Raw genomic sequence first — 57,671 nt, forward strand, 5'->3', positions numbered from 1 at the left:
ATGACAACCGGCTGATGAAGTTCCATGGCAGCTACTTGCAAGACGACCGTGACGTGCGTACCGAGCGGCAAAAACAAAAGCTCGAGCCGGCATACCAATTCATGATTCGCGTTCGCACACCAGGTGGGGTAGCAACGCCGGAGCAATGGCTTGTCATGGACGAAATCGCCCGCAAATACGCAAACGGTACGTTGAAGTTAACGACGCGCCAAGCGTTCCAATTGCACGGCGTCTTGAAATGGAACGTGAAAAAAACGATGCAAGCCATTAACGGCGCGCTCATGACAACGCTCGCCGCCTGCGGCGACGTCAACCGGAACGTCATGTGCAATCCGAACCCATACCAATCGGAAGTGCATGCGGAAGTGTACGAATGGGCGAAACTGTTAAGCGACCATTTGTTGCCGAAGACACGGGCGTATTATGAAATTTGGTTGGATGACGAAAAAGTGGCCGGCACGCCGCAAGTCGACGGTGAGGAAGAACCGATTTACGGCCCGACGTACTTGCCGCGGAAATTTAAAATCGGAATCGCTGTCCCGCCGTCCAACGACGTCGACGTATTCTCGCAAGATATCGGGTTGATCGCCATCGTGGAAGACGGCAAACTCGCCGGTTTTAACGTCGCCATCGGCGGCGGCATGGGGATGACCCACGGCGACAAAACGACGTACCCACAGCTCGCTAAAGTGATCGGTTTCTGCACGCCGGATCAAGTTGTTGAAGTGGCAGAAAAAATTATGACGGTTCAACGCGACTATGGCAACCGCTCGGTGCGTAAAAACGCCCGCTTCAAATACACGATCGACCGGCTTGGCCTTGAAGTAGTGAAAGAGGAAATTGAACGCCGTCTCGGCTGGAAGCTCGGCGAAGCGCGCCCGTACCATTTCGAGCATAATGGCGACCGTTACGGCTGGGTTGAAGGCGTCAATGGAACATGGCATTTTACGCTTTATGTTGAAGGCGGCCGCGTCAAAGACGATGACGATTACAAGCTGATGACCGGCCTGCGCGAAATTGCCAAAGTCCATACCGGCGATTTCCGACTGACGGCGAACCAAAACTTAGTGATCGCCAATGTCACAAGCGAGAAAAAAGCAGAAATTGAAGCGCTAATCGCTAAGTATGGCTTAACCGATGGCAAACGGTACACCGCTTTGCGCCGCAACGCGCTCGCCTGTGTCGCGCTGCCGACATGCGGCCTGGCGATGGCGGAAGCGGAGCGGTATTTGCCGAAACTGCTTGATAAAATCGAGGAAATCATCGATGAAAACGGCTTGCGCGACGAAGAAATCACGATCCGCATGACGGGCTGTCCGAACGGTTGCGCCCGCCACGTGCTCGCCGAAATCGCCTTCGTCGGCAAAGCGGTCGGCAAATACAACATGTACCTCGGCGCCGCATTCAATGGTACGCGCCTTGGCAAACTGTACCGAGAAAATATCGGTGAAGAAGAAATTTTGCGCGAACTGCGCGTCCTTTTGGCCCGCTATGCAAAAGAACGACTTGACGGTGAACACTTCGGCGATTTTGTCATCCGCGCCGGCATCGTCAAAGAAGTCACAGACGGAACGAATTTCCACGATTAAGATGACACGGATTCATCCTGACCGGCCTCCCTTGTTTTGAGGAGGCCGGTTTTTTGTCGTTAACCCAGATGATGATTTGTCGCTTTCTCTGTCAAGATGGTAAATGCCATTGAATAAATCTGAATTTAAAAAACATTTTGGTCATAGTAGTATGATAGTGAAATCATGAACTCTTATTTTTTTAGGTGATGTCAAAGGAAACGTGTTTTCGGGGGTTGCTAGTAGTTGCGATAACGTTAGTGGAAAGGAGAATGTACAATGACAGCGGGAACGGAAAGAATCTATTTGAATTATATTAACGGCAAATGGACTCCTTCTTCCACAAATCAAATTGAAGCGAGCATCAACCCAGCCAATATTCGCGATATTGTCGGCTACGTTCAGCAGTCCAATATCGAGGACCTGAACGCTGCGGTGGAAGCAGCGAGACGAGCCCAAGCGGCGTGGCGGAAGTTGTCCGGCCCAAAACGCGGGGAGTATTTGTTCCGCACGGCTGACATTCTTGAACAACGACTTGATGAGATTGCGGAAACGATGACAAGGGAAATGGGAAAAACGCTCCCGGAAGCGAAAGGAGAAGTGCAGCGGGGAGTGAACATTTTGCGCTATTATGCCGGGGAAGGGATGCGGCACATTGGTGAGGTCATTCCATCCACTAACAGCGAAACACTCATGTTTACGACGCGTGTGCCGCTCGGAGTGGTTGGGGTGATCACACCGTGGAACTTTCCAGTCGCCATTCCGATTTGGAAAATCGCCCCTGCCCTCATTTATGGCAATACGGTTGTATTTAAACCGGCGCAAGAAACGGCTGTCACCGCGGCGAAGGTGGTCGAGTGCTTTGATCAGGCAGGGGTGCCAGCCGGCGTGTTGAATTTCGTGGCCGGCAAAGGGTCGGTCATCGGCAACGCCATTGCTGAGCATCCGCATATTCACGCGATCACGTTCACTGGCTCTAACGAAGTGGGCAAAACGATCGCCCAAAAGGCCGTAGCGAGAGGGGCAAAGTATCAGTTGGAAATGGGAGGCAAAAACCCGGTTATCGTGCTTGAGGATGCTGACCTTGACCGCGCAGTCGAAGCGACGATTAGCGGAGGACTGCGTTCGACGGGACAAAAATGTACAGCGACAAGCCGTATCTTCGTTCAGAGCTCCATATATGAACCGTTTAAAGAACAACTATTAGCGAAGATCAAACAGCTGAAAATCGGCAACGGACTGGAAGAAGGCGTGTGGATGGGGCCATGCGCCAGCCAAAAGCAATTGGAGACGGTTCTTTATTATATCGAAAAAGGGATCGAAGAGGGAGCGACATTGCTTTATGGCGGCCGCCGATTGGATGGCGGGGAGTTGGGCAACGGATTTTATGTGGAGCCGACGGTGTTTGAGAACGTATCTCCGAACATGACGATCGCCCGCGAGGAAATTTTCGGGCCGGTGCTTGCTTTGATCAAAGTGGATACGTTTGAAGAAGCGGTAGCCTTAGCAAATGATACGTCATTTGGTCTCAGCGCCTCAATTTTTACCCAAAATATTGCGAAGATGTTAACGTTCATTCAAGAGATTGAGGCCGGGCTCGTGCGGATTAACGAAGAAAGCGCCGGCGTCGAACTTCAGGCGCCATTTGGCGGCATGAAGCAATCCAGTTCCCATTCACGGGAACAAGGACGGGCGGCCATTGAATTTTTCACTGCCATCAAAACCGTCTTTGTCAAAGGGTAAGAAAGTAGTCAAAGGGGTGTCTCTAGTTAACGGGGCACCCTTTTATCATATGCGCATGGAGAAAATGTGGCGTTTCTCTTGAAGAAAACCGTCTTTCCGAATAGCAGTTGTTTGCTTTACGGAAGTTTCGTAGCATGCGCTTTGGTTCGGCCATTACTGGTGCGCTAATCTGTTGCGTACCATCCTAAAGCACGGCACGCAATAAACGGTTGATCAAACAACATTATGATGAGAAGGAAATGAAAAACAATGAAACCTATTGACAATGATAATTTTTATCAATTAAAATGATGTTGTGGTATTGATAATCATTCTCTATGATAAAAGGTTTGTGAGCCGATTCGTTCTCACATTCTAGTAAAATATGTTGGCTAGGAAGCGGAATGGTGGCCGGATGCTTCAGCAAGGGGTTGTACGACAGAAAGAAAAAGGATACATAGTTAGGTTGCGCTCGGTTGTCACTTGATTGAGTTTTTATGAGGCGGTTGAACGAGTGGGATGAGCGCAGATAAAAGAAGACAAACGGTAGGATGAGGACAATGAAAAAATGGGTGTTGTTGCTTTTTGGATTATCGCTTCTTTCCTTATTTGTCGGGGTGCATGATTTATCCCCCCGTGCGCTATGGGAGGGAGACCGTGATGCGTGGGAAATTTTCTTGATCAGCCGGTTGCCGCGGCTCGTCAGCATCATCATCGCTGGGGCGAGCGTCAGCATTTGCGGCTTGATTATGCAACAGCTTAGTCAAAACAAATTCGTGTCGCCGACAACGGCGGGAACGATGGACTGGGCGCGGCTCGGGCTATTAGTGTCAATGATTTTGTTTGCCTCGGCCTCGCCGATCGTAAAGGCCGCCATTGCTGTGTTGTTTGCGTTCACCGGAACATTGTTGTTTATGACGGTATTGGACCGTGTCAAGTATAAAGATTCGGTGTTCATTCCGCTCGTCGGTCTCATGTTTGGTAATATCATCGGCTCGGTGACGACGTTTTTAGCGTATAAATATGATTTGATCCAATCGGTTTCCGCTTGGCTGCAAGGCGATTTTTCGGTCATGATGCAAGGACGCTATGAGATGTTATACATTAGCGTCCCACTTATGGCGATCGCTTACGCGTACGCCAACCGATTTACCATCGCGGGCATGGGAGAAGAGATGGCCACGAATTTAGGGCTTCGTTACCGGTCGATTGTGTATACAGGACTGATCATTGTCGCGGTCACTTCATCGATTGAAGTGTTGACAGTCGGCTCCTTGCCGTTTTTAGGGTTGATCGTTCCGAATATTGTGACGATGTATTACGGTGATCATTTACGCAAAGTGCTGCCGGTCACTGCGCTTGCTGGGGCTTTGTTCGTGCTTGTTTGCGATCTGTTTGGTCGGATCGTCATTTATCCATACGAGATTCCGATCGGCTTAACGGTCGGGGTGATCGGGAGCGGCGTCTTTTTATATTTGCTTATAAGGAGAACGAAGCAATATGTCTAACCGGATGAAAACAGCAGCGCTCGTTGTACTGGCCTTAGCTTTTATTGCGTTGTTCTTATTTACGGAGTTGCGCGGCAACATTGAGTATGTTTTACGCTCCCGCGGTGAAAAAGTGACGGCGATGGTGCTCGTTGGCTGGGCGGGAGCGATTTCAACCGTTTTGTTTCAAACGATAACGAACAACCGTATTTTAACGCCAAGCATTATTGGACTTGATTCCGTGTACATGTTAATTCAGACGGCGGTTGTGTTTTTGTTCGGATCGACGACATTGACGATGATGAACGATACGGTGCATTTTCTTCTTTCCGCCGGGGGCATGATCGGCTTTTCGGTTTTTCTGTATTCTTTCCTCTTTCGACGGGAAGGACAGACGGTGTATTTCATCCTGCTTGTCGGGATGATTCTTGGAACGTTTTTTCAAAGCGTGACATCGTTTATGCAATATTTGATCGATCCGAATGAGTTTTCGATTATCCAAGACCGAATGTTTGCTAGTTTCAACAATATGAAAACCGAGTTGCTTTGGCCTGCCGGTATTGTCATTGTGGTGGCTATATGGTACACGTACCGGCATCTTCATGAACTGGATGTGTTATCGCTTGGCAAAGACCATGCGATCAACTTAGGCGTCTCCTATGAGACTGTCGTTAGGCGGATGCTAATGGTTATCGCGGTGCTTGTTTCTGTATCGACGGCGCTCGTTGGGCCGATCATGTTTTTCGGTTTGATTGTTGCCAATGTCGCTTACGCGTTTTTCCAAACATATGAACATCGCTATTTGTTGGTGGGAGCGGCCCTGTTTGGCATAATCGCTCTTGTCAGCGGTCAATTCGTTGTTGAGCGGGTGTTCACCTTTTCGACGACATTGTCCGTCATTATCAATATGGTAGGCGGGGTATATTTCCTATATCTTTTGTTAAAGGAGCGAAAAGCATGGTAGAAGTAAAGCAAGTATCGAAACGATATGGCGGAAAAAAAGTCGTTGATGAAGTGTCGCTTTCGATTCCCCGGCGCCAACTGACATCGCTTATTGGTCCAAACGGGGCGGGGAAAAGCACATTGCTGTCCATCATGAGCCGCCTCATTCCGAAAGATAGCGGCGAAGTATGGATCGATGGGAAAGAAATCAGCCGTTATCGGACAGAGGAACTGGCGAAAAAAATTTCGATTTTAAAGCAGTCAAACCATATTGCTGCTCGGCTGACAGTGAAGGAACTCGTTTCATTCGGCCGATTTCCGTACTCGCGCGGCCGATTGACGCGCCAAGATAACGAATATGTGCGCGAAGCCATTCACTACATGGAGCTCGATGACCTGCAACACCGCTATCTTGATGAATTGAGCGGCGGGCAGCGGCAGCGGGCGTATATTGCCATGGTGCTTGCACAAGATACCGATTATATCTTTTTGGATGAACCACTAAACAACTTAGATATGAAACATTCCGTGCAAATGATGAAAGTATTGCGCAACTTAGTGGATCAGCTGGATAAGACGATTGTTATCGTCATGCATGATATCAATTTCGCTTCCTGTTATTCCGATTACATCGTTGCCTTAAAGGATGGAAAAGTCGTTTCCGAAGGCGATGTATCCACTATGATGCGCAGCCAAGTACTGCGTGGCATTTACGATATGGATGTTCATATCCAAACGATTGAGAACAGACGCATTTGTGTATATTTTTAAGATCGATCATGCCAATGGTGAATATGGCTCGACGGCTTGTTCCGACGAGACGAAGCTTGCGTGACCCATAACGTGGCGGATTGTGCGCTCGTTTCATTGTCGGCACGAAACGCATGGTTTTTTAGATTCCTATGGTTGATTCAGCTTTTGCGTTCGCTCAGGCAAGATTGGGCGCCCCTTGCCAAGCAGGCGGAAAAGCTGTCAACATATACATTTCGCTTATGTCGATCATCATACAAATGGGGGTACAAGCAGATGAAAAAGTGGTGGTTATCGGTTGTTGCTGCATTGCTTCTTGTTGTATTAGCCGCTTGCGGAAACAGTGAAAATACAAGCAGCAATACAAGCAATGACAACAACGAGAAAAAAGCAGCTCAAGTCGAAGAAATCACCGTTAAGCATGAACTTGGCGAAGTGAAAGTAAAGAAAAATCCAGAAAAAGTCGTTGTGTTTGATTTTGGTGTGCTCGATACTCTCGATCGCTTAGGGACGAACGTGACGGGCTTGCCGCAAATGAACGTGCCATCGTATTTGGAAAAATACAAAAGCGGTGACTATGAAAACGTCGGTAGTTTACAGGAGCCGGATTTTGAAAAGTTAAGTGAAATTCAGCCGGATGTCATCTTTATTTCCGGACGTCAAGCTAAGCTGTATGATAAGTTCAGTGAAATCGCACCGACGGTGTACATGGCTGTTGACACGAAAAACTACCTTGATTCTTTTTCTAACAACATGAAATTATTGGGGCAAATCTTTGATAAGGAAGACGAAGTCGAAGCAGAATTGGAGAATATCCAAAAACAAATTGACTCTGTAAAAGCGAAAGCGGGCGACAAAAAAGCGTTGATCATTTTAACGACCGGTGGAAAAGTGAGTGCATACGGAAAAGGGTCGCGCTTTGGTCTCATTCATGATGTTCTTGGTGTCCAAGCAGTTGACCCGAATTTAAAAGCGGATACGCCGCACGGGCAAAACGTATCGTTTGAATACATTGCGGAGCAAAATCCGGACTACTTGTTTGTCATTGACCGTGACGCTGTTGTCGAAGGAAAACCGACGGCGAAACAAACGATTGAAAACGCGCTCGTGAAAAAGACGAAAGCGTATCAAAACGGCCATATTGTGTACCTGGATCCGAACTATTGGTATCTATCGGGCGGTGGGTTAACGTCCGTATCGGAAATGATCAAACAAGTGGAGCAAGGTCTTGAATAATGAGAGCTAGGCGGGCTTACATAGCCCGCCTTCTTTCATGGAAGCGTCGCACAATAACGTTTTTGAATGTTCTTTCTCATGTATGGTCAAGCTGGTCGAACAGTAGTGAGAGCATGCCCTTGCTGAGCATGCCGTCTCATTTCCCCAATTTCCAACATACAATCTGTAAAACAGACTTATTCGTGCCTACCGCTTGGCATGGAGGAGGAAATGGGGCCGTATGATATAATAAACAATTGCTGTACGCAGCGATCGGTTTGGGACGAAAATACATAGAAAGAAAGGAATCGGTGCATGTTTTACGTTTCTCCGGCGAAAATTGCCAGCTATTTTTACCATGAGTGTGAGCGAAACTTGTATTTTCGATCATTGGCGAAAGAGCGGCGCGGCGAGCTCGATGTGCCTGAAGAACTGTTTAGACGGCCGGCGAGCCATGAAAACGTGTTGCGCCGTGGGGTGGAGTGGGAGAAGACGGTAATTTCCACCTATTTGGCCGATGAAGTGAAGATGGGCAAGCAGGTGTCTGACTTGCCACTTTCACATTGTTATTTGGATAGCGAAGAGACGATCCGGGAGCTGAAGGAGCCGAGCAAGCGATATTTGTATCAGCCCACCTTGATTGTGCCGCCCCGTTTTTACGAACGGTACGGATTGAATCCGGGAACCGTCCGTTTTGCGGCGTGCCGTCCGGATGTTATTGAATGTGTGCGGGGGCAAGACGGTTGGACGTTTCGCATCATTGATATAAAATCGTCCGACGCATTGCAATTTTCTCACCGTGTGCAAACAGCGCTGTACGCACTGATTTTATCTTTCGTTTTAGAAGAGCATGGAATCAAAGGGAAGGTTGATTTGGACGAAACGAGGATATGGACGTACGGGGCTGAGCAGCCGCAAACGACCAACATTCGCCAGCTGATTCCATATATTGAACATTTTTTATCCAGTGAGCTGACGATACTGACGGAAAAACAGGCGGATGACTTGTTTTGGCATTTGGATTACCGTTGCGAATGGTGTCCATTTTATAGCTACTGTTTGGACAAGGCGCGGCAACAGGCGCACATTTCCCTTGTCCCGTACTTATCCAGCTACACCTCCCGCTTCGTCCGCGAACAGCAATTGCCTGAAACTATTCGAGCGTTTCACCAATTTCTTCAGCGTGAAGAAAACGGATCCGTGCTGAAACAAAACGCCACATTGGCCCGCCAGCGCCGGCGGCTTGAAACCCAGCTTATGGCCATCGCTAAAGAAAAAGTCATTCCGCACGATCGCGTTGTAGCGGATATGCCCAAGTGGGAGGATATCCGTTTGATTTTCACCGCCCAGCGCGATCAGGCGACGGGGAAAATCGCGGCCGCATCGTTGTACCGCGTTGGCGGAATAGACGTGTTTGGAACGGGATCGGAAATGCATCATTTTGTCGCCCGCTGTTTGGAAGAATGCGATGCGGTCATTCGGAAGTTTGTCGACGCGCTCGATCGCTTGCTTCAGACGGTGCATGATTACAACAAAACGCGCGAATGGCAGGCGCAAAAATCCGTGCAGGCGTATGTCGTTGACAACTATGAATGGGACAACTTGCAACATATGCTTTCTGAGCTTCTGCTTGATCGCGAATACCAAGAAAAAGCGGTTCGTCTATTATTTTATTTTCATAGTGGTGTGCTATCGAGCGCCCATCAGCACCCGAAGGAGATGGTTCCGCTTCCAGTTGTCGTTTTGACGACCGTAGCGAGCCAACTGTTTGCTTTGCCGGTGCATGTTGCTTACCGTCTTGAGGACTTGTCGGCGTATATCGCCGCTTACAGCGATCGTCCGTTTACGTATCGAGCGAACGAGCGCTTTTCGTTTCGCTTGACAAACGCCATGAAAATGGATGTATTGCATGACGCGTGGCAAACCGGGGACGAAGAAAAAAGGAAAGAGGTTGAGGGGGAACTGAGACGCCGCCTTTGGGCTGCTCACAGTATCATCCGAGGTATCCGTGCTTGGGCTGCTCGTATCCAGCCTTCTCCGCTCGCCGTTTGGCCGGAAAAATTCCGTTTTCCCGATTCGGCTCATTACCGTGATCCGCTCATTTCGAAGTTGGCGTTTATGGCGCGCTACGAGGCGCTATTAAACTACTTGGATGTTCGTCAGCGCCGCTCGCTTCCGCTTGCCGATCGGCTTGAAACGGGAGTTACGCTTCATATAACGTACCTTGGCGCCAAGCGGTTTCGATTGAACAATCGACATGCACTTGAAGCAATCGACCAAAAAGCCAACTGGCTGTTGACGGAATGTGATGAGGAAGGGGAGAAAGCGCAACAGACGTTTCCCGATATGAAATACGCAGGCGACCGGTCGGCGCCGAGATGGGCCAACTTGTACTTTGCCCGTATTCGCACGATCGATGATGATGGCAAGACGGCTGAACTTGAACTCGAGCTGCCTCGATTGCTTGACCGTTTCCCGCTTGTCAAAGGCGAGAATTATTTGCTGTCGCTGCGCTATGCCGATTTGACCACAGTGCGCGTCTTGCGGGCGCTGCAAGCGTTGGATCAGGAAAATCATCGCATTCTGGATTTGATCCGCGACCCGATCCGCTATCGAAAAACGTTCCGGCCGAAGTGGGAAGCGGACGAAGTCAAGGCGCTTCTCCGTGAAAGCAGGCTGACGAAAAGCCAGCGTCAAGCGTTTCTCCATCTTCTTCGTTATACATTGACGCTCGTTTGGGGGCCGCCGGGCACGGGGAAAACGCACTTTATTGCCGCGGCGCTTCGTTTGCTGATGGCGATTTATGAGAAGCGAGGGCGGAGGCTCGCCATTCTTATTTCTGGCTTCACCCACGCGGCGATCGAAAACTGCCTGAACAAAATCAAGGAACTTGCGCCGCAAGGGAAGGTAAGCATTGCGAAGCTCGGCGCGGTTCAGACGGAAAACGCCAAAGGGATCATCGAACTGGCGGACGGCGAAGTTTGGGAATGGCTTGACAGCGGCCGTCATTGCGTGCTTGGCGCCACGCTGTACGGCATCCAACGAGCGCATGAAAAAGGATTGCTAGCTGGCGGATTTGACGTCGTCGTGCTCGATGAAGCGTCGCAAATTCGGGTGGCTGATTCGTTGCTCGCGCTCCGTCATGTGAAAAAGGCAGGAAGGCTGCTCATTGTTGGCGACCATTTTCAGCTGCCGCCGATTATTCAAGGAGCGTACAAGACCGTCGAAGGGGAGCCGCCTTTGTTCGAATCGATTTTCCGCCTGCTGTTTGACGCAGACGTGGAGAAGCGGCTCACTTGCCAGTTGACGGATAATTTCCGCATGAATGAGACGCTCTGCCGCTATCCGGCTGAGCAGATTTACGGACGGGATTATACGGCGTTCAACCGTCGAATTGCCGAGCAAACGCTGACGCTCGCCGCCGCTCCAACTGCCGATGAATGGGTGGAAGCGGCGATCGATCCCGACTATCCGCTTGTCGTCTGCACGTATGATGGCGTGTACGGCGCACAAGAAAACGAAGCGGAAGCGCGTTGGGTGGCGAGCGTAACGAAAACGCTTCGGGAGCGGCTGCTTGATGGCGATGGAAAACGATATCATGATACGCCAGACGGCGACAAGGCGTTTTGGCGCAACGGACTGTTTATCATCTCGCCGCATCGCGCGCAAATCCGCGCCATTCGCCGCGCGCTTGAACGCGAGGGGCTGCGTCCGCCGTTTTTCGTCGATACGGTCGACAAAATGCAAGGTCAGGAGGCGGAAGCGGCCATCATCAGCTACGGCGTCGCCGACCCGGAACTGGCCGCGATGGAAGGGGAGTTCATCTACAGCCTCAACCGATTGAACGTCTCGCTCACACGCGCGCGGAAAAAGACGATTCTTTTCCTTTCCCGCCATCTTCTATCCCCATCGCTGCACGTCTTAGGAAACGACGACTATCGCGAAGGGGTGAACTTTATGATCGGTCTCGAGCACTATGCGTCGAGGCACGGAGAAGCCCAAACGTTCGTTGTCGACGGTGCCGTCCTGCACATGTATCGAGTCGGGTGCCGCGTGTTCGATCAGGTGGCTTCCCGCCACCATTAAGATGGAAAAAGGAATAGCGCCGCTGCTGGCTGCTTCAGCTGCCATGCCGCCTTCCCCGCCAATTCGGTTCGTTCCCGTGCATATGGCGCGGTGTACGGTCCAAAAACAGCCAAAAAACGGGGGAGGTGTGCATGGCGATTTTTCTTTCGTAAAACGAAACATGATCTTGATTTATCAATGGGTTGGATGGTTGACGTTTTTGGTCAGTCGTACAAGTTGACATAACCACATTTTATTTTTTGAGGGGGTGGAAGGGGTGTGCAAAATGGCCCCTTGCCGCCTTAGAAAATCAATGGTAAAATGAAGGATCTGTTGAAAGAGAAAGGCCTCGTTTAGAGGATTGAAACTATTCTTCCGCAGATAGACCCTCTGGAAGATTGAAGTGTTGAAAGAGGAAGGCCTCGTTTAAAGGATTCTACTCCCCCGCTTCCGTTCGCAGGAGGCGGGGGGTGTTTTTTGGCTAAGAATTGAGGCAGGAAAACCGTTTGCCATGGCGAAATATTGGAAATACGATCTCTTGTTGGTGGATAAGAAGCGCCGCCGACAGGGTGGTGTGGGAGAGGGGGCGTGCTATGGCAAACGGTGGCAGGAGAACAAAAGGGGCAGTGAGCGCGAGGCTGGAGCGGGTCAAAGAGCTTTTTCCGGAAGTGGTGGCAGGCGAAGCGATCGATTGGGAGCGGTTGAAAAAAGAGCTTGGTTACGAAGAGCAAGACGAAGTGTACGGATTCACATGGCCGGGGAAGGCGGGAGCGAAGCAGTTGGCGGAAACGCCCGCCATCGGAGCGCTGCGGCCCGACCGAGCGGCAAGTAAGCGGTGGGAGACGACGAACAACTGGTATATTGAAGGGGACAATTTGGAAGCGCTCAAGCTGCTGCGAGCGTCACATGAAGGAAGCGTGCAAATGATTTACATTGACCCGCCGTACAATACAGGCAAAGCGTTCACGTACAAAGACAATTGGCGCAAAAGGAAGCGCGCCGCTTCACATATAGAGCAGGAGGAAGCGCGCGTTCATGCCGGCTGGCTTAACATGATGTATCCGCGCCTTTGGGTGGCGAAGGCGTTGTTGGCTGAGACGGGAGCCATTTTTATCTCTATTGACGATACGGAACAGGCCAATTTGAAAAAAATGTGCGATGAAATTTTCGGTGAGCGTAATTTCGTCGCGACGTTCATTTGGCAGCGGGCGTTTTCGCCGGTCAACATGAACAAGTTCGCCTCCCGCAACCATGACTTCATTTTGTGCTATGCGAAAAACATCGACCGTCTCGCTTGGTACGGCTTGCCGCGCGACTCGGAGGCAAATGGGCGGTATGCAAATCCAGACAACGACCCGCGCGGGCCGTGGATGTCAGGCGATTTGTCGGTCGGTCCGCCCATTCCGGAAAAAATTTATGACATCGTGACGCCGGGCGGCCGGGTCGTTTCCCCGCCGAGCGGGTATTGCTGGCGGGTGACGAAAGAACGTTTCGCCGAGCTGGCAGCGGACAATCGCATTTGGTTTGGCAAGGACGGAAACGGGGTGCCGCGCCTGAAGCGGTTTTTGCGTGAAGTGAAACCGACGATGACGCCGCTTACGATCTGGACGCATGATGAAGTGTCTCACTCGCAAGAGGCGAAAAAAGAGCTGAAGGAGCTGTTTGACGGGATGGCGGTGATGGACTACCCGAAGCCGGTCAAGCTCATTCAGCGCATGGTGGCATTGACAACGAAGGATGATGACGTCATCCTCGACTTTTTTTCCGGTTCGGCGACAACGGCTCATGCGGTCATGCAGCAAAACGCCGAAGACGGGGGACAGCGGTCGTTCATCATGGTGCAGCTCCCTGAACGGATGGTGAAAACATCTGCGGCGTATCAAGCTGGGTTTCGGACGATTTGTGACATCGGTCGTGAACGCATCTGCCGTGCAGGGGAGAAAATCATTCGTGAAACGGGAAAGATTGATCTTGATATCGGCTTTAAAGTGTTTCAAATTGAACGGAAATCAAAACAGCCCGCTCGCTAAGCGAACGGGCTGTCTCTTGGCTAATCATTTCCGTACAGTGTTTTCGTCTTTGTTTCAGCTGTGCTCATGGCGGTGTGTGTGGTTGCCGGAATGTACGCAGATTCTCCTATGGCGGCTGCTTAGGGGCGGGGATTATAAGGATGCCGCGTGATCGTTGTTGACAAACACATCATATTCAGCAGCAATCGTCTCTTTCAGCTCAGTTAAGGACGGCATGTCGCCGGCAAACGTGTACGTATCAAGACAAAGGAGTGAATATTCATTGCCCGGGTCGAACAAGATGGTGACGACTTCTTCGGTTCCGGCATCCACTTGCCGGACGGCGTCACCGTCTTCTGGTTCAACGAGCACGTTTTGGTACGTTTCGTGGATGATGTAGTAACCTTCCTGCAATTGCTCTACAAATAAATGTTCCATGTCCATCAGTTCATGGACAATCATTGTTTCGTCCTCCTAGTTTTTGTGAAATTCTTCTCAATGTCAGTATACAACGCGGAGCGACCCATGTATATAGATACCGGTGGAAGTTTGAAAAGTTGTCACTTTTGTATGTCCATAAAAACATAAGGTGGATAAGTCGCGGGGGAACAAAAGAGTCGATTCAAAAGAAATCGCGCCCTTATTGGTGGGCGCGATTCTCCTTCGTCTTGATGGATATTAATCTTTCGCCGGCGTCGGCGTGGCTGGCTGGTAGTTTGGATTGAGGTGGCGCCGGGCAAAGACGAAGTAGTAAACGATGACGACGGCGGTAATGAGCAATGTTAACAGCAGCTGTGAGATCATTGATTCAATAAACAGCATGGAGGCAAGGATGACGAGCAAGGCGAGAATCGTAAAATAGGTTAAGTATGGGAACAGCCACATTTTGATTTTTAAGGCGGTGCTGTTTTCGCGTTCAAGTTTTTGTCGCATGCGCAGTTGTGAGACAGCAATCACTAAATAGACGAGCAATGCGATCGCTCCGGAAGAGTTGACAAGAAAGAGAAACACTTTATCTGGCGAGACGTAGTTCATGATGACGGCAATATAGGCAAACAACGTGCTGGCGATGACCGCCCGAACCGGAACACCGTTTTTGTTGAGCCGTAAAAATGACTTTGGCGCTTCTCCTTTTTCAGCGAGAGAGTAAAGCATGCGCGACGTTGTGTACAGTCCGGAATTGAGGCAGGACAAAACGGCAGTCAATACAATAAAGTTCATAATTTGGGCGGCCGCAGGGACGCCAACATGTTCCAAAACGGCAACAAACGGGCTTTTCAAGACACTTGCGGAGTTCCACGGCAGCAAGGTTACGACAACGGCAATGGATCCGATATAGAAGACTAAAATTCGCCATGTTACCGATTTGGTCGCCTTCGATACTGCTTCCTGTGGTTCGGCTGATTCTCCGGCAGCGATCGTGACGATTTCGGTTCCGAAGAAGGAGAAAATGACGATCACAATGCCAACAAGGATGGAGCCGATGCCATGCGGCATAAATCCGCCGTGGCCGGTTAAGTTTTTCAGCCCGACAGGTTCGCTGCCTGGAGCGAGGCCAAAGATGAACGCCAAGCCGAGAATGAGGAAAAGAACGATGCTCGCCACTTTGATGAAGGCGAACCAATATTCAAACTCCCCGTAAGATTTTACAGACCAAATGTTTGTCAGTGTCATCAAAATGGTGAGAACGAGGCTAAGGAGCCATAACGGAATGGAAGGAAACCAATATTGGATGATTGCCGCTCCTGCGTTGGCTTCAATGGCAATGACAATCACCCAGAAAAACCAATACAGCCACCCAACGGTAAATCCTGCCCATGGGCCGATCGCTTCATGAGCATAGGCGGCAAACGATCCACTCGTCGGGCGGGCGGCCGCCATTTCCCCGAGCATCCGCATGACAAGCACGACGAGTGCGCCTGCTAGAGCGTAAGAAACAATGGCTCCTGGTCCTGTCGAGTGAATGACAGCTCCGCTTCCGACAAACAACCCGGCACCGATAACCCCGGCGATGGCAATCATCGTCATATGGCGCTCTTTTAACCCTTTTTGCAGACCGGAATGATTCATCCCAATTCCTCCTTTCAAAGGAAGTGAAATTAACTAAATAGTCTGACTATGCTGCTGTTTTTTTAGTGTATAGGGAAAAGCCATGATGCACATTAGACAAAGTGCCAATAAAAAATAGGTAGCTATTGGACAATTTGTCAATAGACGTTATCTTATTAGCAGGATTTTGGTTGTAAAGTTCCGAATATTTTTGACAGTAGTCAAGCAAAGGGGGAGGAAAGGATGGGGTACGGCTTTCCTCTGACAGTCGCCGATGTTTTACAGAGGAAGTATTTCCAAAAGGCGGTCGTTATTGCTGGAAAAGAAGGACTGTCAAGGACGGTCAAATGGGTGCATGTTGTTGAGGTCACGAAAATCAGCAATTTGTTGCGCGGCAAAGAGCTCATTTTGTCTACCGGTGTCGGGTGGCGGGAAGATGACTCATTGTTTTTATCGCTGCTTCGGCAGCTGATCGAATGTGATGCTTCCGGGCTATGCATCGAATTGGGAACGTATGCCTCCTCCATTCCAAAGGAGGCACTGGAACTGGCTAACCGTCATCATTTCCCGCTCATTCTTTTTCTTGAGGAAGTTCCTTTCGTCGAGATTACTCACGATATTCACACGTATTTAATTAATCAGCAGTATCAAATGATCGCTCAGCTCGAGTCGTATTCTCAAGAGTTGAACAAAAAGCTGTTGACGGTTCATCATTATCGGGAGATTTTAACATTTTTGCACAGCTGCCTAGGCCATCAGGTTGTTTTCCACATGCACGGCGGGGATGTGGAATACATACCGAGCCGGCCAAGGGGGAATTTGGGGGCAGGTGTTGGGCTTGGAGGAGAAAGCGACTGGCCATCAGCTGCGGTCGTCAAGCCGATTTCGTTATTTGGTGCTGAATACGCGGAGTTGGCCCTTCTTCCTGTCGGACGGGACATCAACGAGTTTGATTTGCTCATTTTGGATCGCACCGCAACAGCGCTGGCCCAGCACTTGTTGCGGAACCTTTACGTCGAGGAGAGGCGGCGCACAGAAGAAAATGAGTGGCTAAAGGGCTGGATTGAAGGAGAGTACTCCGATCAAGAGATTTCTTCCTATTTATTAGACCATCATCCTTCCCTTCATAGCCGCGGGGGCGTGGTATGGGTTTGTAAAGTGGGGACGGCGGGTCAAAAAGGAAACTTTGATTCAACATATTTTAAGCTGTTATGCCGTTCGCTGTTTGAGCAACGCGGGTTTCTCTTATTTTCGGTAGAGATGGGGCGCCACCTTGCGTTTATTGCCATCAATCTTCGGGATGAGGAGACGTGGAAGAGCCGGATCGAGGAAGGAATCAAATGTCTCATGGCATCGGACTTTATGCAAACACGACTTTCCGCCTTGCCGGTCGGCGTCGGAACATTTGCCCCATCTCTTTCTTCCATCAATCAAAGCTACCGCGCTGCGCTAGAGGCACTGAAAATTCGCAGTCGGTTGGACGAACAGGGAGCTAGCCTGTTTTACGATGATTTGCATTTATACCGGATGATTATGGTGTTAGACAAATATAGCGATTTGCGTGAGGCCATCAACCGATATTTAGGGCCGATTATTGAGTATGACCGGAAATATAATGGAAAGCTGCTTGAAACGCTCAAAGTGTATCTGCAGTGCAACGGTTCGAAGCAAGAGGCGGCAAAACGGCTGTTTATCGTCCGGCAAACGTTGTATCACCGCATCGAGAAGCTGGAAAGCTTCCTTGGGGATAATTTCATGGAGGCGAACAAACGATTGGCTATTGAGCTGATGATCAAAGCGTATGACTACTTGATGGGTGATGGAGAGGCGCTATACGCGCAAAGAAATGCGCAACTTTAGTGAATGGAAACGGAAAGCCTGTTTGCGGGAGCAGCTAGGAAGCCCGCTTCCATGGGGAAGAGCGCAACAGGGGAATGGATGGCGGTTTAGATAGAACAAGGTAGTCAAACTGTGGAACAGATTCAATGACTGTTTTTACATTGTGTCTAATGAATGGCGTAGGAAGTTGCGCGATAATGACTATAGCATGAGGCGATTCTAAATAGAGAGGAGCCAAGCGGTGATGAAAACTGAACAAAGCCATCAATTATGGCTCGACAAAGACGATCGATACATTTGGCATTCGATGAAGCCGTACAATCCAAACGCGACGGTTGTTGTGACCGAAGCCAAAGGATGCTGGGTGACCGATGTCGCTGGAAACAAATATTTGGACGCCATGGCCGGGCTTTGGTGCGTCAATGTCGGCTACGGGCGCGAGGAGCTCGCTGAAGCGGCGTACGAGCAACTGAAAACGCTGCCATATTTCCCGCTGACGCAAAGTCACTTGCCTGCCATTCAGCTTGGGGAAAAACTCAATGAGCTGTTAGGCGATGAGTATGTCATCTTCTTTTCCAACAGCGGGTCGGAGGCGAATGAAACAGCGTTTAAAATTGCCCGTCAATATCATCAGCAACGTGGCGAACCCCACCGATACAAAATCATCTCCCGCTACCGGGCATATCACGGCAATTCGATGGGAGCGCTCGCGGCGACCGGACAGGCACAACGAAAATACAAATATGAGCCGCTCGCTCCGGGCTTCATCCATGTGCCGCCGCCTGATCGATACCGCGATCCTGATGCAGCGGACGATCCGCGCCAGCTGCGAGCCGTGAAAGCTGTTGACGATGTGATGACGTGGGAACTGAGTGAGACGATCGCCGCCATGATCATGGAGCCGATCATCACGGGCGGCGGAGTGCTCATGCCGCCAGATGGATACATGAAGGCGGTCAAGGAAGTATGTGAAAAACACGGAGCACTACTCATTGTCGATGAAGTCATCTGCGGTTTCGGCCGAACAGGGAAGCCGTTTGGGTTCATGCATGAGGGGATTAAGCCGGATATCATTACGATGGCGAAAGGCATTACAAGCGCCTACTTGCCGCTGGCAGCAACGGCGGTGCGGAAGGAAATTTACGAGGCGTTTAAAGGAACGGATGAATACGACTATTTCCGTCATGTTAATACGTTTGGCGGCCATCCGGCTTCGTGCGCTCTGGCGCTGAAAAATATTGAAATCATGGAGACAGAGCATTTGTTTGACCGTTCACGTGAGGCGGGCGAATGGCTGCTTTCAGCACTGAAAACGAAACTGGCTGACCATCCGTATGTTGGCGATGTGCGCGGAAGAGGGCTGCTTGTCGGCATTGAGCTTGTTGCTGACCAAACGACGAAAGAGCCGCTGGATGTATCGCTCGTCAATCAAGTAATCAGCCGCTGCAAAGAGCATGGTGTCATTATCGGCAAAAACGGAGCGACGGTCGCCGGGTACAACAACGTGCTTACCTTATCGCCGCCGCTGTGCATCAGTGATGATGAGCTTTCATTCCTTGTCCGTGTCTTGACGGAGGCATTAGCACAAATCAAATAGAAAAGGAATGCCAGCCGGGTGGTTGCCTTGGCTGGCATTTTTATAGAGTTTTAGCTGCTGTATGGGAAAACGCGGCAGTGAAGAGGGGGAAGCGAAGGAAGGAACATAAAGGATGACTGCCGCCCAACAGCGAAGAGTGGGATGATGATAGCACCGACGTTTTGGGAAAAGGAATCGTCTGCTAGTATGTCGAACATAGACTAGCGGAATAAACAAAATGAAGAAGGAGGGGGAACCGTGCCGACATTCCAAGCGTTTGTCGTCAACAAAACCGAAGCGGAGTTTACAGCCGGAGTTGAAACGCTCTCGATGGATGATTTGCCAGAAGGAGATGTCGTCGTCCGCGTCCACTATTCAAGTGTCAACTACAAAGACGGATTGGCATCGATTCCGGATGGTAAAATTGTGAAAACGTATCCGTTTGTGCCAGGGATTGATTTGGCTGGGATTGTTGTCTCCTCAAACGACGCGCGATTTCGCGAAGGGGATGAGGTGATTGCGACCGGCTATGAAATCGGTGTTACTCACTTTGGGGGGTACAGTGAGTATGCGCGTTTACATGGCGATTGGCTCGTACCATTGCCGAAAGGGTTGACGTTACGAGAAGCGATGGCGATCGGTACGGCTGGCTTTACAGCGGCGTTGTCCATTCACCGTCTTGAGGAGCTCGGACTTGTTCCGGAACGCGGACCTGTGCTCGTCACGGGGGCAACGGGTGGTGTTGGCAGTCTAGCAGTGTCGATGCTTGCCAAGCGCGGCTACACGGTGGCAGCGAGCACAGGCAAAGCGACAGAGCACGACTATTTGCGTGCTTTAGGAGCAAAAGAAGTGTTGACGCGCGAGGATGTCACGGCCGAGCGCATCCGCCCGCTTGATAAGCAGCGTTGGGCGGCGGCGGTCGATCCGGTTGGCGGACGGACGCTAGCAACCGTGTTGAGCCGTATCCGCTACGGCGGAGCGGTGGCAGTGAGTGGATTAACAGGAGGCGTCGAGGTGCCGACAACCGTCCACCCGTTTATTTTGCGCGGTGTCAGCCTGCTTGGCATCGATTCCGTCTATTGCCCGATGGACTTGCGCCTTCGCATTTGGGAGCAATTGGCTAGCGATTTAAAGCCGGATTTGGAGCAAATTGTCCATGAAATTTCGCTTCATGAACTGCCGGGGGCGCTTGCGCGTATTTTGCGCGGCGAACTACGCGGCCGGACAGTTGTACGGTTGGTCTAACGGAGAAGAGACGAACGAGATCCCCTGCCGAATAGAGGCAGGGGAGTTTCTTCATTAATATAAAGGCATGATATTTATCATTTGGTCTTGAGTGATCAAGAATCACCATAGTTACTTCACGACAAAATCCTTCCACGTTCTTCTAAGTGTTTTATCGGATGTGGTGACAAAGATATGTGCCATCATACCTATACAGGGAAGCATTTCAATAGATGAAAAAGAGCTATTTGAAGAAGCGAAATATGGAGGTAATTGGTAATAAAGTGGTATATACAACTATACCAAAAAACTTGTATGATAACGATAGAAAGCGCTATCATTGTTTTGCGGGAGATCTTAATCGGATAAAGGGGGCTATTTTATGGATAAGCGGCCTGTTTTTATGATCTTGTCGTCGATTTTGTTCGGCTCCGTTCTTTTTTGTTCACCGGTCGCCGCCACATCCCACCATGATCCAACCCCTACAATCGAGTCAGCCGAAATAAAAGCGTATAAAACGAGTCAGTCTCACAGGAAAGCCTCTTTTTCTTGGGATCAGAAAGGATCGATTTCCGCGGTTATTCATCCTGGAACACCTCAAGCTGCTGGCATGAGAGAAGCTCCTTTACGAAAAATTGATGAAGTCATAACGCAAGCCATGCGCGACAACGTCATTTCGGGGGCGGTCGTTTACATTGTGCGGCGCGGAATGATTGTGAAACAGAAAGCGTATGGATATGCCAAACAGTATGAGGACGATACGTTTACACAATCTAAACAGCCGATTCCGATGCGAATGGACACAATGTTTGATTTGGCATCCATCAGCAAACTGTTCACAACAACAGCGGCGATGAAGCTATACGAACAAGGAAAATTTTCGCTAGACGATCCTGTTGCGAAGTACATACCGGAATTTGCCCAAAACGGAAAAGAAAATGTAACGATCCGTCAACTGATGACCCATACGTCTGGGCTGGCGGCGTGGATCCCCCTGTATACAATGGGAACGAATCGCGACGATCGTTTGCAAATTGTATTTGCCCAGCCGCTTGAGCATCCCCCGGGAACAACGTATGTATACAGTGATTTGAACATGATTACTTTAGGTGCATTGGTCGAACGTTTATCGGGCGTACGTCTTGATCAGTTTGTGTATCGGTATATTACGAAGCCGTTAGGCATGAACAATACGATGTATAATCCCCCGTTGCTAAAAAAGAGGAGAATCGCTGCTACGGAATATCAGCCATGGACGGGAAGAGGAATGGTTTGGGGGGAAGTGCATGATGAAAACGCATGGGCGCTAGATGGGGTGGCCGGACATGCGGGATTGTTTTCAACTGCTAGGGATTTGGCTATTTTTGCTTCCATGTTTTTGCAAAATGGAACATATGGCGGCAAGCGGATTTTACAGCCGGAAACGGTTCAGCTGCTCATGGAAAATCAAATTCCGCAGTTTCCTGGATACGATCATGGGCTCGGGTGGGAACTCGCACAAGGATGGTATATGGATGCATTGTCTGAACATACATCGTTTGGCCATACAGGGTATACGGGAACATCCATCGTTGTAAACCCGAACAATAATGTGATCGCTATTTTATTAACTAATCGCGTTCACCCTACACGCAATACGCCATCCATCAATCCGTTGCGCAGGCAAGTTTCCCGTCTAACGGCAGACGCCATTCCCGTGGCCATTCCCGGGAAAAAAGCAGCTTGGTTTGCGGGATATGGAGATCATTTGAATGCGATACTGTCGACAAAGGTAGTGGCCCGTAAACAGCTCACATTAACGTTTGATACATGGTACCGAATGGAGCCGGATGTTGATTTCGGTGTTGTCGAAGTATCACAAGATGGAGAACATTGGAGGCAAGTTGGGGAACAGCTGACAGGCAGCAGTGACTGGACAACGAAAACGGTGCCTATTCCGGCTCATACGGTTGCCATTCGGTTTCGCTACTGTACCGATTCGTCCGTTAACGGGCGTGGCTGGTATGTCACAAATATTCGCCTTGTCGACGATGATGGGAAAGAGTTAGAGGCATTATGGGAAAGCCATGATTGGGAACGGCGCACGTTTTAAACAAACCATATAAGGGGGAACGAGGATGTCATTTTATTGGAAAACAGCTGTTTTCATGACTGTGATCACCTTTTTCATTTCGTGGGCCTCGCCACAGGTTGGAGCCAAAGAGAAAGTGGGAGTCGATTTGATTATCTACCAGAATATCCCTGAGGTTGACGTAACCATCGATGGGAATACTGTCGCATTGCGGGCATTGAAAGTTTATCCAAAAGGAAATTTTTCTGAAGTGACAACAGGGGTTCAATGGAAATCATCCAATCGACAAGTCGCTTCTGTCAGCCGCAACGGTACCGTAGTTTTCAGCGGGAAAAGTGGAAAAACGTTCATCACCGTTACCGATGGCGTCCGCAAAGATCGAATCGGATTTACTGTAAAACCCGTTTCTGCAGCAAAAAAAGGAGGAAAATCAGACATCAAAGTGTCTGTTTCTAAGGAAAAAGGAAGCCGTTATGACGTGATTTCACGAGCGGTTAAAGGGTTGACACTAGAAGAAAAAATCGGCCAGATGCTAATGCCGGATTTCCGATATTTCAACGGAGCACCTGTCACGGCGATGCGTCCGGAAATCAAAGAGCTCATACAAAAATATCATATTGGCGGCATTATTTTATTCCGAGAAAACGTTGTAACGACCGAGCAGACAGCACGGCTTGTGATGGATTATCAACAAGCAGCGGAAAAGTTCGGTTTGCTGATCTCCATCGATCAGGAAGGCGGCATTGTGACGAGGTTGCAGTCAGGGACGAATATGCCAGGGAATATGGCGCTCGGAGCTACGCGTTCGGAGTCACTCGCTTACAAAGTAGGACATGCGATTGGCGAAGAGTTATACGCGTTAGGCATAAATATGAATTTAGCACCTGTTTTGGACGTAAACAACAATCCGGATAATCCGGTTATCGGGGTTCGTTCATTCGGTGAAAATCCAGAATTGGTCGCCCAACTAGGGACAGCATATATGAAAGGGCTGCAAGATAGCGGTGTTGCCGCTACCGCCAAGCATTTTCCAGGTCATGGGGATACTGCGGTCGACTCTCATCTCGGACTTCCCGAGGTGCCACACGACCGAAGCCGTCTTGAAACGGTGGAATGGTATCCGTTTCAAAAGGCAATGGAAGCTGGGATTGACGCGGTGATGACCGCCCATGTCACATTCCCGAAAATCGATGATACGAAAGTCATTTCCCAAAAAGACGGGACAGAAATTTCGCTTCCTGCCACATTGTCACATAAAGTGCTTACGGAATTAATGCGTCAAGAAATGGGATTTCAAGGCGTGATTATTACGGATGCTATGAACATGAAAGCCATCAGCGATCATTTCGGACCGGTCGATGCAGCAGTTAGAGCGGTGCAAGCGGGTGCGGATATTGTGCTGATGCCGATCGGATTGGAAGAAGTTGCTACCGGTTTGAAGAAGGCGGTGGAAAACGGTGAGATCTCACAAGAGAGGATCGATCAATCCGTGAAACGGATTTTGACGTTGAAAGTGAAACGGGGTATTTTTAAGCAAGAGACGCCGCCGAATGAACAGGAAGTGATCGATCGCGCGTTGCGTGTTGTCGGTTCAGAGGAGCATAAACAAATCGAGCGCGAAGCGGCAGCCAAATCGATCACATTGGTGAAAAATGAACAAGTATTGCCGCTATCGCCAAGCAAAATCGATCATCTCGTCGTTGTCGGCAATACGATGATTGAATCATTGGCTGAAGCGGTACGGGCATATGTGTCCAATGTGAATGTGATTCAAGGTGCAGCTCCGTTAAACGAGGAGCAGTTACAAAGCGTAAAAAAAGCCGATGCCGTTATTGTCGGCACTTATACGTCAAACGCCTCAGAGCGGCTGCCGTCCAATCCACAAATGAAAATGGTGCGACAAATGATTGATAATACGGATGCTCCTGTTATTGCTATCGGGATTCGCAACCCGTATGATATGATGTCCTACCCGGACGTTAAGGCATATTTGGCCCAGTATAGTTTTCAACCGGCAAGTTTTCAGGCGGTGGTAGATGTGATTTTTGGAATCAACATGCCAACCGGCCGGCTTCCGGTAACGATTCCACGTTATGATGGCGGTATATTGTACGAATATGGTCATGGCCTTAGTTACTAAAACGGGAGGAACGTTATGAAAAAGAAATGGTGGATGATGTTTTCTTTGATCTTGCTAAGTTTATTTATGTTTACCGATGCCTTGGCCAAAGCCCCGAAGAAAAAAGAGCATCCACAGCTAGAGTTGGGCATTGAGGTATTACTCAAAGAGCAGAAGAAGTTAATAAAAGGGAAACGGATCGGCCTCATTACGAACCCAACGGGAGTTGATCGGGATCTAAATAGCTCAGTAGACCTTCTTTACAATGATCGTGATGTTGAACTCGTCGCTTTATATGGACCGGAACATGGAGTGCGCGGCAGCGCCCAGGCTGGCGAATACGTTCCTTTTTACATTGATGAAAAGACTGGCCTTCCCGTATATAGTTTGTACGGGCCAACGAAAAAACCGACACCAGAAATGTTAAAGGGAGTAGATATCCTTCTTTTTGATATTCAAGATGTCGGCGCTCGGTTTTACACGTATATTTATACGATGGCGTATGCAATGGAAGCAGCAAAGGAAAACAACATCCCATTTATTGTGCTAGATCGCCCGAATCCGTTGGGCGGCGTGAAAGTCGAAGGACCTGTTCTAGAAACGGACTATTCCTCTTTTGTTGGAATGTATCCCATCCCGTTGCGACATGGAATGACTGTCGGTGAATTGGCGTTGCTTATTAATAAAGAGTTCGGTATTGATGCGGATGTCACCGTCGTGAAAATGAAAGGTTGGAAACGTTCAATGTATTATGATGATACGGGATGGCAATGGGTGTTACCATCTCCGAACATGCCAACATTGGATACTGCCTTGGTATACCCCGGAACGGCACTGTTTGAAGGAACAAATGTATCGGAAGGCCGCGGGACAACAAAGCCATTTGAACTGATTGGCGCTCCGTTTATCGATGGGTTGCAGTTAGCTGAAAAATTAAACGCTCTTCGCCTTCCGGGCGTACGTTTCCGTCCAGCAAGTTTTCAGCCAACGTTCTCGAAATATAGCGGAACACTCGTACATGGTGTACAAATTCATGTCACCGATCGCCAAGTGTTCCGACCGGTCGAAACAGGAGTAGCAATGGTAAAGACGATTCATGATTTGTATCCAGATCAATTTGCTTTTCGCGCTGAAGATAGTCAAGGAATCTCTTATTTTGATCAACTGATCGGAAATGGATGGGTTCGAAAGGCGATTGAAGAGGGAATGACGATGGAACAAATGAAAAAGCGTTGGGAAAAGGATGTGGAAGCCTTTCACAAGAAACGTGAGCGATATCTCCTTTATTAAGTAGCATTTTATTGTGAAAAGGAGTATATATCGCTGCCGTTGAAGCCAGCGCAGGGCGAACCATGAAGAAGAAATGATGCGTGCTTGTGAAGCGATGGCCAAAATCGCGAGATAAGGAGGAAGGGGAAGAATCGTCTCCCCTTCTTTTTTCTTTCATGCTTTCTACCCAAGCTGATACCGCTCCAGCTCGGAGAAAAAGTCTTTTACAAACTGGTAGAATACTTTCACCGACGGGGCAAGCTCATGATGGTCGGAAATGATGATGCCGACGTTTCGTTTCACTTGCGGCATTTCCAGCGGTACTTTGGCGGCATAACGGAGAAGGCTTTCCGATAAGGCGCTCTCTGGCAGGAGAGTGACGCCGATGCCGGCGGAGACGAGTCCTTTAATGGCGTCGAGGTCCTCGCCTTCCGATGAGACATTTGGGACAAACCCCGCTTGGTGACAGGCCTCAATTAAAATTTGATGCAAAATATATCCTTTTGGAAATGTCACAAACGGATCGTTACGGAGTTCGTTTAACACGATCCGGTCGCGACGGGCGAGCGGATGGCTGTTTGGCAAAAGGACGAAAAACGGCTCGGAAAATAAAATTTCCCCTTTAATACCGATTTCGCGCGCTGGAATCGGCCCGAGAAATGCCAAATCAATTTCTCGCTTTTTCACCGCCTCAATCAAATAACGGTATGCTCCTTGGCGAAGATGGAACGAGACATTTGGGTGCTCCGCTTTAAAGGCGGAAATGACCATCGGCATCATCTGGCTGGCGAGACTGGTCGGGAAGCCGATTTTAATTGTTCCGCGTTCCGGATCCAAATACTCCTCAATTTGTTGCTTGGCATCGTCGATCGCTTTCAGCACCGCTTCCGCATGAGGCAAAAAATGGCGGCCAATGGGGGTGAGTTTGACATTCCGCCCTTCCCGTTCAAAGAGTTGGACGCCGAGTTCGGTTTCAAGGTTGGCGATTTGCCGGCTGATCGCCGATTGGGCGACATGAAGGGCATCGGCCGCTTCGGATACGTGCTCGCGCTTGGCAACTTCGACGAAGTATAGCAGTTGTCTTAATTCCATTTTCTCCCTCCCTTTTTTATCGAAAAATGAGATTGATTTCATCTAAATTATATATTGTTTATATAAATTTTGAAAACTACAATAAATATTACAGACAATTCGGAACGGGAGGGGAAGGCAGCATGAAGCACTACGGATTGCCAGAAGCACAAGGATTGTATCGACCGGAATTTGAACATGATGCATGCGGGATCGGGTTTTATGCTCATTTAAAAGGAAAACCGTCACATGACATTATTGAAAAAGCGCTCCATATGCTTCGCCGGCTCGAACACCGGGGCGGTCAAGGCAGCGATCCGGAAACTGGCGACGGCGCGGGCATTATGATGCAAATTCCGCACGAGTACTTTCAAATCGTGTGCGGCGAAATGAACTTACCGGAAAAAGGTCGCTACGGGGTCGGGATGCTCTTTTTGCCGGAAAATGAAGAAAAACGAGCGTACTATGAAGCAAAATTCAATGAAATGATTGCTCAGGAAGGGCAGCAGTTGCTCGGCTGGCGAACGGTGCCGGTTGACAACAGCAAGCTTGGCAAACTGGCGCAGCAAAGCAAACCGTTCATTCGCCAAGTGTTTGTCGCTGCTAGCGATGACATTTCCGATGAGTTGGCGTTTGAACGAAAATTGTATGTCATTCGCAAGCAATTTGAAAAGTGCGTCGAAAACAATGAGTGCTACGTAGCGAGTTTCTCAAGCCGGACGATCGTTTATAAAGGGCTTTTGACTCCGGAACAAATCGACGCATTTTACTTGGATTTGCAAGATGAACGGTTCCGCTCGGCGTTTGCGCTTGTGCACTCGCGTTTTAGCACGAACACGTTTCCGAGCTGGGAGCGGGCTCATCCCAACCGCTATTTGATCCATAACGGTGAGATTAATACGCTTCGCGGCAACGTCAACTGGATGGCAGCGCGTGAAAAGCAGTTTGTTTCAGAAGCGTTCGGTGCCGATTTGGAAAAAGTGACACCGATTTTGGATACAAACGGAAGTGACTCGTCGATTTTGGACAATGCGTTTGAATTTTTTGTCTTGGCAGGCCGCGATCCAGCTCATGTGGCAATGATGCTCATTCCGGAACCGTGGTTTTGGGATGAACAAATGGATGACATGAAAAAGGCGTTTTACGAGTATCATAGCTGTTTGATGGAGCCATGGGACGGCCCGACGGCGATTTCATTCACTGACGGCAAGCGGATCGGCGCCATTTTGGACCGGAACGGATTGCGCCCGGCGCGCTACTATGTGACGAAAGACGACTACATTATTTTCTCATCCGAAGTCGGCGTCATCGAGGTTGACCCGAACAACGTTTTGTATAAAGAGCGGCTGAGCCCTGGAAAAATGTTGCTTGTTGATCTGGAACAAGGCCGGATCATTTCTGATCAGGAAATTAAGGAAGAAATGGCGAGCCAACAACCGTATCGTCAATGGATTGATGAGCACATGGTGACGCTTGATGATTTCAACGTTCCGGAAACGGTTGAAGCGCCGAAATCGCTCATTAAGCTGCAAAAAGCATTCGGCTACACGTTTGAAGATGTAGAAAAAATGATTTTACCGATGGCGAGGGAGGGCAAAGACCCGACAGGTGCGATGGGGATGGACGCGCCACTGGCGGTGCTGTCGGAGCGGCCGCAAAGCTTGTTTAACTACTTCAAGCAACTGTTTGCTCAAGTAACGAACCCGCCGATTGACGCGATTCGCGAGTATGTCGTTACCTCGACAATGACGCTGCTTGGCAAAGAGGGGAACATTTTGCATCCGGATGCTAAAGCGGCGCGCCGCATTCGCCTTGAGACGCCGTTGTTGACGAATGAGCAATTAGCCGCGTTAAAAGCGAATCCGTATCCAGAATTTTCGTGTGCCGTGTTGCCAACGCTGTTTACGGATGACTTGAAACAAGCGCTTGACGAGTTGTTTGCCAAGGCGGATGAAGCGGTTGAAAACGGGGCGACGCTTCTTGTTCTCTCGGATCGCGGCGTTGATGAAATGCATGTGGCAATTCCGGTGTTGCTTGCGGTGAGCGGGCTTCATCAGCACCTGATTCGAAAAGGGACGCGGACGAACGTCAGCCTGCTTGTCGAAAGCGGCGAAGCGCGCGAAGTGCACCATTTTGCGGCGCTCATCGGTTACGGTGCTGACGCCATCAACCCGTATTTGGCGCTTGAGACGATCCGCCAGGCGTCAGAAAACGGCACGATCGCCCTGTCGTATCGTGAAGCGGTAAAAACATATATGAAAGCGGCAGTCGACGGTGTCGTCAAGGTGATGTCGAAAATGGGAATTTCGACCGTGCAAAGCTACCGTGGCGCACAAATTTTTGAAGCGGTTGGTATTGGCACGGATGTCATCGATCAATATTTCACTGGTACGGCGTCGCAAATTAGCGGCATCGGGCTTGACGAAATCGCCAAGGAAGCAAAATTGCGCCATGAAGCGGCATTTGGCGCCCGGCACGAAGACAACGTGCTTGAGGCTGGCAGCGAGCTGCAATGGCGACGCAACGGCGAGCACCATGCGTTCAATCCGCAGACGATTCACTTGCTGCAATGGGCATGCCGGAAAAATGATTACAATCTCTATAAACAATATTCGAAACTAGCCAATGAAGAACAGCTGACATTCTTGCGCAACTTGTTCGACTTCGATCTGAACCGGAAACCGGTGCCGATTGACGAGGTCGAGCCGGTCGAGTCGATCGTCCGCCGCTTCAAAACAGGGGCGATGTCGTTTGGCTCGATCAGCCAAGAAGCGCACGAGGCGCTCGCCATCGCCATGAACCGGATCGGTGGAAAAAGCAACAGTGGTGAGGGGGGCGAAGACCCGGCCCGCTATGTGAAAGACGAAAACGGTGACTGGCGCCGCAGCGCGATTAAACAGGTCGCTTCCGGGCGTTTTGGCGTGAAAAGCCATTACTTAGTCAACGCTGACGAATTGCAAATTAAAATGGCTCAAGGAGCAAAGCCGGGTGAAGGCGGCCAGCTTCCGGCCAATAAAGTGTACCCGTGGGTCGGCAAAGTGCGCGGCTCGACGCCGGGAGTGGAGCTCATTTCTCCGCCGCCGCATCATGACATTTACTCGATCGAAGATTTGGCTCAGCTCATTTATGACTTGAAAAACGCAAACAAACACGCGCGCATTAGTGTCAAGCTTGTCGCCAAAGCAGGCGTCGGCACGATCGCCGCTGGCGTAGCGAAAGGGAATGCTGATGTTATCGTCATCAGCGGTTATGACGGCGGCACGGGCGCTTCCCCGAAAACGAGCATTAAACATGCCGGCTTGCCGTGGGAGCTTGGCTTGGCGGAAACGCATCAAACGTTGATGCTTAACGGCTTGCGTGATCGTGTCATCTTGGAAACTGATGGAAAACTCATGACGGGACGCGATGTCGTGATGGCTGCGCTGTTTGGCGCCGAAGAGTTCGGATTTGCGACGGCACCGCTCGTTGTTTTAGGCTGTGTCATGATGCGTGTCTGCCATTTAGATACATGTCCGGTCGGTGTAGCGACACAAAATCCGGAGCTGCGCAAAAAGTTTATGGGTGATCCGGACCATGTTGTCAACTTCATGTACTTTGTCGCCCAGGAAGTGCGTGAAATTATGGCTGAACTTGGCTTCCGTACGATCGACGAAATGGTTGGCCGCGTCGATGTCCTGAAAGTGAGCGAGCGGGCGAAAGCGCATTGGAAAGCGAAACATCTCGATTTGTCTCGCCTTCTGTACCAAGTGGACGGTCCGCGCACTTGTGGTAAGGGGCAAAACCATCGTTTGGAAACGACGCTTGACTATAAAGAAATTTTGCCAGCAGTACAGCCAGCACTCGAGCGACAAGAGCCGGTTGAACTCAAGCTCGCGATCCACAACGTCCACCGCACGGTCGGGGCGATGACGGGGGGCGAAATCTCGAAGCGCTACGGTGAAGAAGGGTTGCCGGAAGATACGATCCGCCTCCATTTCACGGGATCAGCCGGACAAAGCTTTGCGGCGTTTGCGCCGAAAGGAATGACGCTCGAGCTTGTCGGTGACGCAAATGACTACGTCGGCAAAGGGCTCTCCGGCGGAAAAGTGATCGTCCGTCCGCCGCATGAGGCGTCGTTTGCGGCGGCAGATAACGTCATTATCGGTAACGTCGCCTTCTACGGCGCAACAGGTGGCGAGGCGTATATTCGCGGCCGCGCCGGCGAGCGGTTTGCGGTGCGCAACAGTGGCGTCCATGCTGTTGTCGAAGGCGTTGGTGACCATGGTTGTGAATATATGACCGGCGGCCGTGTTGTTATCCTCGGCTCGGTCGGCAAAAACTTCGCTGCCGGTATGTCAGGGGGGATCGCCTACGTCCTCGCTGATGAAGACAGCTGGCAACAAACAGCCAACCGAGAGCTCGTGGCGTTTGAACGGCTCGAAGACGAGCAAGAAATTTTGGAAGTGAGCCGGATGATCGAAAACCATTACCGCTATACAGGAAGCCCGCGGGCGGCGTTGGTACTTGACGAGTGGAACGCCTATGTGAAGCGGTTTGTCAAAGTGATCCCGCGCAACTACAAACTGATGATTGAAACAATTCAAATGCTTGAACGGTCTGGGCTTTCGTATGAAGAAGCGGCCATGGCGGCGTTTGAAACGGTGGCGAAACAGAAAAAAGCGGCTGCCGCCAGCCCCCATGTATTGCAAGTGGCCGCAAAATAAGGCCATCCTTTTGGGCGGCAGCAGCCATGGCGCCGCCTTGGCCCCGCGGCCCGCGCGGGGCTCGCTTTTTGACTGGCCAAACAGGCGGGGAAGGTCGCATGAGAGAAGAAAGGCCGTATACGGAGAGAAGGAGGGGAACCATCGTGGGAAAAACAACAGGGTTTATGGAATACGCTCGTGAGGAAGAGAAAAAGCGCGATCCGCTTTCCCGTCTTGAAGATTGGAAAGAGTATGCACAACCGTTTTCCGAGGATGTACTAGCGCGCCAAGGCGCTCGCTGTATGGATTGCGGTACGCCGTTTTGTCATATGGGGTTGGAACTCAACGGCCTCACCTCCGGGTGCCCAGTGCACAACTTAATTCCGGAATGGAACGATTTAGTATACCGCGGCCGTTGGAAAGAAGCGCTTGACCGGCTTTTGAAAACGAACAACTTCCCGGAATTTACGGGGCGCGTCTGTCCGGCACCGTGTGAAGGATCGTGTACGGTTGCCATCTCCGATCCGGCGGTCGCTATTAAAGGAATCGAACGAGCCATTATTGATAAAGGGTTTGCAGAAGGGTGGGTGAAACCTCGCATCCCAAAAACGCGCACTGGAAAAAAGGTAGCCATTGTCGGCTCCGGTCCGGCCGGTCTCGCCTGTGCCGACCAGCTCAACCAAGCCGGCCACTCGGTGACGGTGTACGAGCGGGCGGATCGTGTCGGCGGCTTGCTGATGTATGGCATTCCGAACATGAAATTGGAAAAAGAAGTGGTCGAGCGGCGGGTGCGCTTGCTTGAAGAGGAAGGTGTTACATTTGTTGTGAACACCGAGGTTGGCAAAGATGTCACCGCCGATGAGTTGCGCGCTGAATATGATGCGGTTGTGCTGTGTGTCGGGGCACAAAAGCAGCGTGACTTGGTCATTGAAGGCCGGGAGCTGGAAGGCGTTCATTTTGCTATGGATTATTTAACCGGTGTGACGAAAAGCTTAATGGATTCGAACTTTGCCGATGGTCAGTTTATCGATGCGAAAGATAAACATGTTATCGTGATTGGCGGTGGTGATACGGGGGCTGACTGTGTAGCGACCGCGCTGCGCCAAGGCTGCAAAAGCGTTGTCCAGTTTGGCAAACATCCGGCCCTGCCAGACAAACGCGCAGACCATAACCCGTGGCCGCAATACCCGCTCGTCTTTACGCTTGACTACGCATATGAAGAAGCGAAAGCGAAGTTCGGTGTGGATCCACGGCAATATTGCATTCAGACGAAAAAAATCGTCGGCGATGAATATGGACGGGTAAAAGAACTGCATACAATTCAAATGGAAAAAATCATCGACGAAAACGGCAAAGCCATCTTTAAAGAAATTCCGGGGACAGAACAAGTATGGCCGTGTGATCTTGTTTTCATCGCTATCGGTTTCGAAGGTCCGGAACAGCCGGTGTTGAAGCAGTTTGGCGTGGAAACGGCCAACAATAAGGTAAAAGCCCCGTACGGAAAATATACGACAAACATCGAAGGGGTGTTTGCGGCCGGCGATGCTCGCCGCGGCCAAAGCTTGATCGTTTGGGCGATTCACGAAGGCCGGGGGGCGGCTCGTGAAGTTGATCGCTTTTTGATGGGAGAGACGAAATTGCCGTGACCATAGCTTCCTCCTTAAAAAGTACTGCTTTTTAAGGAGGATTTTTTGTTTTTCCGGAAAAATATTTATAGGAAAAACAAACAAGGAGTGAACCGAAGTGAATCGGCGATTATGGATGATATCGGCTGCCGGTGCGGTCCTTTTTTCGCTTGTTTGGATCAGCATGGAGGTCGGGTTGACAAAAGCAATGGACGAAGGTGGGCTGCGGGTGTTTGACCCATGGCACTGGCTCGATTCTTTTACTTTTTTTGGAAGTAAAGGGGCAATTGGTATAATTAGTGTGATGCTCGTCATCGGTTTATGGTTTTTCCGCCGTGATGTGTATGGGATGGTGCTAGTTCTCGTCGCTGTTGGCGGAGGGTATGGCATCAATGAGTGGGTCAAGCACGTTGCCGGACGGGAGCGTCCGCCGCATGCTGGAATTGAAGGGTTCAGTTTTCCGAGCGGACACGCAATGGTCGGGACGATTTATTTGCTGCTTTTGGCGTATTTTTTGGCGCAAACACGTACAAAGCGCGAAGAACGGGCAGCCATTTACGGTGTTTTTGCGCTGCTGGCACTCTTGACTGGTTTGAGCCGATTGAGCTTGCAAGCGCATTATCCGTCCGATGTGCTCGGCGGGTTTTTGCTTGGAGGAGCTTATCTTGCTTTTTGTCTCGCTTGTTACCGGACATTGGCAAGACGGATTGAGCAGAAACGGAAGAGCTAGAATGCTCGCTCCAATATGAAGATGATTCTAAAAAATGATCTTCAATTATGTAAGATTTATACGGCAAAGGAATCGGCGATTCACCAATGTTTTTTCTTCCGGCAAGACTTTAGAAGGATAGTGTCCCGTGACGAAGAACGAATGGACGTCCCGGTGGTCTTTTGGACAGTTTTTCAAGCATATGTTAGTAGCAAAACGCCACAAGGAGAGAGAGGAATATGTCAGTTCGCGTTGTGAAAGCAGGGTATGCGTTGGCGCTGTTGTGCTTCATTGCCAGCATAGTTTATTTTTTTGCTGCCAACTGGCCTGAGATGGGACGTGAGGAGAAAGCCGGAATCAGCATCGCCGTCATGGCTGGATTTTATGTCGTTAGTGCAGTGTTAATGAGATTTCATCATTTTTTAGGGCGTTGGATGTTGATTGGCGGGGCGCTGTCGTTTGGCATTGCCTTGGCATTGCTTGGGCAAATCTATAATTCCCACGCTGATAGTTATTGGTTGTTTCTCATTTGGCTTGTGCCGACCGCCTTGCTGGCGCGGCTGACCAAAGACCAAGCGCTTTCAGTTCTCGCTGTGGTGTTGCTACAACTCGCCTGCTGGTTTTATTATTTCCCTTCTGCTTACCATATCGAGTGGACGGAATGGTCATCGTTTGGCTGGCTATTGTTGTTTGCTGCTGTCAACGGAGCCCTCTTTGGCGTGAGCCGTTCGCTGTGGGCAGCCCGTCTCGCCTATGCGGCCATGCATGGCTGGCTGCTGATGATCGGTATCACTGGTTTTTCGTACGGACGCGATGTCTGGTGGCCATACGTATATGCAGCGCTGTTAGCCGGATTGCTGTATTACTTTCTTGCGATCTCAAAACAGCGGTCGTACACGTTACTGACAAGTTTGTTTGCCGGCTTGTTTTTGCTGATTCAATACATTCGTCTGCTCGTGGATCATTTTGAAACATGGCTGCTTCTCATTGGGCTTGCAGTGGCAGCGGCTGTTCTGTATGGCGGAATCGTGCTTCTGCAGCGGGCGGGACTGTTTTCGTCGGGGACGCGGGCTGGAAAATGGTTTTTGACGGCGTTTCAGGCTGTGATTACGCTTGCGGCTTCGGCGTTGGCGACGGCAAGTTTGCTCGGCTTGTATCTCCTTTGGACGGAATCATGGTCGCCGTATGTGCTCTTTTTCGTCTCGATCTTCGGATTTGTTCTTCCTGCCTCGCTTGGCCGACGGTGGAATTCTGTTGTTCGCTATACGTTGCTTGCAGTCGGTTACGGGCTTGGATTGGCGATGGCGCCGGAAGTGTCGACGGTCGTGTTGTTTCTTTATGCTGCTGTATTGGCGTTCGCACTGATCCGTTCCTTCGAGCACGGGGTGCGCCGGTTGACGACGGTGGCGTTGACGCTCTATTTGTTTGTGGCACTTGAATTGACCATTGAAGATGGGCGGCTTGTGCTGCTGGCGCTTGCCGTGTTGAACGGCGGTTTGTACGCATACGACCGGTGGAGAGGGAAGACAGCTCTCACCCCGCTCGTGTTGGCGCTAGGCGCGCTCGGGATCGCGACAAGCGTTGACATGTTTACCGCCGATGGACTATATATTGTTTCTAATATCGCCATGGTTGCTGTGCTCGGCTTTTTCTTGTTTCAACAGCGGCGCCAGGAGCGAGCTGTTGCTTGGGGGTATACAGCACTTTATCTTGTGTTGAAATATTACGAACTAGCATGGAACTTGCTTCATAAATCGATCAGTTTGCTAGCTGCTGGGATCGTGCTGCTTGTCTGGGCGGTCTGGTTGGAAAAGCGAAATCAGCTCGTGTTATCTGAAGGAGTGCGTTGGCGTCGGCGCGTTTCACTTTTCGTAGCGATTGTTGTCGCCGCCCAATTTGTTTTTGTAGGGGTTACGATATGGCAAAAGGAACGCTTGTTGCGGTATGGTGATGTGGTAAAGTTAGAACTTGAGCCGGTGGATCCGCGTTCGGTGCTGCAAGGGGATTATATTCAGTTGCGTTATGACATTTCCACGATCCGGTCATTGGCCGGAAGTGGTAAGGTGCAAGTTTTGTTGCGAAAAGGGCCGGATGGGGTGCACCGCTTTGCCGGCGTGTATGCTGTCAATGGTGAAAAACGGCCCGGATTTACGCGACAACAAGGGGACATTGTGATCAGCGGCACCTTCTATGATACCCGAGTCGTATACGGAATTGAGTCGTATTTCGTGCCGGAAAAAACAGGAGTGCGATGGCAGGAAAACGCCCGTTTCGCTTATGTGCGCGTCAGCAAAAACGGCGATGCGTTGCTTGAGGAGATCAGCACAAAATGAGCCCACTGTCTCCCGTGAGCTCATTTGGCGAATCCGATTCATAATTTTTTCTGTTCGCTAATGAGAATGATGGGCTTCTTTTTGGCGTCAAGCCGCTTGATGACGGATAAGAGATCTTTTTCAGCCATGGCGATGCAGCCGAGCGTATAACTGGAAGGGCGTGGCCAAATGTGCAGAAAGATGGCGCTTCCTTTTCCTTTCACGATCGGGCTGTCGTTGTAACGAACGACGACGGCATATTTGTAAAGTGGGTGAGTGAGGCGTTCAAACGATTTCCAGCGCCGATGCGGGTTGCCGCGGTAATAAATCCAGCGGTTGTAGTCTTTGGATGTCGGATCGTCCACCCAATAATCGTAAGCGGTTGTTTGCCGGTAGGGGATTTTCAGCCCCGCCGGCTTTTTGGCGGTGCCGAACGCTGTACCTAATGGGTAAACGCCAGCGGGCGTCTTTCCATCTCCCTCTTTTTGTTTGCCAATGCCGTTTTTACCGACAACAACGCGGATGTTCGCGAGCACTTTCCGCCATGTTCCGTTTTGTTTTTCGTAAAGGTATAATGTCCCGCTTCGTGCCTTGGCATGACTGGTAACTACAACTAACACCTGCCCGTTTGGCAACTTGTTCAGCCGATTGAGAATCTTTTTTCTACTGATAGCGCCGAAGCGTCTGCTCGCCCGGCTGATAGGGCAAGCACGAAGCTACAAAGCAGCCAAAACCAGCGCCGCATAGTCATCCCCCTTTGTTGATAACTATCGCTCTATGAAATGTTGTACGGTCATCATCTCAACTGGTTAGACATCGGAACTGACGAAACATGGAAACGTTGGTTAGTGCTAGATTTATAGTAATAAATCAACTGGTTGGTTTTCAATCCATTTCTGTTTTTTAGCATCATACTTCCGTGAGAGTATTTTCCATAATTGATTGGAAAAAGAGGAAAGGTCGTTAGTTTATGACAAGTTCGTGTATCGAAGTCGCAAGATACCGAAACGATCAAAGTGGAAACATGCGCATGATGCGGTCAAAAAATGGCGTTGATCGGAAAGACAGGACATTGTACGCGGTATGTCAACATCGAGGAACGGGGGAATTTACTCCCCCGCATAGCGTTCGAGCACGCGGTCGACCGCCGTGCCATACGCCTCACCAAACAAATTCAAGTGCACGAGTAAATAAAACAGCTGGTAAAGCGGCTTTCGTTCATGGTACTCCGAAGAGAGCGGCATAAGCTCTTGATAGCTCGCATAAAACTGGGGCGGAAAGCCGCCAAACAGCTCAGTGAACGCGATTTCCAACTCGTAATGGCCATAAAAAACGGACGGATCGATCAAATACGGGACGCCGCCCGGACCCGGAAGCCAGTTGCCGCCCCATAAGTCACCGTGCAACAACGATGGAAAGCAATCGTTTGGAATCCACTGGTCAAGTCGCTCGAGCAAACGTTCAAAACGTGTTTGCCGCTTGGCGGACAGAAGGCCGTTCGCTGCCGCCCGTTTCATTTGCGGGACGAGGCGGACATCGCGGTAATAGTCGAGCCAACGGCCGTACCATCCGTTTCGTTGCGGCAGCATCCCGATATAGGTATTGCGGTCAAGCCCGAACGCCGGTCCGCGGCAATGATGAAGGCGGGCGAGGCCGCGCCCAAGCTGTTCAGCCGTCTGCGCTGTTTCTGTTCCTTCCACCCACTCGAGGACAAGCCAGCCGTATCCGTCCGCCTCCCCAGTGCCGAAGACGCCTGGGACACGGATCGCATTCGCCTGCTTGATCAGCTCCAATCCTACCTGTTCGGCGGCGAAAAAGCCAGCTGGCGGGAAGCGTTGCATTTTGATGAAATACGTTTGTTTGTCGCTTTGAACGCGGTAGGCGTCATTGATGTCGCCGCCTGATACTCGGCGCCAATGACGGATTCGCGAATCGTCGCCGATTGAGCGAAGCGCCTCTTGCAAAATCGTTTCCCTGTTCATGGTGCTCCCTCCGTCAGCTGTTGGTCAATTTCTTTGAGCACTTCGCCAATTTTCCGTTGATGAATGACGGCATCAGCCAGATGATCGAGTTCCGTCGGTTCCCAGTTGATGATGACCAATTTGGCTCCATTTTGTTTGGCGACAAACGGCAGCTGATTCGCCGGCGATACTTGCAAGGATGAGCCGAGCACAAGGAATAAGTCCGCTTGGCGGGCCTCCTCCCACGCTTGGGTGATGGTTCTCTCTGGCAGAGGTTCGCCAAACAACACGACCGATGGGCGTAAAACACCGCCGCATTCGCACGTCAATACGCCGTGTAAATAAACATGGCTCGGCTGTTTCTGCCCGCACTGCTGGCAATGGACGGTGCGCAGCGAGCCATGCAGTTCGATGACGCATTGACTGCCGGCTTGTTGGTGAAAACCATCGACGTTTTGGGTCACGATCGTCCGTACGATTCCGCGTTGCTCCCAATCAGCCAACAGGCGATGCCCGTTATGTGGCTGACACTGTTGCAAGGTGCGGATGCGATATTGGTAAAACTCAACAAATGACTCGTGGCGGTGGTGTAAGGCATCGACGGTGGCCAATTCGCTCGGATTGAAGCGCGCCCACAGCCCCGTGCGCGGCGAGCGGAAATCAGGCAGCCCGCTTTCGGTTGACATGCCGGCGCCAGTAAGCACAACCGTCTTTCGCGAGTTGGTAAGCCAGGAGGCAATGGTCACTGTTTTTCCTCCTTTACCTTTTTCTCTCCCCATTTTACAGTTCAATGGGTCATTCATATATGTTCGACAATCATTTTGCTTTCCCTGTCCGTCTATTTCGATTATGATAGAAGAAGGGGAAAGAAAAAAATGGGCAAGGAGGAAAGAAATATGGGAAAACGTGTATTGATCATTACCGGTGACGCTGTTGAGGCGCTTGAAGTGTATTACCCGTATTATCGTTTGTTGGAAGAAGGGCATGAGGCAACGATTGCCGCACCGAAGAAAAAGAAACTGCACACCGTTGTCCATGATTTTACCGACTGGGATACGTATGTGGAAAAACAAGGATACTTGATTGATGCTCATGCGTCGTTCGCCGAGATCGATCCGACGCAATACGATGCGTTAATTATTCCGGGTGGACGCGCGCCGGAATACATTCGTCTTGATGAAAACGTACAGCGCATCGTTCGCCATTTCTTTGAGGCAAATAAGCCGATTGCCGCGATTTGTCATGCTTCGCTTATTTTTGAAACGATGCCTGATGTGCTGAAAGGACGGAGCTTGACAGCATATATCGCCTGCAAACCGGGGGTCGAAGCGCTCGGAGCGACATATGTGTCCGACCAAACCGTGCATGTCGACGGCAACCTCGTTTCCGCCCATGCTTGGCCGGATTTGCCGGCGTTTATGCGCGAGTTTCTCCGTTTGCTTCAATAGTGGAAAAACAGCGGTCTCCCTTCAAAACAGGGAGGCCGCTTTTTCTCATGTGAAAAGGTTGATGCTGTACTGTTTGCGACCGACCTCGGTTTCTTTGATTGCAAAGGGAGATGACAGCGCGTGTTGGCCCGCTCTGTCTTTTCCCATTTTTGTTTCCGTGAATGGTGAGGAATCTTTTGGTCATGAACGGAGGGGACATTTTTTCATTATGTCGCCAGTCGGTGAGGCAGAAAGGAGCCGGGCAAGCATCCCGGTCTGCGGAGAAACAGCTAGAGAATCATCAGCCGGTGATGTCCGTTTGTTTCGACTTCGCTTTCGTCGCCAAATAGACGCCAAACAAGACGAAAGCGCCGCCTGCAAGCTGCGAGACGGATAGAGTGCCGCCAAGCAAAAACGTGATCAAAGCGGTAAACACGGCAATCAAGTTTAAATATACGCCGGCATGACTGGGGCCAACTTTTTGCACCGAGACGTTCCAAAATAAAAAGGAAAGAACGGACGGAAACAAGCAAATATAGGTAATCCCAGCGAACCCAGCTGCGCTCAATTGATCGGATGGGAACGGATACAACATAGCGAACGGCCATAATATGATCAAACTGAAAAAGACGGAACACGCCGTCGCTGTTATCGGCGGAACAGGGAGTTTTTTGCCAATGATCGAATAAAGTGCCCAGACGACGCCGGCTGCGAGCATCATCAAATCGCCGCGGTTGTAGTTTGTTTGGAAGATATGACCGATATGCCCGTCTGTCAAAATAAACAGCACGCCAATGAGCGATAATAAAAACCCGATGATATTCACTGTTGACAGTCGTTCTCGTAGCAACATATACGACAACACGACGATGATGGCCGGATTGAGTGAGTTGACGATCGCTGCATTCATCGATGACGTATAGGCGAGCGCGCCGTACAAAAGTAAGTTATAGCCGATAATGCCGAGCGCCCCAGACGCAACGAGCGGCAGCCAATATTGTTTCATTACATCCCAGTAGCGCGGCCGCTCAAGCCAATAGGACACAGGAACTAGGATGATGAAGGCGGCGCACCAGCGAATCAAAGTCAGCCAAAACGGGCCAGTTTCCGTGATGACCGCTTTGCCGACCACGTAATTGCCGGCCCAAAACAAGTTGGCCAAGACTAGAAATAGTTTTTCTTTCATCTTTCTTCGCCCCTGTTTTGTTTCTCCTATCCTTTACGTTTACTTCACCTCTTCCGTAGTTTCCTCTTTTTTCGTTTTCCTTTTATTTTATTTCAAGCCTCCGTTTCCCAATGCAGGCGTAAGTACGGAGCGTTTCGTGTAGCTTATTTCTTTGAGTTTGTTAAGGGCAAGAAAATCATGCCTTCCCGCCTTGTTTTCGATGAACACAGACAATAGACGGTAGCTTGTAATGCGGACAGCGACAATGGTCATGTTGCCGATCAAAGCACATCCTGATAATATTCGCTCGTTTGTCCTGCTCAAACAATAAGGGTTGTCTTTTTTTTACTCATAAGATAACATGTGTACCGTAAGGCTGTTTATAAAATAGAGAAAAGGAAGGACGATTGTTATGGCATTACCAGGCGGGGCAGCGATGAACATTACGATTCGTCTCCAGTTTGAAAAAGATATCGTCTCATTTAGCGATATCGCCGCAGCCATTGGCAAAGCAGGTGGAGACATCGTCGGGATTGACGTCATCTCATCGAGTAAAGTTCATACAGTGCGTGACATTACCGTCAGCGCGCTCGATACGAAGCAATGCGATTTGATCATCGAGGCGCTGAAAAAAATTCGAGGCGTCAAAATTGTGAACGTTTCCGACCGCACGTTTTTAATGCACATCGGGGGGAAAATTGAAACGAATTCGAAAATTCCGGTGAAAACACGTGATGATTTGTCGCGAGTGTATACGCCGGGCGTGGCACGCGTTTGCACGGCTATCGCTGAAGATCCGCGCAAAGCGTATTCGTTAACGATTAAACGCAACACCGTCGCGGTCGTGTCCGACGGTACGGCAGTGCTCGGGCTTGGGGACATCGGCCCGTATGCAGCGATGCCGGTCATGGAAGGGAAAGCGATGCTGTTTAAACAGTTTGCGGGAGTCGATGCGTTCCCAGTTTGCTTGGACACGAAAGATACGGAAGAAATCATTCAAATTGTGAAAGCGATTGCCCCGGCGTTTGGCGGCATTAATTTGGAAGACATTTCGGCGCCGCGTTGCTTTGAAATTGAGGCGCGTTTGAAAGAAGAACTTGACATCCCGGTGTTCCACGACGACCAACATGGCACAGCGGTCGTGTTGCTTGCTGGATTGCTGAATGCGTTGAAAATTGTCGATAAAAAGCTTGAGGATATCAAAGTCGTCTTAACTGGTATTGGCGCGGCCGGCATCGCTTGCACGAAAATTTTGCTTGCTGCCGGTGTGCGCAACATTATCGGGGTCGACCGTTATGGCGCCATCCACCGCGATGAAACGTACGAAAATCCGTATTGGCAAGAATATGCACAAATCACCAATCCTGATAATCTCAAAGGAAGCTTGTCGGATGTGATCGTTGGTGCGGACGTATTTATCGGCGTTTCCGCCCCAGGCATTTTGAAAGTCGAAGACGTGAAAAAAATGGCCCGCGATCCGATCGTGTTTGCGATGGCCAACCCGGTGCCGGAAATCGATCCGGAGCTGGCCGAACCGTACGTGCGCGTGATGGCGACCGGACGTTCTGACTATCCGAACCAAATTAACAACGTTCTTTGCTTCCCGGGCATTTTCCGCGGTGCATTGGACTGCCGAGCGAAAGAAATTAATGAAGAAATGAAGCTTGCTGCCGCAAAAGCGATTGCTTCGGTTGTCACCGAAGATGAATTGAACGAAACGTATATCATCCCAAGTGTATTTAACAGTAAAGTAGTAGAACGCGTTCGCCAGGCGGTCATTGAAGCAGCTTACCGCACCGGGGTCGCTCGGAAGGACAACATTCCGGTTGGTGGGTACACAGGACAGTAAACAAGCAACCCAATCGAACCGATGGACGGCTTCCTTTGTAAAGGGAAGCCGTTTTTTCGTTGCAGGAGCGTCTTATTGCGGGCGAATCACGTTTAGAAATAAGGTTAAGGAGCGAAGGGGCAGTGATCGATCAATATTTTCAAAAAATCAACGAACGTCTAAACCTCGTTTTAAAACACGAAAAGGACAATCTGAAAAAGGCCGCCCATGCAGTGAGTAAGGCGGTTCAGAACGGCGGGATCATTCAACTATTCGGATGCGGTCATTCTCATATTATGGCGGAGGAAGTGTTTTACCGTGCGGGTGGACTTGTCCCGGTGAAACCCATTTTTGTGGAACCGTTGATGCTGCATGAAGGAGCGGTTCGGTCTTCGATGTTAGAGCGAATGAATGATTTCGCACCGAGTTTTATAGATCGCGAAGATATTCGTTCCGGAGACGTTTTCTTTATTTTGTCCACATCAGGGCGCAATCCGGTTCCGATTGATGTGGCGCTGGCGGCGAAAGCGAAAGGCGCTTATACCATTGCCATAACATCCTTGGAATATTCAAAAAGCCAGCCCTCGCGGCATAAGAGCGGCCGGTTGTTATATGAGGTCGTCGACCTTGTGATTGACAACCATTCCGTGAAAGGCGATGCGATTTTAACCCATCAGAACGTTTCAGTCCCATTTGCTCCCACTTCGACAGTGGTCGGCAGTGCGATTTTAAACGCCGTTTTGGCTGAGGCAATTGCGCTTATGGCAGAAAACGGAGTTGAGCCGCCTGTCTTTTTAAGCGGCAACATCGAGGGGGCAGACGAACATAACCGCCGCTGGATTGAGAAGTATAAAGAACGCATTCCGGTATTGATTGAAGGGTGTCAGCCATAGCGTCAGAACCAGGCTCTGTAGCCAACTGCCATCGGTTCTTGCTAAAATTGTAGTAAACGATGAGACGGTGGGAGATGGAGACGGATGCGTTTTGACGAACGGGTGCGACTGTATGCCGATAAGCTGAACGATACGGATGACCAAATTGTTGATTACATTATGGAGTACCGCAAAGAGATCGCTGACATTTCGATTCAGAAAATGGCGGCAGCGCTTTATACAGTGCCGAACACGATCGTCCGGTTTGCCAAAAAATTAGGATATAAAGGGTTTGCTGAACTGAAGGCGGCGTTGGCACTCGAGCAGCGGGGCGGGACGGCCATACGGGCGGACGGAACAACGATCATTGAAAAAACGAAAGAGCTGATTGATGATCAGCTCATTGAAGAAGCTGTGCGCAAGATGCATGAGGCCAAGCACGTCTTTTTTTACGGCGTCGGCGATTCTGCTTATTTTTGCGAGATGATGGCTAAACATTTGCGGTGCGTCGGCAAACAGGCCGACTTTTTTGTCCAACGCCACGATATGCTATATAATGCGGATCATTGCGGGGAAAAGGATGTTGTCTTTGTCATTAGCGTATCCGGAGAAACGAAGCAAGTGCTTGAGGCGGTCGCGGCCGCGAAGCAGAACGGGGCGTTTGTCATCAGTTTGACGCATTTTTGTCCAAATTCACTCGCTGATCTTGCCGATTTTCATTTGTATTGCTGGGCGCCCAAACAGTTTTTAAACAAATATGATGTTACCGACCGTACATCGCTCTATCTTGTGTTGCGGGTGTTAAGTGAACGATATTGGCAAAAGCAGAGTGGATGTGTATAAATACACAAACAAACTGAATCACAGCGAGAGAATAGTGAAAAAGTAAGAAGATTTCAGTCTTCTTGCTTTTTTTCTTTTATAATGAAGTCGACAAACGGCATGGAAAGAGAGGATGAGAGAGATGGAACTAAAACAGCTGACGAACGTTCGGCTGATCGATGTAGAATTGTCGTTGTCTACAAAAGAAGAAGTCATTCGCCATCTCATTAGCAAGTTGGACGAGGAGGGGAAATTGTATTCGGCTGAATTGTTTTATCAAGCGGTGATGGAGCGGGAAGCGCTTTCTCCGACGGGGCTCGAAGCGGGCCTAGCCATTCCGCACGGGAAATCGAAAGCAGTAAAATCGGCAGCCTTTGCGGTGGCGAAGCTGGTTCGGCCGATTCGTGATTGGGAGAGCATCGACCCGTCCAATGAAGTAGAACTCGTTTTTTTATTAGCGATTCCGGAACAGGAAGCGGGATCGACGCATTTGGATTTGCTCGCGGAGTTTGCCAAACGGCTGGCACGCGTTGAATATCGTAAACGGTTGCAGCAATGCCGCACGGCGGAAGAGATGTATCGAGCTCTTGATGAAGAAACGAGAGAGGCCATTGACGCAGCGGCAGCAAAAAAAACGATTGTCGCCGTGACAGCCTGCCCGGCTGGCATCGCCCATACGTATATGGCAGCTGAAGCTTTAGAGCAAGCCGGACGGGAGGTCGGGGTTGCTGTATACGTTGAAAAGCAAGGGGCGAACGGCATTGAAGATCGTCACACAGAGGAGCGACTGCGAAAAGCCGAAGCAGCGATTTTTGCTGCGGATGTGGCGGTGAAAAACGAGGAGCGGTTTGCCCATTTGCCCGTGTACCGAACGACAGTTGCGGCGCCATTGAAAGATGCGAAAGGCGTCATTTTGAAAGCGCTTGAGAAAGCGGGGAAGGAAGGAAAGCGGGAATATGAGCCGGCAAAGGAAACGGAACCTGAGCGCGTTTCATGGCAAACAGAAGTGAAAAATGCCATTTTGACCGGCATTTCTCATATTATTCCGATTATCGTTGCCGGCGGGATGATTTTGGCGTGTGCGGTGCTCATCGCCCAAGCGTTCGGATTACAGCAAGTGTACGATACGGAAAATTCGTGGCTTTGGATGTTGCGTAAACTAGGCGGCAATATGCTTGGTACGCTCATGATTCCAGTGCTGTCAGCTTACATGGCGTATGCGATTGCCGACAAACCAGCGCTTGGTCCGGGATTTGCAGCTGGGATTGCTGCGACGATGATCAACAGTGGCTTTTTAGGAGGCATGCTCGGCGGCTTTTTGGCGGGCTACTTTATGAAGTGGTTGAAAAAGCAGCTTCCGCCAAAAGGTGCGTTCTCTGGATTCATCAGCTTTTGGTTGTATCCGGTCATCGGTTCGCTTGTTGTCGGAGCGCTTATGCTGTTTGTGTTCGGCAAGCCAGTCGCCGGTTTGAACAATGCGCTGCTTGAGTGGCTGGACAACTTGTCGGGCAGTAACGCCATTGTGCTCGGCGCGATTTTAGGAGTTATGGTGTCATTCGATTTAGGTGGGCCTGTCAATAAAGCGGCGTATACGTTTTGCATTGGTGCGATGGCAAGCGGCAACTTTATTCCGTATGCGGCGTTTGCCTCGGTGAAAATGGTGTCGGCGTTTTCAGTTACTGCAGCGACGCTGTTGTTCAAACGGTATTTTGAAGAATATGAGCGAGAAGTCGGCAAATCAACATGGATTCTTGGGCTAGCTGGTATTACCGAAGGAGCCATTCCGTTTATGATTAACGATCCGCTACGCGTCATTCCGTCGCTTTGCATCGGATCGGCAGTCACCGGAGCGATTGTCACGGCTTCACAAATTGGACTGAACGTTCCCGGAGCCGGTATTTTCTCGCTATTTGTCCTACAAGGCGCCTCGTTATGGAAAGCAGGATTCATCTGGCTCGGCGCTGCACTAATTGGGGCATTTATTTCCATGGTGCTGTTAGTTGCCACGCGCGTGCAAAAGTTAAAGATGCAACAACGATAAGGCAAATGAGGTGAAATCATTGAAACGATACGTTCACATTGTTCCTCATGTGCATTGGGACCGCGAGTGGTATTTTTCCGCGGAAGAATCGCGCATTTTGTTAGTGAACGATATGGAAGAAATATTAGAGATGTTGGAAACGAATCGTGATTACCCGTACTTTGTTCTCGATGGGCAGACGGTTGTATTAGAAGACTATTTGTCCGTCAAGCCGGAGCAAAAAGAGCGCATTCGCCGCCTTGTCCAAGAAGGAAAGCTGATCATCGGTCCGTGGTATACGCAAACGGATGAAATGGTCGTCGGCGGGGAGTCGATTGTCCGCAACTTACTCTATGGGCTGAAAGATTGCCAGGAGTTCGGCGAGCCAATGCAAATCGGCTATCTTCCTGACTCGTTCGGACAATCAGCGCAGATGCCGCAAATTTTGAATGGCTTCGGTATTAAGCGGGCCATTTTTTGGCGCGGTGTGTCGGAACGACACGGCACAGACAAAACCGAGTTTTACTGGGTGAGTAATGACGGTTCTAAAGTGCTTGTGCAGCTATTCCCGCTCGGTTATGCCATCGGCAAGTATCTTCCGACTGATGAAGCAAAACTGAAGGAGCGGATGGACAAATACTTTTCCGTTTTGGACCGCGGGGCAACCACCGAGCATATTCTCATTCCGAACGGCCATGACCAAATGCCGATTCAAAAAAATATTTTTGACGTGATCAACAAGCTGCAAACGCTCTATCCAGAGCGGACCTTTTTCTTAAGCCGTTATGAACATGTGTTTGAACAGTTGGAAAAAGAAGAGCAGCTTCCAGTTATACGCGGCGAGTTTTTGGACGGCAAATATATGCGCGTTCATCGCAGCATTTACTCGACTCGCATGGACATTAAAGCGGCGAACGCCCGCATTGAAAACAAAGTAACGAACGTGCTTGAGCCGCTGGCTGCCATCGCCTCGACTCTTGGGTTTCCGTACGAGCATCGGCTGATGGAGCTCATTTGGAAAGAGATGATGAAAAACCATGCGCATGACAGCATTGGTTGCTGCTGCTCAGACCTCGTTCATCGCGACATTTTGGGGCGCTTTGCGCTAGCGGAAGAGCGGACCGACCGACTCATAACGTTTTATATGCGCAAAATTGCCGATGCGATGCCGTCGGATCGGTCGATTGACAAGTTGGTTGTGTACAACACACTCCCATACGAACGGAATGAGCCGATCGAAGCGGAAATTACGACGAAATGGAAAGCATTCCGCCTCGTGGATGAGCACGGGGAACCGGTAGAATTTGAAGTGGTCGATGAAACGATTGTTGACCCGGGGCTCATTGACCGGCAAATTGTCCATTACGGCAACTACGATCCGTTTATCCGCTACACGATCCATTTCCGCGATCGCATCCCGGCGATGGGGTATAAGGCGTACGTTGTGCAAGAGGCGGAACAGATGAAAACACAGACACCAACGGCTGTTGAGCAAATTGATACGCCTTTTTACACAATCACTGTTAACGAGAATGGAACGATTAACGTTTATGACAAACAGCTGCAGCGAACCTTCCGTGATGTGCTCTTGCTTGAAGATGTCGGTGATGATGGGGACGAATACGACTTTTCCCCTTTGCCGGGCGATGAACCGATTGATAATAAGGAAGTGAAGGCGACATATTCGCTCCGTCAAAACAGCTATTTTGCTTATGCCGATATTGCTTACCGGTTGCCGTTGCCGGCCGACCTTGAAGGCAGAAAAGCAAAACGGCACGATTGTATTCTGGATGTCTCCATTCGGTTGACTGTTCCGATGGATCAACCACTCATCGATGTCCGGGTGCTCATCAACAACGAAGCAAAAGATCACCGTGTTCGCATGTATGTACCAACCGGTATTGCTTCGTCCCATTCGGTCGCTGACAACCAATTCGGCGTCATTCGGCGGCCGGTCGTCGATCCGGCAATTGATGTATGGGAGCAAGAAGGATGGGACGAACGTCCAGATGCGATCTACCCGATGCTTACGTATGTCGGATTGTCGGATGAAACAGGCGGTGTAGCCGTGCTGACGAACAGCACGAGAGAGTATGAGATTGTCGGGAAACAGCATGATACGATCGCGGTGACACTTTTGCGCAGCGTCGGTTATCTTGGTAAAGAAGAGCTCGTGCGTCGGCCGGGTCGTCCTTCCGGAATTAAAATGGAAACGCCGAATTCACAAATGTTCGGTACAAGTGAGCTGCACTTCGCGTTGACAACGCATCGTGGAACGACGGAAGAAGCAAATGTCGCCAAACGGGCGAAACAGTTTTTGACGCCGCTTTATACGTACAACAAACTGCCGTACGATGCCATGAAAATGAATCCGGTGGCGTTTTCAGTACCGTATGAATATAGCTTGTTTTCACAGCAGGAAGGTGAGACGGTGCTAAGCACGGTGAAGCGAAGTGAAGACAACCGCGGCGTAGTTATTCGTTTCTTTAACCCAACAGTGCAGAAGACGATGGCGTCATTCCAATGGCACGGGTCGTTATCGACGGTATGGCGCACGAACTTAAATGAAACACCGCTCGCGCCGTTGTCGATGGATGCACAACAACGATTTACTGTGCAGGTAAAACCGAACGAAGTACAAACCGTGCTTGTTGTTGATCAAGAGGGAAACGGTGAATAAACAAAAAAGCTGGGGCTCATCGCCGCCAGCTTCTTTTTTATAACAAAACGATGTGTTTCTCTGTCTATTTTGTAACGCAGATGTAACAATTGTTAAGTGAAATGTCTGAATAAGAGACTGTCAACTCTTTTTTTGCAAGAAAAATATAGAACATTAGAGTAATAGAGGAAAAAAAGGAGTCAACATTAGTGAAAGGATGTGTCTTCCAATTGTTGTAGCCATCGGCAATCAGTGTTTCTCTGGCAATGAAAACAATCGTGTTTTTAACCAGAGGTTGCCAACATGTTCCTTTTTCCATTTTGGACCAAAAATATTACAAAAACCCCGTGGTATAATGGGGATGCGGTTGAGAGGACATCGGAACGGTCCTTATCGAACAACGCGAGCCTCATTGACAGACGCAACCACGAGTGTTGATTATCCAAAATTAGACATACGCCTTCCATAAATTTGGGCATACTCAAACAAAGCAGCGGCCATCCCGGATTTCCAATCGAGAGGAAGCTGCCCAGAGAAAAAACGGCGAACGAACGAAATGAAGGAAAGAGAGACGTTCGTCTGTTTTTTGGTTTGATCATACAGCCATCGCAGCAACACATACGCGATGAACGCCGCAAACAGTTGGTTGTATACCGCATTTTCCGTCGTGCCAAACAAGGTCGGGACATTCAGATATTGCTTCACCCAACGGAAAAAGACCTCAACAGTCCAACGTTGTTGGTACATGTCGGCAATGGTTTCCGCAGACGCATGGAAGAGGTTCGTCACGACCCGAATGTCGCGGCCATTCGCATCTCGAAAGATCACCACCCGGTGACGCTTGGTGGAGCGGCATTGTTTCGTCCCCAACTGGCACGTGAAGTCGGCTTGAACCGATGAGGATGTGCTGGAAAGGCGTTTCAAGCTTTTTTTCTGATGAAGTTCGATGTTGTCCTTCATCCGAATGACAAAGAGCTGATGCTGCTCCACAAATCGATCGAGGCGTTCGATTTTGAAATACGCCCGGTCTTCCACCAGCACTTGTTGAGCGTTCGTCAACTGTTCTCCCACCGGGCCATCATGACGCAGTCCGATGGTTTCCACCACGTCTGCCGGCAACGAGGATTCCGGCGAATACGCGACGTGCAGCTTCACTCCGGCGCGTTCGCCGTGATACGGCGCCCATGGCAGGCGGTTTTTCCCGACCGTGACGGTCGTCGAATCCACCACCCGAAGCGGTTTGGGAAACCGAAGCGAACGGCGGGTTTGGCGGTTGCACTTGGAAATGATCAACGCCAACAAGCGTTTCATGATGTCATAGGGAACTTCTTTCGCTTTCTTGGATACAGTTGAATAATGGAATCGCGGCAATCCATACAGAGGCCCCACATCGGCTCCGTGGCGAAAGCTTTTCCATTGATGCATGGCGGCCAGCAGGAAGAAGTGAATCAACTCGCGCAACGTAAAGGTTCGAGACGAATCACGATACCCAACCGCTTCGGCAATCAGTTGAATCTCTTCATCCGAAACAAGTTTTTGCATCAAATTCGGGAGTGTGGTATGCTTGTTCATAGAGAGCACCTCCTGGGTTTGTTTGTGTCGCTACTCACATTCTACAGGAAAGGTGCTCTTTTTTCTATACCCTTTGGATTTTATTGGATAATCAACACGCCTGAGACGCAACAATCTTTGAAACTTTGAAAATAGAAACCAAGGAGGAATTCCAATGAAAAAGAAAATGGTAGCCACGATCGCCGCTTCGGTTGCACTCATCGGTGCTTCGTTTGCGGCAACGACGAAAACGGAAGCAGCAGGGACGACATGCCCGACGACGAACGTGTATCAAGTAAAATATACGAATACAAACGTTCAAGATTTGGAAAAATGGTTGAAACAATACTTCCCGTTTGTGTCGATCCAACCGGCTAAACAGGCACAACAACCAACGGTAAAACAGCCGACAGAGGCGAAGCCGCAAGCGCCGGCAACGGTCAAACAGCCAGAGAAGAAACCGGCAGCTAATACGCAAGCGCCAGCAAAAACGCCAGCAACGGCACCAAAGTCTACAACACAAGAAACAACGGGCTTAAATGCGTATGAGCAGCAAGTCGTTGAATTGACGAACAAAGAACGGGCAAAACATGGTCTGCCAGCGCTTCAAGTCGACTTAGCCCTCAGCAAAGTCGCCCGTGAAAAATCACGCGATATGGCGGTTAACAACTACTTCTCGCACAACAGCCCGACGTACGGCTCCCCGTTTGAGATGATGAAAAAATTCGGCATCTCGTACACAGCTGCTGGGGAAAACATTGCTAAAGGCCAACGCACACCGCAAGAAGTGGTTAATGCGTGGATGAACAGTGAAGGTCACCGGGCCAACATTTTGAACAAAAACTTTACACATATCGGCGTTGGTTTTGAAGAAAACGGCTATATTTGGACGCAGCAATTTATCCGCAAGTAAGAACGGCGTCTTTCCCCATCCTGTCCATCTGTCTGATGGACAGGATTTTTTTTGCTAGCATAGTTCTCTAACAAAAAATAGAAAACTATGTTATAATGTTCAGCAGGTTGAAATGAGTCTGTAGATCACGGAGGACGCGACGATGCGAATACGCGACTGGGATCGCAACTTGAAAGTTCGGCTGTTTGGCGAGGCGCTGATGAATACAACCTTTTGGATGTTTTTTCCGTTTATGGCCATTTATTTTGCCGAATCATTTGGCAAGGAAACCGCAAGTGTGCTATTGATCGTTTCACAGGTATTTTCTGTTGTTGCCAATTTGCTAGGCGGTTATTGCGCCGATATGTTCGGGCGCAAGCGGATGATGGTGTTATCCGCTTACGGACAGGGGGCGGCGTTTTTTATTTTTGCCTTGGCTAGTTCCCCATGGTGGTCGTCGCCGCTCGTCGGCTTTTTATGTTTTACGTTTGCCGGCATTTGTGGGGCGTTTTACTGGCCGGCGAGCCAGGCGATGGTGGCGGATGTTGTGCCCGAAAAAGATCGAAGTCATGTATTTGCTGTGTTTTATACATCTGTCAACGTCTCGGTTGTCATCGGTCCGACGATCGGCGGGCTATTTTATGCGAATCACCGGTTTGCGTTGTTGCTTGCCGCGGCCTGCTCATGCTTCGCGATGGCGACACTGTTGGCTAAACAGTTGCGTGAAACGGCTTCGTTGGCGGCAGGCAGGAAGAAGGTGGAGGAGTGGCCGCAGTTTTGGCGCGAACAACTAAGGCAATACGCCGTCATTGTTCGCGACCGCACCTTTTTCTTGTTTATCGCCGCTGGGGTGCTGGTGGCGCAAACGTTCATGCAGCTGGATTTGTTAATTCCTGTGTATACAAAAGAAACAATCGAAGGGGAAACATTATGGGGGCGTTTTACGATAGATGGGACTAGTGCGTTTGGGCTCCTGATTGCAGAAAACGGGCTGCTTGTCGTGCTTGGCACAGTGATGGTGGCGCGCTATATGGAGCGCTACGACGAACGATGGGCGTTTATCGGTTCGTCGATTTTATACGGCGTCACAATGTGGCTGTTTAGCCATACGACATCGATCGTTGGGTTGATGTTAGTAATGGGACTGTTTACGCTGGCCGAGCTGATGACGGCCGGTTTGCAGCAGTCGTTTGTGTCGAAGTTGGCGCCTGAGGATATGCGTGGCCAATATTTTGCTGCGGCGAGCCTTCGTTTTACGATCGGCCGGATGTTGGCACCGTTTTCTCTTGCCGCAGTGACTTGGATCGGCTATACGTGGACATTTGCATTTCTCGGCATACTCGCATTGGCAAGCGCAGGGCTGTATGCGTGGATGTTCCAGCAAGCAGGACGGGCGCAGCGATCCGATATTTCTCTTTCCTGATGACAGGGTAGTGCAAACGGCTACCCGTTTTTTTTATGCATCATTATAATAAAAAGCGCGTCGACGCTCGTGTAACATATATTCCCTATCTCTAACATAAAGTGGAACTAGATAAAGAGAAGGAGAGGGGAAGCGATCATGAAACCGCACACGTCTGAACCGGATATGATTCAGGGGGGGAGCGGACAAGACGGTGCTGCAGCGATGGCGCGCTACGAGAAGCGCCAACAAGCACGTGTTTTGTCCAGGGAAAAGAGAAAAAAACAATACCGTTTCATCGGTTGGTTGCTTTTTGCTTTCGCTGTCCTATGGGGGATGGGTGCGCTGATTTGGAGTGGATACGGCGCGTTGAAAACGACGGCAGGGCGTGAGATCGCCATCATGAGGTTAAAAGGGGCCATCGAAGATCGCAATGCCGCTGCCTTGCAGGTGATGTTGCGGGTGACGGATGAAACGGTACCGCTCAATGACCAAACGCTAACGCCTTTGTTTGCCTATTTCGACCAGCATCCGGAGGCGTATAAAATGCTTGATGAGGAGTTTGCTCGTCAGAGCGAAGGCAAGCAAGTGTATATTAAAGGATTGACGTCCCATCCGCCGGTGTTTACGATTCATGTGTTTGAAAATCGATATGTGTTTGAACCGGCTCTATATTTCATCCACGCCCGTGTCGCTGATTCCGAAGCGACGCTCGTCGTCAACGGGGTAAAAGTGAAGGAGGAGGAGACAAAAGACCCGTTCGTCAAAAAAATCGGCCCGTATCTGCCAGGCGCATACACAGTGACGGCTGTTCATCCGGATGGCAAAAAGAAGACAGCCCGCGTTGAGCTGTTCGGCGGCGCCCGCGTTCGTGAAGTCGATATCACGAAATGAACGAATAGGCGAATACAGCTTCGACGATGGCGGTAATGGTGACATCTTGCGTCTGCACAGGCGACGATGATGAGGAAGCGCTAAGAACGATAGGGCTGTATGGTGCCGGCGGGCTTGTCGGCCGTTCCTTCAGCTCGACGGGTATGTCGTGAAGCGGCAAGCCAAGAGTGCGGGCGATGGCCAGGGCTTTTTCTTTTGCGTTTTTCACCGCTAGCGTCAGTGCTTGTTGATAGTAAGTTTGTTCGTTGGCTAGGCGGAACTCTAAGCCGCGGGCAAGATTCGCCCCGTGGGCGACAGCTGTTTCGTAAATGGAGCCGGCTGTTTTTGGATCGCGGACGGTGATGTTGAGCCAATGCTCGACCTCATATCCGGATAAGACGGCTGCGCCGTCGGGATGTTCGTACGTTGGAATGATCGAAAAGGCGGTCGTCTCGAAATCTTCCGGGCGGACGCCGACTGCTTTTAATGCCTCAATGACATCGTTGGTGCGCCGGGCGTTGTCGGCTAGTGCTTCTTGAACGTTCTGATGCGCGGTGCGGACGCCAAGCGCAATCATAACGGTATCCGGCTTTGCAGTGACCGTTCCTTGGCCGATGACAGTCATCGTTGCACGGGATGGGGCGGGACGGTGCCATGGCTGCATCATATCCCCTCCTTCAGCCGCTAGGCGGCTTTTTGATCATCATCGGCTGCCCTCCAGTAATAGACGCGCGGCAGGCCGACATAGCACCAGTACTCTTTGAGCAATGAGACGGCGACAAACGAGAAAAGTTGCCAATCGATCGCCTTCATAGCCATCCCCCTTTCGCTTGCCTCGTTTAATATAGCCTATTCAAAACGGCCATTGTCCTATACGTGCCGGTTGGCGATGAAACTTCTCGAGGCGATTGTACGTATATAAAATGGACGTGCTATAATAGAAAAAAAGATGAAGAAAGGGATGGACAATGAAGCAACTGCTTCGCACGATATGGCGTTGGTTTGTTTCATGGAACGTTGGAATCATCGTTGCGGTCACTGTATTTATCGCCGCTGATTTTCGCTTTTTGCCCTCACTCTTATCAGGGATGGGAGCGATGTGGGGGGTATCTGCTGTGATGAAAAGACGGCAGCGCCGTTTGGTAGCCGACGTGTCGGCTGAGGAGCAGGCATATGTCCGCAGCCAGCTTCGCGAGGCACGCGCGTTATGGAAACGGGTGCGCCGCGCCCGTTTCCGGCTTCGCTCGGTGGCCATGTGGCAAACCGTTTCCCGGTTGAGCGCGGTCGTCGACCGGATCATTCGTGCGGTTGAACAAAAACCGCATCAGCTCCGCCTTGTCCAACCGTTTTTCCTCAACGAGTGGCCGACAGCGGTGGAGATGGTTGAAAAATACGTATACTTGTCGCAACAACCTGTGCAAAACGCCGACATGGCAGAAGCGCTGCGGAGGACGGAACGGCTGCTCGGCGAGCTGACCCAAGCGGCAGAGCGGCAGTTGCTTGAAGTGTTATCAAGCGATGTTTGGTCGCTTCAGACGGAAGCGAAAGTACTTGAGCAATCGCTCCAACAACCGGATCGTCTTCATTTGCTGCCGTCAAGGAAAGGGGAATGACAATGGATGAACGGAATCGTGAGATAGAACCAATCGACTTGTTTCGCGAACAGGAACGGACAAGCACGCTCGATGAACTGTTGGCTCAGCCGTTTTCCTCACCGGCTGTGTCGCGGGCTGAAGAAGCAGATAAGCCGACCAGCGTGCTTGAGACGTTAAAGCCAGAACATCGGGAAAAAGCGCTGGCGCTCGCCAAGCAAATCGACCCAGCCAACCAACAGGCCATTTTACAGTACGGCGTGGCCGCACAAGCAGAACTATCGAAGTTTTCTCATACGATTTTGCATCATGTGCAGACGAAAGATGCAGGTCCGGTCGGTGAAGTGATTAGTGAGCTAATGGCAAAAATTAAAGAAGTTAATCCGGATGATCTCATGCCGGCAAAAAAAGGATGGTTGTCCCGTCTGTTTGGTACGGTGGCCAAACCGCTGCAAGGAATCGTGGCGAAATACCAAAAAATCGGCGTCGAAATTGACAAAATCGCCGACCAGCTTGAGAAACACCGGCATGGACTGCTTCGCGATGTGATGATGCTTGAGACGCTTTATGAGAAAAATAAAGACTATTTTGAAGCGCTCAATATTTATATTGCGGCGGCCGAATATAAGCTTGAGGAGCTACGGACGAAAATGATCCCGGAAAAGCAGGCCGCTGCCGAGCGTTCCGGAGACCAAATGGCATGGCAGGAGGTTCAGGACTTGCGGCAGTTCGCTGATCGGCTTGAAAAGCGGGTGCACGACTTAAAGCTTAGCCGGCAAGTGACGATCCAAACGGCGCCGCAAATCCGCATGATCCAGCATATGAACGAAACGCTTGTTGAGCGTATCCAGTCATCGATTTTAAATGCGATTCCGCTTTGGAAAAATCAAGTTGTGATTGCTTTAACGCTCTTCCGCCAGCAAAAGGCGGCTGAAGCGCAAAAGCGGGTTGCCGAAACGACAAACGAACTCTTGTTGCGCAACTCGGAAATGTTAAAAACGAATAGCATCGAAATTGCGAAGGAAAATGAGCGCGGCCTCATCGATATGGAGACGTTGAAGCGAACGCAAGAAAATTTGATTACCACGCTCGAAGAAACGTTAAAAATTCAAGCTGAGGGCCGCTTGAAACGGCAGCAGGCTGAACGTGAGCTAGCGGCGATGGAGGCGGAACTGAAACAGACGCTGCTCTCGTTGAAGCGGCCGGAACAATAAAGAGGGACGGCAGTGTTTTGAGCATTGCCGGAGGACGAAAAGATAGTGTCTAGTCCGTACAAGCAGAATAAAGCGAATTTCGTCGTATAAAACGGGTGTCTTGCAGACGACAAGACACCCGTTTTTTACTGTTATAAGGTTCCTGTTGATGAGGGAACAGGTGGAGCAGCGAGTGTTTAATTCGTCACTGATGAGCATTGGCCATTTGATGCTTATCCGCTGCTTACAAAATGGGGGGATTGGGAGGTTCTTGTTCCTGTCGGTTGCTTTCTTGCCCCAGCTGTTTGCTTTCCCGATCGTCGGAACGGGTGGCGCGGACGTCAAACTCTTCCGCTGTCTCCGTTTGCCATTGGCTGCCGATGAGCGGCACGTCTTCTTTTTCATGTTGGCCGATGACAAACCGCAATACGTAAGCGTGAAACAACAATTCCCCGAATGCAACGAGCAAAGCAGAGAAAAACGCCGCGCTTAAGATGGCGCCGCCGGCGGTATCATAAAACGCACCGATGCCAATCCATGTGGCGACAAATACGAGGCCAAAATCAGCGATCGTCGCCGAAACGTTGCCGAGGCGCGGCAAAACGTATAAGTCGCCGAGCGCATAGGCGACAAGCGTCAGCCAAAGGCTGAACCATAATATTTCCGCCGACGAAACGCGCAAAAACAGCGGCAAAATGGCGAACATGACGGTCGTTGTAAGCAAATATTTTAGCACTAACGCCAGCAAATGTCTCATCTTATCCTGCCGCCTTTATTCCGCCGGGGAGTTCGGCCCTTCTAGTTTTTTATCCCCGTATCCCGGCTGTTTTTCCCTCTCTTTTTCCGGCTGTTGCTTTTTTCGTTGTTGTTCAAGGCTGTCATTTTGTTTTGGCTGCCTCATTGGCCATCATCCTCTCTTTTCGGTGTTTATCGTTAGTTTGCCGCGTTTGCCGCAGTGTATGCATGCATAATCCAAAAACTTCCTCTTTTTATTTTCTACACCTGTTCCACATTAATAAGTGAATTGGGAATGAATAAGGAGGAATAACGATGACGGAGAACAAACAAGCGCTCGAGATCGCCGGACGGCAATATGCCCCGTCTGATTAT

At 50.1% G+C, this 57,671-nt stretch carries 42 protein-coding genes (2 of these 42 cut by a window edge); 30 read left to right on the forward strand and 12 right to left on the reverse strand.

All coding sequences use genetic code 11. The features are described 5' to 3' along the window. From cysI to IC804_RS16910, 8 genes are all read left to right on the forward strand, one after another. On the forward strand, positions 1-1,589 hold the 3' portion of the coding sequence (gene cysI, locus IC804_RS16875; RefSeq protein WP_081157318.1) for an assimilatory sulfite reductase (NADPH) hemoprotein subunit. Its footprint begins 133 nt before the window's first position; only the last 1,589 of its 1,722 coding nucleotides appear in the window; its start codon lies off the left edge, out of view; its stop codon occupies positions 1,587-1,589. Between the two features lie 258 nt (positions 1,590-1,847). After that, a complete protein-coding gene (gucD, locus tag IC804_RS16880) occupies positions 1,848-3,311 on the forward strand; it encodes an alpha-ketoglutaric semialdehyde dehydrogenase GucD (protein WP_081157317.1) in 1,464 nt (487 codons plus the stop codon). A gap of 539 nt (positions 3,312-3,850) precedes the next feature. Next, on the forward strand, positions 3,851-4,798 hold the full coding sequence (locus tag IC804_RS16885) for an ABC transporter permease (RefSeq protein ID WP_008879449.1): 948 nt from the start codon (positions 3,851-3,853) through the stop codon (positions 4,796-4,798). Continuing rightward, positions 4,791-5,741, forward strand: coding sequence for an iron chelate uptake ABC transporter family permease subunit (locus tag IC804_RS16890; RefSeq protein WP_008879448.1), 951 nt, complete (start codon positions 4,791-4,793; stop codon positions 5,739-5,741). Before IC804_RS16885 ends, IC804_RS16890 begins: the two co-directional genes overlap by 8 nt. Continuing rightward, positions 5,735-6,490, forward strand: coding sequence for an iron ABC transporter ATP-binding protein (locus IC804_RS16895; protein ID WP_008879447.1), 756 nt, complete (start codon positions 5,735-5,737; stop codon positions 6,488-6,490). The genes IC804_RS16890 and IC804_RS16895 overlap by 7 nt, the downstream gene beginning before the upstream one ends. Positions 6,491-6,745: 255 nt before the next feature. Beyond that, the gene (locus IC804_RS16900; protein WP_008879446.1) at positions 6,746-7,705 is read left to right on the forward strand and encodes a siderophore ABC transporter substrate-binding protein; all 960 of its coding nucleotides are present in this window, start codon (positions 6,746-6,748) and stop codon (positions 7,703-7,705) included. Positions 7,706-7,999: 294 nt separating this feature from the next. Then, a complete protein-coding gene (locus tag IC804_RS16905) occupies positions 8,000-11,770 on the forward strand; it encodes a bifunctional RecB family nuclease/DEAD/DEAH box helicase (protein WP_011887243.1) in 3,771 nt (1,256 codons plus the stop codon). A gap of 572 nt (positions 11,771-12,342) precedes the next feature. Then, the gene (locus IC804_RS16910; RefSeq protein WP_060475794.1) at positions 12,343-13,779 is read left to right on the forward strand and encodes a site-specific DNA-methyltransferase; all 1,437 of its coding nucleotides are present in this window, start codon (positions 12,343-12,345) and stop codon (positions 13,777-13,779) included. A gap of 132 nt (positions 13,780-13,911) precedes the next feature. Here the strand turns inward: IC804_RS16910 and IC804_RS16915 are convergent, their stop codons facing one another. Both IC804_RS16915 and gabP read right to left on the reverse strand, forming a co-directional pair. After that, on the reverse strand, positions 13,912-14,220 hold the full coding sequence (locus IC804_RS16915) for a hypothetical protein (protein ID WP_029760927.1): 309 nt from the start codon (positions 14,218-14,220) through the stop codon (positions 13,912-13,914). 216 nt (positions 14,221-14,436) lie between these two features. After that, positions 14,437-15,828 carry a GABA permease gene (gene gabP, locus IC804_RS16920; RefSeq protein WP_029760926.1) on the reverse strand — a complete coding sequence of 464 codons (1,392 nt, stop codon included), beginning with the start codon at positions 15,826-15,828 and terminating at the stop codon, positions 14,437-14,439. Positions 15,829-16,050: 222 nt separating this feature from the next. Between gabP and IC804_RS16925 the strand changes: the two genes are divergently transcribed. The 6 genes from IC804_RS16925 (at position 16,051) to IC804_RS16950 (ending at position 25,926) form a co-directional block, all read left to right on the forward strand. Continuing rightward, entirely contained in the window at positions 16,051-17,667 is a 1,617-nt protein-coding gene (locus tag IC804_RS16925) for a PucR family transcriptional regulator (protein WP_060475795.1), read from the forward strand. A 223-nt stretch (positions 17,668-17,890) separates the two neighbouring features. Beyond that, positions 17,891-19,243: a taurine-pyruvate aminotransferase gene (locus tag IC804_RS16930; protein WP_008879436.1), complete on the forward strand. Its 1,353-nt coding sequence runs from the start codon at positions 17,891-17,893 to the stop codon at positions 19,241-19,243. A 237-nt stretch (positions 19,244-19,480) separates the two neighbouring features. Then, positions 19,481-20,467: an NADPH:quinone oxidoreductase family protein gene (locus IC804_RS16935; RefSeq protein WP_008879435.1), complete on the forward strand. Its 987-nt coding sequence runs from the start codon at positions 19,481-19,483 to the stop codon at positions 20,465-20,467. Positions 20,468-20,828: 361 nt separating this feature from the next. Beyond that, positions 20,829-22,538, forward strand: a complete 1,710-nt coding sequence (locus tag IC804_RS16940) for a serine hydrolase domain-containing protein (protein ID WP_060475796.1) — start codon at positions 20,829-20,831, stop codon at positions 22,536-22,538. A gap of 25 nt (positions 22,539-22,563) precedes the next feature. After that, the gene (gene nagZ, locus IC804_RS16945; protein ID WP_060475797.1) at positions 22,564-24,657 is read left to right on the forward strand and encodes a beta-N-acetylhexosaminidase; all 2,094 of its coding nucleotides are present in this window, start codon (positions 22,564-22,566) and stop codon (positions 24,655-24,657) included. Positions 24,658-24,672: 15 nt separating this feature from the next. After that, the gene (locus IC804_RS16950; protein ID WP_029760921.1) at positions 24,673-25,926 is read left to right on the forward strand and encodes an exo-beta-N-acetylmuramidase NamZ family protein; all 1,254 of its coding nucleotides are present in this window, start codon (positions 24,673-24,675) and stop codon (positions 25,924-25,926) included. Between the two features lie 162 nt (positions 25,927-26,088). Here IC804_RS16950 and IC804_RS16955 read toward each other — a convergent pair whose 3' ends face one another. Further along, positions 26,089-26,997 (reverse strand): glutamate biosynthesis transcriptional regulator GltC, encoded by a 909-nt coding sequence (locus IC804_RS16955; RefSeq protein WP_008879431.1) that lies wholly within the window; start codon positions 26,995-26,997, stop codon positions 26,089-26,091. Positions 26,998-27,119: 122 nt separating this feature from the next. On the opposite strand from IC804_RS16955, the gene gltB reads away from it, so the two are divergent. The 4 genes from gltB to IC804_RS16975 all read left to right on the forward strand — a co-directional run bounded on the left by gltB (position 27,120) and on the right by IC804_RS16975 (position 36,325). Then, positions 27,120-31,679 (forward strand): glutamate synthase large subunit, encoded by a 4,560-nt coding sequence (gltB, locus tag IC804_RS16960; protein WP_081157315.1) that lies wholly within the window; start codon positions 27,120-27,122, stop codon positions 31,677-31,679. Between the two features lie 143 nt (positions 31,680-31,822). Next, positions 31,823-33,304: a glutamate synthase subunit beta gene (locus tag IC804_RS16965; RefSeq protein WP_029760920.1), complete on the forward strand. Its 1,482-nt coding sequence runs from the start codon at positions 31,823-31,825 to the stop codon at positions 33,302-33,304. 115 nt (positions 33,305-33,419) lie between these two features. Beyond that, a complete protein-coding gene (locus IC804_RS16970) occupies positions 33,420-34,013 on the forward strand; it encodes a phosphatase PAP2 family protein (RefSeq protein ID WP_035498255.1) in 594 nt (197 codons plus the stop codon). A gap of 218 nt (positions 34,014-34,231) precedes the next feature. Beyond that, positions 34,232-36,325: a GDYXXLXY domain-containing protein gene (locus tag IC804_RS16975; protein WP_081157314.1), complete on the forward strand. Its 2,094-nt coding sequence runs from the start codon at positions 34,232-34,234 to the stop codon at positions 36,323-36,325. Positions 36,326-36,363: 38 nt separating this feature from the next. Here the strand turns inward: IC804_RS16975 and IC804_RS16980 are convergent, their stop codons facing one another. From IC804_RS16980 to IC804_RS16990, 3 genes are all read right to left on the reverse strand, one after another. Next, a complete protein-coding gene (locus tag IC804_RS16980) occupies positions 36,364-36,924 on the reverse strand; it encodes a L,D-transpeptidase family protein (RefSeq protein WP_099232832.1) in 561 nt (186 codons plus the stop codon). 489 nt (positions 36,925-37,413) lie between these two features. Next, complete coding sequence (locus IC804_RS16985) at positions 37,414-38,286, reverse strand: fructosamine kinase family protein (protein ID WP_008879425.1); 873 nt, start codon at positions 38,284-38,286, stop codon at positions 37,414-37,416. Further along, the gene (locus IC804_RS16990; RefSeq protein ID WP_008879424.1) at positions 38,283-39,011 is read right to left on the reverse strand and encodes an NAD-dependent deacylase; all 729 of its coding nucleotides are present in this window, start codon (positions 39,009-39,011) and stop codon (positions 38,283-38,285) included. The genes IC804_RS16985 and IC804_RS16990 overlap by 4 nt, the downstream gene beginning before the upstream one ends. Positions 39,012-39,161: 150 nt before the next feature. On the opposite strand from IC804_RS16990, the gene IC804_RS16995 reads away from it, so the two are divergent. Then, complete coding sequence (locus IC804_RS16995; RefSeq protein WP_008879423.1) at positions 39,162-39,713, forward strand: DJ-1/PfpI family protein; 552 nt, start codon at positions 39,162-39,164, stop codon at positions 39,711-39,713. Positions 39,714-39,993: 280 nt separating this feature from the next. Here the strand turns inward: IC804_RS16995 and IC804_RS17000 are convergent, their stop codons facing one another. Further along, a complete protein-coding gene (locus IC804_RS17000; RefSeq protein WP_011887259.1) occupies positions 39,994-40,878 on the reverse strand; it encodes a DMT family transporter in 885 nt (294 codons plus the stop codon). Between the two features lie 391 nt (positions 40,879-41,269). Between IC804_RS17000 and IC804_RS17005 the strand changes: the two genes are divergently transcribed. The 5 genes from IC804_RS17005 to mngB all read left to right on the forward strand — a co-directional run bounded on the left by IC804_RS17005 (position 41,270) and on the right by mngB (position 49,079). Continuing rightward, positions 41,270-42,706, forward strand: a complete 1,437-nt coding sequence (locus IC804_RS17005; RefSeq protein WP_035499176.1) for an NAD-dependent malic enzyme — start codon at positions 41,270-41,272, stop codon at positions 42,704-42,706. A 122-nt stretch (positions 42,707-42,828) separates the two neighbouring features. Continuing rightward, positions 42,829-43,578 carry an SIS domain-containing protein gene (locus IC804_RS17010; RefSeq protein WP_008879420.1) on the forward strand — a complete coding sequence of 250 codons (750 nt, stop codon included), beginning with the start codon at positions 42,829-42,831 and terminating at the stop codon, positions 43,576-43,578. 84 nt (positions 43,579-43,662) lie between these two features. Continuing rightward, positions 43,663-44,400, forward strand: a complete 738-nt coding sequence (locus IC804_RS17015; RefSeq protein ID WP_029760915.1) for a MurR/RpiR family transcriptional regulator — start codon at positions 43,663-43,665, stop codon at positions 44,398-44,400. 121 nt (positions 44,401-44,521) lie between these two features. Next, positions 44,522-46,420: a PTS 2-O-a-mannosyl-D-glycerate transporter subunit IIABC gene (gene mngA / locus IC804_RS17020; RefSeq protein WP_060475802.1), complete on the forward strand. Its 1,899-nt coding sequence runs from the start codon at positions 44,522-44,524 to the stop codon at positions 46,418-46,420. Between the two features lie 19 nt (positions 46,421-46,439). After that, positions 46,440-49,079 carry a mannosylglycerate hydrolase gene (gene mngB, locus IC804_RS17025; protein ID WP_081157313.1) on the forward strand — a complete coding sequence of 880 codons (2,640 nt, stop codon included), beginning with the start codon at positions 46,440-46,442 and terminating at the stop codon, positions 49,077-49,079. Positions 49,080-49,496: 417 nt separating this feature from the next. Here mngB and IC804_RS17030 read toward each other — a convergent pair whose 3' ends face one another. Next, the gene (locus tag IC804_RS17030; RefSeq protein ID WP_015374614.1) at positions 49,497-50,630 is read right to left on the reverse strand and encodes an IS4-like element IS5377 family transposase; all 1,134 of its coding nucleotides are present in this window, start codon (positions 50,628-50,630) and stop codon (positions 49,497-49,499) included. A gap of 154 nt (positions 50,631-50,784) precedes the next feature. Between IC804_RS17030 and IC804_RS17035 the strand changes: the two genes are divergently transcribed. From IC804_RS17035 to IC804_RS17045, 3 genes are all read left to right on the forward strand, one after another. Beyond that, positions 50,785-51,522 (forward strand): CAP domain-containing protein, encoded by a 738-nt coding sequence (locus tag IC804_RS17035; RefSeq protein WP_011887263.1) that lies wholly within the window; start codon positions 50,785-50,787, stop codon positions 51,520-51,522. Positions 51,523-51,664: 142 nt separating this feature from the next. Beyond that, the gene (locus IC804_RS17040) at positions 51,665-52,924 is read left to right on the forward strand and encodes an MDR family MFS transporter (protein ID WP_008879417.1); all 1,260 of its coding nucleotides are present in this window, start codon (positions 51,665-51,667) and stop codon (positions 52,922-52,924) included. 138 nt (positions 52,925-53,062) lie between these two features. After that, complete coding sequence (locus IC804_RS17045; protein WP_029760912.1) at positions 53,063-53,797, forward strand: zinc ribbon domain-containing protein; 735 nt, start codon at positions 53,063-53,065, stop codon at positions 53,795-53,797. On the opposite strand, the gene IC804_RS17050 is transcribed toward IC804_RS17045, so the two are convergent. Next, positions 53,787-54,440, reverse strand: coding sequence for an SIMPL domain-containing protein (locus IC804_RS17050; RefSeq protein WP_081157533.1), 654 nt, complete (start codon positions 54,438-54,440; stop codon positions 53,787-53,789). The two genes, IC804_RS17045 and IC804_RS17050, sit on opposite strands and share 11 nt — an antisense overlap. A 20-nt stretch (positions 54,441-54,460) precedes the next feature. Further along, positions 54,461-54,589 (reverse strand): hypothetical protein, encoded by a 129-nt coding sequence (locus IC804_RS18935; protein ID WP_008879414.1) that lies wholly within the window; start codon positions 54,587-54,589, stop codon positions 54,461-54,463. A gap of 155 nt (positions 54,590-54,744) precedes the next feature. Here IC804_RS18935 and IC804_RS17055 point away from each other — a divergent pair, with 155 nt between their 5' ends. Together IC804_RS17055 and IC804_RS17060 are read left to right on the forward strand one after the other, a co-directional pair. Then, entirely contained in the window at positions 54,745-55,389 is a 645-nt protein-coding gene (locus IC804_RS17055; RefSeq protein ID WP_008879413.1) for a 5-bromo-4-chloroindolyl phosphate hydrolysis family protein, read from the forward strand. Further along, a complete protein-coding gene (locus IC804_RS17060; RefSeq protein ID WP_008879412.1) occupies positions 55,386-56,582 on the forward strand; it encodes a toxic anion resistance protein in 1,197 nt (398 codons plus the stop codon). Before IC804_RS17055 ends, IC804_RS17060 begins: the two co-directional genes overlap by 4 nt. Before the next feature lie 223 nt (positions 56,583-56,805). Here the strand turns inward: IC804_RS17060 and IC804_RS17065 are convergent, their stop codons facing one another. Together IC804_RS17065 and IC804_RS18940 are read right to left on the reverse strand one after the other, a co-directional pair. Beyond that, the gene (locus tag IC804_RS17065; RefSeq protein WP_008879411.1) at positions 56,806-57,318 is read right to left on the reverse strand and encodes a YndM family protein; all 513 of its coding nucleotides are present in this window, start codon (positions 57,316-57,318) and stop codon (positions 56,806-56,808) included. Between the two features lie 15 nt (positions 57,319-57,333). Further along, the gene (locus IC804_RS18940) at positions 57,334-57,462 is read right to left on the reverse strand and encodes a hypothetical protein (RefSeq protein WP_008879410.1); all 129 of its coding nucleotides are present in this window, start codon (positions 57,460-57,462) and stop codon (positions 57,334-57,336) included. A 149-nt stretch (positions 57,463-57,611) separates the two neighbouring features. On the opposite strand from IC804_RS18940, the gene IC804_RS17070 reads away from it, so the two are divergent. Next, a protein-coding gene (locus IC804_RS17070; RefSeq protein WP_008879409.1) for a YozQ family protein crosses the window boundary here: on the forward strand, positions 57,612-57,671 show its start. Its footprint extends 168 nt past the window's final position; the window shows 60 of its 228 coding nt (coding positions 1-60); its start codon is at positions 57,612-57,614; the stop codon falls past the right edge of the window.

Origin of the sequence: Geobacillus sp. 47C-IIb (assembly GCF_014679705.1) — a bacterium.
GTDB lineage: Bacteria > Bacillota > Bacilli > Bacillales > Anoxybacillaceae > Geobacillus > Geobacillus thermodenitrificans.

What these genes read in the sequence shown, in the direction of transcription:
- gucD (WP_081157317.1), top strand. Translation starts at nt 1,848, where the DNA reads ATGACAGCGGGAACGGAAAGAATCTATTTGAATTATATTAACGGCAAA.
- IC804_RS16885 (WP_008879449.1), top strand. Translation starts at nt 3,851, where the DNA reads ATGAAAAAATGGGTGTTGTTGCTTTTTGGATTATCGCTTCTTTCCTTA.
- IC804_RS16890 (WP_008879448.1), top strand. Translation starts at nt 4,791, where the DNA reads ATGTCTAACCGGATGAAAACAGCAGCGCTCGTTGTACTGGCCTTAGCT.
- IC804_RS16895 (WP_008879447.1), top strand. Translation starts at nt 5,735, where the DNA reads ATGGTAGAAGTAAAGCAAGTATCGAAACGATATGGCGGAAAAAAAGTC.
- IC804_RS16900 (WP_008879446.1), top strand. Translation starts at nt 6,746, where the DNA reads ATGAAAAAGTGGTGGTTATCGGTTGTTGCTGCATTGCTTCTTGTTGTA.
- IC804_RS16905 (WP_011887243.1), top strand. Translation starts at nt 8,000, where the DNA reads ATGTTTTACGTTTCTCCGGCGAAAATTGCCAGCTATTTTTACCATGAG.
- IC804_RS16910 (WP_060475794.1), top strand. Translation starts at nt 12,343, where the DNA reads ATGGCAAACGGTGGCAGGAGAACAAAAGGGGCAGTGAGCGCGAGGCTG.
- IC804_RS16915 (WP_029760927.1), bottom strand. Translation starts at nt 14,220, where the DNA reads ATGATTGTCCATGAACTGATGGACATGGAACATTTATTTGTAGAGCAA.
- gabP (WP_029760926.1), bottom strand. Translation starts at nt 15,828, where the DNA reads ATGAATCATTCCGGTCTGCAAAAAGGGTTAAAAGAGCGCCATATGACG.
- IC804_RS16925 (WP_060475795.1), top strand. Translation starts at nt 16,051, where the DNA reads ATGGGGTACGGCTTTCCTCTGACAGTCGCCGATGTTTTACAGAGGAAG.
- IC804_RS16930 (WP_008879436.1), top strand. Translation starts at nt 17,891, where the DNA reads ATGAAAACTGAACAAAGCCATCAATTATGGCTCGACAAAGACGATCGA.
- IC804_RS16940 (WP_060475796.1), top strand. Translation starts at nt 20,829, where the DNA reads ATGGATAAGCGGCCTGTTTTTATGATCTTGTCGTCGATTTTGTTCGGC.
- nagZ (WP_060475797.1), top strand. Translation starts at nt 22,564, where the DNA reads ATGTCATTTTATTGGAAAACAGCTGTTTTCATGACTGTGATCACCTTT.
- IC804_RS16950 (WP_029760921.1), top strand. Translation starts at nt 24,673, where the DNA reads ATGAAAAAGAAATGGTGGATGATGTTTTCTTTGATCTTGCTAAGTTTA.
- IC804_RS16955 (WP_008879431.1), bottom strand. Translation starts at nt 26,997, where the DNA reads ATGGAATTAAGACAACTGCTATACTTCGTCGAAGTTGCCAAGCGCGAG.
- gltB (WP_081157315.1), top strand. Translation starts at nt 27,120, where the DNA reads ATGAAGCACTACGGATTGCCAGAAGCACAAGGATTGTATCGACCGGAA.
- IC804_RS16970 (WP_035498255.1), top strand. Translation starts at nt 33,420, where the DNA reads ATGATATCGGCTGCCGGTGCGGTCCTTTTTTCGCTTGTTTGGATCAGC.
- IC804_RS16975 (WP_081157314.1), top strand. Translation starts at nt 34,232, where the DNA reads ATGTCAGTTCGCGTTGTGAAAGCAGGGTATGCGTTGGCGCTGTTGTGC.
- IC804_RS16985 (WP_008879425.1), bottom strand. Translation starts at nt 38,286, where the DNA reads ATGAACAGGGAAACGATTTTGCAAGAGGCGCTTCGCTCAATCGGCGAC.
- IC804_RS16995 (WP_008879423.1), top strand. Translation starts at nt 39,162, where the DNA reads ATGGGAAAACGTGTATTGATCATTACCGGTGACGCTGTTGAGGCGCTT.
- IC804_RS17000 (WP_011887259.1), bottom strand. Translation starts at nt 40,878, where the DNA reads ATGAAAGAAAAACTATTTCTAGTCTTGGCCAACTTGTTTTGGGCCGGC.
- IC804_RS17005 (WP_035499176.1), top strand. Translation starts at nt 41,270, where the DNA reads ATGGCATTACCAGGCGGGGCAGCGATGAACATTACGATTCGTCTCCAG.
- IC804_RS17015 (WP_029760915.1), top strand. Translation starts at nt 43,663, where the DNA reads ATGCGTTTTGACGAACGGGTGCGACTGTATGCCGATAAGCTGAACGAT.
- mngA (WP_060475802.1), top strand. Translation starts at nt 44,522, where the DNA reads ATGGAACTAAAACAGCTGACGAACGTTCGGCTGATCGATGTAGAATTG.
- IC804_RS17030 (WP_015374614.1), bottom strand. Translation starts at nt 50,630, where the DNA reads ATGAACAAGCATACCACACTCCCGAATTTGATGCAAAAACTTGTTTCG.
- IC804_RS17035 (WP_011887263.1), top strand. Translation starts at nt 50,785, where the DNA reads ATGAAAAAGAAAATGGTAGCCACGATCGCCGCTTCGGTTGCACTCATC.
- IC804_RS17040 (WP_008879417.1), top strand. Translation starts at nt 51,665, where the DNA reads ATGCGAATACGCGACTGGGATCGCAACTTGAAAGTTCGGCTGTTTGGC.
- IC804_RS17045 (WP_029760912.1), top strand. Translation starts at nt 53,063, where the DNA reads ATGAAACCGCACACGTCTGAACCGGATATGATTCAGGGGGGGAGCGGA.
- IC804_RS17050 (WP_081157533.1), bottom strand. Translation starts at nt 54,440, where the DNA reads ATGCAGCCATGGCACCGTCCCGCCCCATCCCGTGCAACGATGACTGTC.
- IC804_RS18935 (WP_008879414.1), bottom strand. Translation starts at nt 54,589, where the DNA reads ATGAAGGCGATCGATTGGCAACTTTTCTCGTTTGTCGCCGTCTCATTG.
- IC804_RS17055 (WP_008879413.1), top strand. Translation starts at nt 54,745, where the DNA reads ATGAAGCAACTGCTTCGCACGATATGGCGTTGGTTTGTTTCATGGAAC.
- IC804_RS17060 (WP_008879412.1), top strand. Translation starts at nt 55,386, where the DNA reads ATGACAATGGATGAACGGAATCGTGAGATAGAACCAATCGACTTGTTT.
- IC804_RS17065 (WP_008879411.1), bottom strand. Translation starts at nt 57,318, where the DNA reads ATGAGACATTTGCTGGCGTTAGTGCTAAAATATTTGCTTACAACGACC.
- IC804_RS18940 (WP_008879410.1), bottom strand. Translation starts at nt 57,462, where the DNA reads ATGAGGCAGCCAAAACAAAATGACAGCCTTGAACAACAACGAAAAAAG.